The sequence below is a fragment of the Rhodococcus huquni genome (assembly GCF_055231055.1).
This window is the reverse complement of record NZ_JBUYWE010000018.1, coordinates 1-49,108: the sequence shown is the minus strand read 5'-3', so window position 1 is coordinate 49,108 and position 49,108 is coordinate 1. Positions and strand designations below refer to the sequence as shown.

General features: G+C 65.4%; 51 protein-coding genes. 19 read left to right on the top strand and 32 right to left on the bottom strand.

The window, feature by feature from the left end:
- Positions 1 to 174: 174 nt before the first annotated feature.
- On the bottom strand, positions 175 to 813 hold the full coding sequence (locus tag ACZI8R_RS20775; RefSeq protein ID WP_463381534.1) for a TetR/AcrR family transcriptional regulator: 639 nt from the start codon (positions 811 to 813) through the stop codon (positions 175 to 177).
- Between the two features lie 70 nt (positions 814 to 883).
- Between ACZI8R_RS20775 and ACZI8R_RS20770 the strand changes: the two genes are divergently transcribed.
- The 3 genes from ACZI8R_RS20770 to ACZI8R_RS20760 are packed head-to-tail and all read left to right on the top strand — an operon-like array spanning position 884 to position 4,266.
- Positions 884 to 2,476 (top strand): flavin-containing monooxygenase, encoded by a 1,593-nt coding sequence (locus ACZI8R_RS20770; RefSeq protein ID WP_463381533.1) that lies wholly within the window; start codon positions 884 to 886, stop codon positions 2,474 to 2,476.
- Positions 2,473 to 3,303: an SDR family NAD(P)-dependent oxidoreductase gene (locus ACZI8R_RS20765; protein ID WP_463381532.1), complete on the top strand. Its 831-nt coding sequence runs from the start codon at positions 2,473 to 2,475 to the stop codon at positions 3,301 to 3,303. Before ACZI8R_RS20770 ends, ACZI8R_RS20765 begins: the two co-directional genes overlap by 4 nt.
- 9 nt (positions 3,304 to 3,312) lie before the next feature.
- Positions 3,313 to 4,266: an alpha/beta hydrolase gene (locus ACZI8R_RS20760; protein ID WP_463381531.1), complete on the top strand. Its 954-nt coding sequence runs from the start codon at positions 3,313 to 3,315 to the stop codon at positions 4,264 to 4,266.
- Here the strand turns inward: ACZI8R_RS20760 and ACZI8R_RS20755 are convergent.
- The gene (locus tag ACZI8R_RS20755) at positions 4,225 to 5,139 is read right to left on the bottom strand and encodes a glycine betaine ABC transporter substrate-binding protein (protein WP_463381530.1); all 915 of its coding nucleotides are present in this window, start codon (positions 5,137 to 5,139) and stop codon (positions 4,225 to 4,227) included. The genes ACZI8R_RS20760 and ACZI8R_RS20755 overlap by 42 nt on opposite strands.
- A 164-nt stretch (positions 5,140 to 5,303) precedes the next feature.
- Between ACZI8R_RS20755 and ACZI8R_RS20750 the strand changes: the two genes are divergently transcribed.
- From ACZI8R_RS20750 to ACZI8R_RS20735, 4 genes are read left to right on the top strand one after another with little or no spacing between them, the layout of a single operon-like run.
- Entirely contained in the window at positions 5,304 to 6,239 is a 936-nt protein-coding gene (locus tag ACZI8R_RS20750) for an ABC transporter substrate-binding protein (RefSeq protein WP_463381529.1), read from the top strand.
- A 9-nt stretch (positions 6,240 to 6,248) separates the two neighbouring features.
- Positions 6,249 to 7,421 (top strand): ABC transporter ATP-binding protein, encoded by a 1,173-nt coding sequence (locus ACZI8R_RS20745; protein ID WP_463381528.1) that lies wholly within the window; start codon positions 6,249 to 6,251, stop codon positions 7,419 to 7,421.
- Between the two features lie 3 nt (positions 7,422 to 7,424).
- Complete coding sequence (locus tag ACZI8R_RS20740; protein WP_463381527.1) at positions 7,425 to 8,129, top strand: ABC transporter permease; 705 nt, start codon at positions 7,425 to 7,427, stop codon at positions 8,127 to 8,129.
- Entirely contained in the window at positions 8,126 to 8,860 is a 735-nt protein-coding gene (locus ACZI8R_RS20735) for an ABC transporter permease (protein ID WP_463381526.1), read from the top strand. Before ACZI8R_RS20740 ends, ACZI8R_RS20735 begins: the two co-directional genes overlap by 4 nt.
- Here the strand turns inward: ACZI8R_RS20735 and ACZI8R_RS20730 are convergent.
- From ACZI8R_RS20730 to ACZI8R_RS20715, 4 genes are all read right to left on the bottom strand, one after another.
- Positions 8,857 to 10,050 (bottom strand): NAD(P)-dependent malic enzyme, encoded by a 1,194-nt coding sequence (locus tag ACZI8R_RS20730; RefSeq protein WP_463381525.1) that lies wholly within the window; start codon positions 10,048 to 10,050, stop codon positions 8,857 to 8,859. The two genes, ACZI8R_RS20735 and ACZI8R_RS20730, sit on opposite strands and share 4 nt — an antisense overlap.
- Positions 10,051 to 10,428: 378 nt before the next feature.
- Positions 10,429 to 10,746 (bottom strand): hypothetical protein, encoded by a 318-nt coding sequence (locus ACZI8R_RS20725; RefSeq protein WP_463381524.1) that lies wholly within the window; start codon positions 10,744 to 10,746, stop codon positions 10,429 to 10,431.
- Between the two features lie 67 nt (positions 10,747 to 10,813).
- Positions 10,814 to 11,428, bottom strand: coding sequence for a MarC family protein (locus tag ACZI8R_RS20720; protein ID WP_463381523.1), 615 nt, complete (start codon positions 11,426 to 11,428; stop codon positions 10,814 to 10,816).
- Between the two features lie 10 nt (positions 11,429 to 11,438).
- A complete protein-coding gene (locus tag ACZI8R_RS20715; RefSeq protein WP_463381522.1) occupies positions 11,439 to 12,293 on the bottom strand; it encodes a PHP domain-containing protein in 855 nt (284 codons plus the stop codon).
- A gap of 103 nt (positions 12,294 to 12,396) precedes the next feature.
- Here ACZI8R_RS20715 and corA point away from each other — a divergent pair, with 103 nt between their 5' ends.
- Positions 12,397 to 13,458: a magnesium/cobalt transporter CorA gene (corA, locus tag ACZI8R_RS20710; RefSeq protein WP_463381521.1), complete on the top strand. Its 1,062-nt coding sequence runs from the start codon at positions 12,397 to 12,399 to the stop codon at positions 13,456 to 13,458.
- Positions 13,459 to 13,473: 15 nt separating this feature from the next.
- Here corA and ACZI8R_RS20705 read toward each other — a convergent pair whose 3' ends face one another.
- The 4 genes from ACZI8R_RS20705 to ACZI8R_RS20690 all read right to left on the bottom strand — a co-directional run bounded on the left by ACZI8R_RS20705 (position 13,474) and on the right by ACZI8R_RS20690 (position 16,752).
- Positions 13,474 to 14,061, bottom strand: a complete 588-nt coding sequence (locus ACZI8R_RS20705) for a suppressor of fused domain protein (RefSeq protein ID WP_463381520.1) — start codon at positions 14,059 to 14,061, stop codon at positions 13,474 to 13,476.
- 2 nt (positions 14,062 to 14,063) lie between these two features.
- A complete protein-coding gene (locus tag ACZI8R_RS20700; protein ID WP_463381538.1) occupies positions 14,064 to 15,173 on the bottom strand; it encodes a winged helix DNA-binding domain-containing protein in 1,110 nt (369 codons plus the stop codon).
- Between the two features lie 23 nt (positions 15,174 to 15,196).
- The gene (locus ACZI8R_RS20695; protein WP_463381519.1) at positions 15,197 to 15,691 is read right to left on the bottom strand and encodes a YflT domain-containing protein; all 495 of its coding nucleotides are present in this window, start codon (positions 15,689 to 15,691) and stop codon (positions 15,197 to 15,199) included.
- A gap of 104 nt (positions 15,692 to 15,795) precedes the next feature.
- Entirely contained in the window at positions 15,796 to 16,752 is a 957-nt protein-coding gene (locus ACZI8R_RS20690) for an HpcH/HpaI aldolase/citrate lyase family protein (protein ID WP_463381537.1), read from the bottom strand.
- Between the two features lie 110 nt (positions 16,753 to 16,862).
- On the opposite strand from ACZI8R_RS20690, the gene ACZI8R_RS20685 reads away from it, so the two are divergent.
- From ACZI8R_RS20685 to ACZI8R_RS20665, 5 genes are all read left to right on the top strand, one after another.
- Positions 16,863 to 18,134 (top strand): magnesium transporter MgtE N-terminal domain-containing protein, encoded by a 1,272-nt coding sequence (locus ACZI8R_RS20685; RefSeq protein WP_463381518.1) that lies wholly within the window; start codon positions 16,863 to 16,865, stop codon positions 18,132 to 18,134.
- Positions 18,131 to 18,628: a DUF1003 domain-containing protein gene (locus tag ACZI8R_RS20680; RefSeq protein WP_463381517.1), complete on the top strand. Its 498-nt coding sequence runs from the start codon at positions 18,131 to 18,133 to the stop codon at positions 18,626 to 18,628. The genes ACZI8R_RS20685 and ACZI8R_RS20680 overlap by 4 nt, the downstream gene beginning before the upstream one ends.
- Before the next feature lie 120 nt (positions 18,629 to 18,748).
- A complete protein-coding gene (locus tag ACZI8R_RS20675) occupies positions 18,749 to 19,912 on the top strand; it encodes a lytic transglycosylase domain-containing protein (RefSeq protein ID WP_463381516.1) in 1,164 nt (387 codons plus the stop codon).
- Between the two features lie 159 nt (positions 19,913 to 20,071).
- Complete coding sequence (locus ACZI8R_RS20670; protein WP_463381515.1) at positions 20,072 to 20,947, top strand: lytic murein transglycosylase; 876 nt, start codon at positions 20,072 to 20,074, stop codon at positions 20,945 to 20,947.
- 23 nt (positions 20,948 to 20,970) lie between these two features.
- Positions 20,971 to 22,107, top strand: a complete 1,137-nt coding sequence (locus ACZI8R_RS20665; protein ID WP_463381514.1) for an Mrp/NBP35 family ATP-binding protein — start codon at positions 20,971 to 20,973, stop codon at positions 22,105 to 22,107.
- Positions 22,108 to 22,186: 79 nt separating this feature from the next.
- On the opposite strand, the gene tatB is transcribed toward ACZI8R_RS20665, so the two are convergent.
- From tatB to sigE, 4 genes are all read right to left on the bottom strand, one after another.
- The gene (gene tatB / locus ACZI8R_RS20660; protein WP_463381513.1) at positions 22,187 to 22,612 is read right to left on the bottom strand and encodes a Sec-independent protein translocase protein TatB; all 426 of its coding nucleotides are present in this window, start codon (positions 22,610 to 22,612) and stop codon (positions 22,187 to 22,189) included.
- An 83-nt stretch (positions 22,613 to 22,695) separates the two neighbouring features.
- Complete coding sequence (locus tag ACZI8R_RS20655; protein WP_463381512.1) at positions 22,696 to 24,207, bottom strand: S1C family serine protease; 1,512 nt, start codon at positions 24,205 to 24,207, stop codon at positions 22,696 to 22,698.
- Positions 24,208 to 24,387: 180 nt separating this feature from the next.
- Positions 24,388 to 24,756 carry an RNA polymerase subunit sigma-70 gene (locus tag ACZI8R_RS20650; protein ID WP_463381511.1) on the bottom strand — a complete coding sequence of 123 codons (369 nt, stop codon included), beginning with the start codon at positions 24,754 to 24,756 and terminating at the stop codon, positions 24,388 to 24,390.
- 16 nt (positions 24,757 to 24,772) lie between these two features.
- The gene (gene sigE / locus ACZI8R_RS20645) at positions 24,773 to 25,459 is read right to left on the bottom strand and encodes an RNA polymerase sigma factor SigE (RefSeq protein WP_463381510.1); all 687 of its coding nucleotides are present in this window, start codon (positions 25,457 to 25,459) and stop codon (positions 24,773 to 24,775) included.
- A gap of 264 nt (positions 25,460 to 25,723) precedes the next feature.
- On the opposite strand from sigE, the gene ACZI8R_RS20640 reads away from it, so the two are divergent.
- Positions 25,724 to 26,362, top strand: coding sequence for an O-methyltransferase (locus ACZI8R_RS20640; RefSeq protein WP_463381509.1), 639 nt, complete (start codon positions 25,724 to 25,726; stop codon positions 26,360 to 26,362).
- On the opposite strand, the gene glgC is transcribed toward ACZI8R_RS20640, so the two are convergent.
- Positions 26,359 to 27,573, bottom strand: a complete 1,215-nt coding sequence (gene glgC, locus ACZI8R_RS20635; protein ID WP_463381508.1) for a glucose-1-phosphate adenylyltransferase — start codon at positions 27,571 to 27,573, stop codon at positions 26,359 to 26,361. The two genes, ACZI8R_RS20640 and glgC, sit on opposite strands and share 4 nt — an antisense overlap.
- A gap of 97 nt (positions 27,574 to 27,670) precedes the next feature.
- Between glgC and glgA the strand changes: the two genes are divergently transcribed.
- Positions 27,671 to 28,837 carry a glycogen synthase gene (gene glgA / locus ACZI8R_RS20630; RefSeq protein ID WP_463381507.1) on the top strand — a complete coding sequence of 389 codons (1,167 nt, stop codon included), beginning with the start codon at positions 27,671 to 27,673 and terminating at the stop codon, positions 28,835 to 28,837.
- 7 nt (positions 28,838 to 28,844) lie between these two features.
- Here the strand turns inward: glgA and ACZI8R_RS20625 are convergent, their stop codons facing one another.
- From ACZI8R_RS20625 to ACZI8R_RS20580, 10 genes are all read right to left on the bottom strand, one after another.
- Positions 28,845 to 29,690, bottom strand: coding sequence for a methyltransferase domain-containing protein (locus ACZI8R_RS20625; protein ID WP_463381506.1), 846 nt, complete (start codon positions 29,688 to 29,690; stop codon positions 28,845 to 28,847).
- A gap of 98 nt (positions 29,691 to 29,788) precedes the next feature.
- Entirely contained in the window at positions 29,789 to 29,956 is a 168-nt protein-coding gene (locus ACZI8R_RS20620; protein ID WP_003936084.1) for a DUF3117 domain-containing protein, read from the bottom strand.
- A 208-nt stretch (positions 29,957 to 30,164) separates the two neighbouring features.
- Positions 30,165 to 30,479 carry a DivIVA domain-containing protein gene (locus tag ACZI8R_RS20615; RefSeq protein WP_463381505.1) on the bottom strand — a complete coding sequence of 105 codons (315 nt, stop codon included), beginning with the start codon at positions 30,477 to 30,479 and terminating at the stop codon, positions 30,165 to 30,167.
- Between the two features lie 66 nt (positions 30,480 to 30,545).
- Positions 30,546 to 31,472: a glucosyl-3-phosphoglycerate synthase gene (locus ACZI8R_RS20610; protein ID WP_463381504.1), complete on the bottom strand. Its 927-nt coding sequence runs from the start codon at positions 31,470 to 31,472 to the stop codon at positions 30,546 to 30,548.
- The gene (gene folP, locus ACZI8R_RS20605) at positions 31,469 to 32,368 is read right to left on the bottom strand and encodes a dihydropteroate synthase (RefSeq protein ID WP_463381503.1); all 900 of its coding nucleotides are present in this window, start codon (positions 32,366 to 32,368) and stop codon (positions 31,469 to 31,471) included. The genes ACZI8R_RS20610 and folP overlap by 4 nt, the downstream gene beginning before the upstream one ends.
- Before the next feature lie 83 nt (positions 32,369 to 32,451).
- The gene (locus tag ACZI8R_RS20600; protein WP_463381502.1) at positions 32,452 to 34,224 is read right to left on the bottom strand and encodes a long-chain-acyl-CoA synthetase; all 1,773 of its coding nucleotides are present in this window, start codon (positions 34,222 to 34,224) and stop codon (positions 32,452 to 32,454) included.
- Between the two features lie 82 nt (positions 34,225 to 34,306).
- Positions 34,307 to 34,855, bottom strand: a complete 549-nt coding sequence (locus ACZI8R_RS20595) for a cytokinin riboside 5'-monophosphate phosphoribohydrolase (RefSeq protein WP_463381501.1) — start codon at positions 34,853 to 34,855, stop codon at positions 34,307 to 34,309.
- A complete protein-coding gene (locus tag ACZI8R_RS20590; RefSeq protein ID WP_463381500.1) occupies positions 34,849 to 35,658 on the bottom strand; it encodes an LOG family protein in 810 nt (269 codons plus the stop codon). The genes ACZI8R_RS20595 and ACZI8R_RS20590 overlap by 7 nt, the downstream gene beginning before the upstream one ends.
- Before the next feature lie 9 nt (positions 35,659 to 35,667).
- Complete coding sequence (dapE, locus tag ACZI8R_RS20585; RefSeq protein ID WP_463381499.1) at positions 35,668 to 36,738, bottom strand: succinyl-diaminopimelate desuccinylase; 1,071 nt, start codon at positions 36,736 to 36,738, stop codon at positions 35,668 to 35,670.
- Between the two features lie 32 nt (positions 36,739 to 36,770).
- Positions 36,771 to 37,727 carry an SMP-30/gluconolactonase/LRE family protein gene (locus ACZI8R_RS20580; RefSeq protein ID WP_463381498.1) on the bottom strand — a complete coding sequence of 319 codons (957 nt, stop codon included), beginning with the start codon at positions 37,725 to 37,727 and terminating at the stop codon, positions 36,771 to 36,773.
- A gap of 99 nt (positions 37,728 to 37,826) precedes the next feature.
- On the opposite strand from ACZI8R_RS20580, the gene dapD reads away from it, so the two are divergent.
- The 3 genes from dapD to ACZI8R_RS20565 all read left to right on the top strand — a co-directional run bounded on the left by dapD (position 37,827) and on the right by ACZI8R_RS20565 (position 41,189).
- Positions 37,827 to 38,780 (top strand): 2,3,4,5-tetrahydropyridine-2,6-dicarboxylate N-succinyltransferase, encoded by a 954-nt coding sequence (dapD, locus tag ACZI8R_RS20575; RefSeq protein WP_463381497.1) that lies wholly within the window; start codon positions 37,827 to 37,829, stop codon positions 38,778 to 38,780.
- Between the two features lie 87 nt (positions 38,781 to 38,867).
- Positions 38,868 to 40,187, top strand: a complete 1,320-nt coding sequence (locus tag ACZI8R_RS20570) for an amino acid permease (RefSeq protein WP_463381536.1) — start codon at positions 38,868 to 38,870, stop codon at positions 40,185 to 40,187.
- Positions 40,188 to 40,328: 141 nt separating this feature from the next.
- Positions 40,329 to 41,189: an acyl-ACP desaturase gene (locus ACZI8R_RS20565; RefSeq protein WP_463381496.1), complete on the top strand. Its 861-nt coding sequence runs from the start codon at positions 40,329 to 40,331 to the stop codon at positions 41,187 to 41,189.
- Between the two features lie 27 nt (positions 41,190 to 41,216).
- Here the strand turns inward: ACZI8R_RS20565 and ACZI8R_RS20560 are convergent, their stop codons facing one another.
- The 5 genes from ACZI8R_RS20560 to pruA all read right to left on the bottom strand — a co-directional run bounded on the left by ACZI8R_RS20560 (position 41,217) and on the right by pruA (position 47,706).
- On the bottom strand, positions 41,217 to 42,896 hold the full coding sequence (locus tag ACZI8R_RS20560) for a substrate-binding domain-containing protein (RefSeq protein WP_463381495.1): 1,680 nt from the start codon (positions 42,894 to 42,896) through the stop codon (positions 41,217 to 41,219).
- Between the two features lie 111 nt (positions 42,897 to 43,007).
- Complete coding sequence (locus ACZI8R_RS20555) at positions 43,008 to 44,408, bottom strand: acyl-CoA synthetase (protein ID WP_463381494.1); 1,401 nt, start codon at positions 44,406 to 44,408, stop codon at positions 43,008 to 43,010.
- A gap of 12 nt (positions 44,409 to 44,420) precedes the next feature.
- A complete protein-coding gene (locus ACZI8R_RS20550) occupies positions 44,421 to 45,083 on the bottom strand; it encodes a rhomboid family intramembrane serine protease (protein ID WP_463381493.1) in 663 nt (220 codons plus the stop codon).
- A gap of 35 nt (positions 45,084 to 45,118) precedes the next feature.
- On the bottom strand, positions 45,119 to 46,063 hold the full coding sequence (locus ACZI8R_RS20545; RefSeq protein WP_463381535.1) for a proline dehydrogenase family protein: 945 nt from the start codon (positions 46,061 to 46,063) through the stop codon (positions 45,119 to 45,121).
- 5 nt (positions 46,064 to 46,068) lie between these two features.
- On the bottom strand, positions 46,069 to 47,706 hold the full coding sequence (gene pruA / locus ACZI8R_RS20540; protein ID WP_463381492.1) for an L-glutamate gamma-semialdehyde dehydrogenase: 1,638 nt from the start codon (positions 47,704 to 47,706) through the stop codon (positions 46,069 to 46,071).
- 40 nt (positions 47,707 to 47,746) lie between these two features.
- Between pruA and ACZI8R_RS20535 the strand changes: the two genes are divergently transcribed.
- Positions 47,747 to 48,316: a hypothetical protein gene (locus ACZI8R_RS20535; RefSeq protein WP_463381491.1), complete on the top strand. Its 570-nt coding sequence runs from the start codon at positions 47,747 to 47,749 to the stop codon at positions 48,314 to 48,316.
- 15 nt (positions 48,317 to 48,331) lie between these two features.
- Here ACZI8R_RS20535 and ACZI8R_RS20530 read toward each other — a convergent pair whose 3' ends face one another.
- Together ACZI8R_RS20530 and ACZI8R_RS20525 are read right to left on the bottom strand one after the other, a co-directional pair.
- Positions 48,332 to 48,724: a PPOX class F420-dependent oxidoreductase gene (locus tag ACZI8R_RS20530; protein WP_463381490.1), complete on the bottom strand. Its 393-nt coding sequence runs from the start codon at positions 48,722 to 48,724 to the stop codon at positions 48,332 to 48,334.
- 106 nt (positions 48,725 to 48,830) lie between these two features.
- On the bottom strand, positions 48,831 to 49,108 hold a 278-nt coding region (locus tag ACZI8R_RS20525), incomplete at its 5' end, for an HNH endonuclease signature motif containing protein (RefSeq protein WP_463381489.1).

Sequence of the window (49,108 nt, the reverse complement as noted above, 5' to 3'; positions counted from 1 at the left end):
TCGCTCGAACACCTTCGCTTCGTCACCACCGAACTCAACGAACGCCCCAGGGCGGCGCTAGGCTACCGCCCACCAGTCGAAAAGTTCGCTGAGCTCATCGGTGCATCCACCACTTGAAACCGCCTGAGCTGAACCGGTGTGACATTGGTCGGGAAGGGGTGGGGTCGTTCGGGGTCAGGTGACGAGACCCAGCAAGTTCGACGCTTGCTCGGGCGAAGCTGCGAAAGCCAGCGCCGGGAGTGCTCGGACGTTCATCTCGATCAGTTCTTCACGCGATGTCACCGGGTCACGCAGCCAGGTGATCGTCGCTTCCTCCACGAAGGCGATCCAGCCGCGCACTGCCAGTTCCAGTTGCGGAGTGCGCTGCGCTCCGGTCGAGGGCAGGTAGAGCAGCGCACGATCCGCCATGACCGTTCGTGTTTCCTCGAATACCGCGCGCATGTCGGCGTCCCCGCTCGCGGTGCCGCGCAGCAGCGAGACATACGTGGAGCGATTTTCCGAGACGTAGTCGACGTACGAGGCGATGACGCCGCGCAGAACGTCGATGACCGAATCGGCTTCGCCGTCCTGGAGTTCACCGGGGGCGGTCTTCTCCAACATTTCGCGACTGTTCTCGCGAACGATCGCCACGTGAAACTCGTGCTTCGAGGCGAAGTAGTGGAACAGCAGCCCGCGAGAGACACCGGCCTGATCGGCGATGTCCTCGACCGAGATCTGCTCCAGCGGACGTTCTGCCAGCATCTTCACCCCGAGCGAGATCAACTGGGCCCGTCGCATTGCCGGGTCCAATCGGATGCGCTTCACTTCCTCCATACGTAATACTCTACTGAACGCCGGTCAATAAGCTATTGACTCGCCCTCAATAGAGGCCTACTCTAAGTTTATGAGTCTTCCAGTAACAGACACTTTCGCGTCCGGGCAGAACGGTGCCGCGAAAGACGGGGTCAGGTACATCGACACCCTGATCATCGGTAGTGGGTTCGCGGGCCTCGGCGCTGCCATCAAGCTGAGCCAGAAGGGGAAGAGCGACTTCCTCGTGCTCGAACGCGGCAAGGACGTCGGCGGAACCTGGCGAGACAACACCTACCCGGGAGCAGCCTGCGACGTCCCCTCGCACCTCTACTCGTATTCGTTCGCGCTCAATCCGGAGTGGACCCGCTCCTTCTCCACACAGCCGGAAATCCAGAAGTACATCCAGTCGGTCTCGAAGAAGTACGACGTGCTCGACAAGCACATCTTCGACTGCGAAGTGGAGAACGCACACTGGGACACCGCGAGTTCGCGGTGGCACGTGAAGACCTCGAAGGGCGAGTTCGTCGCCCGGATCGTGGTGACGGCCGTCGGCGCGCTGTGCGAGCCCTCCCTCCCGAACATCGAGGGTATCGAGGGCTTCCAGGGTGAAATCTTCCACTCGGCACGCTGGAACCACGACGCCGACCTCGCCGGTAAGCGGGTCGCCGTCATCGGTACCGGTGCATCGGCCATTCAGATCGTGCCGGCCATCGGCAAGAAGGTCGCCCACCTCGACGTGTATCAGCGCACCGCACCGTGGATCCTGCCCCGCGCCGATCGCGAGTACAGCAAGGCAGAGAGCCTGGCGTTCAAGTACATCCCCGGGTTCCAGCGTCTGTGCCGCGCCGGCATCTACTGGATGCGCGAGACTCAGGTGGTCGGGCTCGCAAAGGCTCCCATCTTCATGAAGCCGCTGCAGATCGCCGCCGAACGGCATCTCCGCCGCCAGATCAAGGACAAGGATCTGCGCAAGAAGGTGCACCCGAACTTCCAGATCGGCTGCAAGCGCATGCTGATCTCGAACAATTACTACCCGACCCTGGCTCAGGACAACGTCGACCTCGTCGATACCGGGATCGCCGAAGTCACCGCCGATTCCGTCGTCTCGAAGGACGGCACCGAGCGCAAGGTCGATGCCATCGTCGTCGCGACCGGCTTCCACGTCACCGACTCCCCCACCTACGAAGGCATCTTCGGCAAGGACGGACGTTCGCTGGCCGAGGTCTTCGATCACGGCGGACAGCAGGGGTACAAGGGCGCCGCAATCGCCAACTTCCCCAACATGTTCTTCCTGGTGGGACCCAACACCGGCCTCGGGCACACGTCCATGGTGTTCATGATCGAATCGCAGATCAATTACCTCGCTTCGGCGCTCGAGACGATCGACAAGCACGATCTCGGAACCGTCGAGGTGCGTGAGGATTTCCAGAAGGCCTACAACGTCGACCTTCAGGAGAAGCTGTCGCACAGCGTCTGGAGCAACGGCGGTTGCGCGAGCTGGTACATGGACAAGCACGGCAACAACACCACGCTGTGGCCCGGATTCACGTTCGATTTCCGCAGGCAGACCAAGCAATTCGACCTCGAGGCATACGACAGTGTCCCGACGAAGGACCTTTCGAATTCCACATCGGCGCCCGCCACGAGCGCTCCGAACAACAACGACAAGGTGAGTGCACAGTGAGTTCCTTCGCAGGCAAGGTAGTCGTCATCACGGGCGCAGGTTCGGGCATCGGGCGCGCGCTCGCTCTCGACCTCGCACAGAAGGGCGCAAAGCTCGCTCTCTCCGACATGGACAGCGTCGGACTCGCCGAGACCGTCCGTCAGGCCGAGGCGCTGGGCGCAGAGGTCAAGTCCGACCACCTCGACGTCACTCAGCGCGAAGCCGTCCTCGAGTACGCGGACGCTGTGGCCGCTCACTTCGGGAAGGTCAACCAGGTCTACAACAATGCCGGAATCGCCTATCACGGTGAGTTCCTGAAGTCCGAGTTCAAGGACATCGAACGGGTCATGGACGTCGACTTCTGGGGCGTCGTCAACGGCACCAAGGCGTTTCTTCCGCACCTCATCGCCTCGGGAGACGGTCACCTCGTGAACGTGTCGAGCTTGTTCGGACTGCTCTCCACACCGGGACAGAGTGCCTACAACTCCGCCAAGTTCGCGGTGCGCGGCTTCACCGAATCGCTGCGGCAGGAAATGCTCGTCGCGAAGCATCCGGTGAAGGTCACGTGCGTTCATCCCGGTGGTATCAAGACCGCGATTGCCCGCAATGCCACCGCCGGTCCCGGTGAGGATCTGGCCGTGTTCGCCAAGTTCTTCGACGAGAAGCTGGCCAGGACGACACCTGAGCAGGCAGCCAAGGTGATCGTCAACGGCGTCTCGAAGAGCAAGCCTCGCGTCCTGATCGGCGCGGATGCGAAGTTCCTCGACGCCTGGGTGCGATTGGTCGGCTCGAGCTACCAGCGCGTGGTCGCCACCGTGGCGGGACGCACCCTTCCCAAGTCCAAGTAGGTTCACGGTATGAGTTCATTTCAACTGCCCACGGCGGTCGCCGCCGCAGCACTGCGGCCGTTCTTCTGGGCGGCTTTCAACGTGCATCTGCCTGTCTCGGCTCAGCGCAGGCTTCTCGATCTGGGGGCGCCGATCCAGACGATGCCCCCAGGTTCGGTGGTGCGTAGAACCTCCCTTGCCGGCCGTCCGGCCGAGCGCGTCACCGTGGGCGCCACCGAACGCCGGACCGCCGTGCTCTATCTGCACGGCGGTGCGTACACCGTCGGCTCGATGGCCTCGCACCGGTCGCTCGCCGCTCACCTCTCGCGCGAGTCGGACAGCGCTGTCTATCTCGTCGACTACCGACTGGCACCGGAGAACCCGTTCCCGGCCGGACTCGACGACGCCGAGTCCGCTTATCTGGAACTGGTCACGGAGCACGGATTCACAGCCGACCAGGTAGCAATCGCAGGCGATTCGGCCGGCGGCGGGCTCGCCCTGGCCACAGCTCAGCGACTCGTCCACAAACACGGCGTGACGCCCGCTGCTCTCGGCCTCATCGCACCATGGGCGGACCCCACCGACCGAAGCTCCATGCGGGGCCGCGACCTGGTCATCAACACGGGGTGGGCGTACGACGCAGCCGACAAGTATCTCGGTGGCGGCGACCCGTCCGCGACGGGATATGCGCCGCTGCACGACGATCTGTCCGGCCTACCTCCGACGCTCATTCACATCGGAGTGCAGGAAGTCCTGCACCCACAGGCAATCGCCTTGCGCGACAAGCTGGAGCTGTCGGGTGTGGACGTCCGCGTCACCGAGTTCGCAAGACTCTGGCACGTTGCTCACGCGCAGGCCTCGATCGTTCGCGAGGCGAGGGACGCTGTTGCCGACCTCGGTCAGTTCCTCGGATCGCACGTATCCGGGTCGGACGTACGGGGGTCAGGAGTGAGCGTCGAGCCAGGCGCGCGCAACGCCCTCTGACTCGGCACCGCCTCGGACCTGGTCGACCATGTCGGCCAGGTCCGCGCTCGTCAATTCGCCTGCCACGACGTTCAGTGCCTTGATCTGCGGTTCCGCGAGCGTTCCGGACCGATGAACGGGAACCACGTTCTGGGCGCGGAACACCCCTTCGTCGTCACCCAGAGCCACGAGTTCACCGGCTCCGAGTTCTTCCGACAGGGTGGTGAGTCCGCCGACTGTGTCGGCATTTCCGCGTACGGCGTCGGCTACCTGCCGATCGTCGGCCGCGTCGACCACGCCCGCGAACGTGCACCCGGGGACGGACTTCAGAGTGTTGCCGTCCAGACCGGAGCGATCGAAGTCCGCGCCCACCACGAGCGTCGACACCTCGCAGCGCGATGCCAGATCGCCTGGGTCGTGAAGGTCACGAGCGGCGCTCTGGTCCACCACCAGAACCGAACGGTCCTCGGCACCCGCGAAATCCGACACCGAAAACCCTTGCGGCAAAGACGCACTCAAGTTGTCGAAGACGGCCGTCGGAGTGGTCGACGTCGCTGCGGGCTCGAAGTACGTCAGCAGCTCACCGGTGAAGTCGGGCACGATCGTCACGTCACCCGAATCGAGCGCGCTCAGGTAGTCCGCACGGTCACCGAGATCCGGCCGAACCGACACCGCCACACCGGTCGTCCGCAGGATGCCCGCATACAGTTCGGCCACCACCGCGCCCACGTCCGTGCTTCCGGCACCCACCACGACCGGCCCCGTTTGCGTCGAACCCGCCCCGCTCAGGGTGGAGTTGTCGACACTGCACCCTGCCGCGACGACGAGCGCGGCAGTCGCCACCACGGCCGCCCGAAGCGTGGAACCGGCTCGGGGTCCAGTAACGATCTTCACCGCGAACTTCCTCTCGGGTACGGCCACGCAGCGCCTCGCTCGCACCGAAATCACCATGCACACAAATCAGTGTTCTGTCGGTACCTATCGTTACACTGAGCCTCGGAAAGCGCAGCAACGGCTCCCCACGCTGCAACGGCCCCACCCGTCCCCAAGGATGCACAGTGCGCAAATCCGTCCTCACCGTCGCCCTCTCCGCCACCCTTGCGCTCACTGCGTGCGGCGGGGGTTCGGACCCGCTCGCCGCCGAGGGCGGTGGCTCCGGTGACGACCCGAATGCGATCGTCGTCGGTGGTTCGAATTTCCCGGAGTCCGAGACAGTGGCCAACATCTACGCCGAGGTGTTGCGTGCCAACGGGTTCGACGTGGACACCACTCTCGATATCGGTAGCCGCGAGGCGTACGTCCCGGCGTTGCGTGACGGTTCCATCGACGTGATTCCCGATTACACCGGCAACCTGCTGCAGTATCTCGACCCGAACACGACCGCCGTCACTGCCGCAGACGTCGATGCAGCTCTGCCGCCGGCGCTTGCCCCCGATCTCGAGATCGCGACCCCAGCACCCGCCGAGGACAAGGACGCGGTCGTCGTCACGGCCGAGACGGCACAGAAGTGGAACCTGAAGACCATCGCAGATCTCGCGGCGCACTCCGAAGAGGTGACGTTCGGCGCCCCCGCAGAGTTCCAGGAACGGCCCGTGGGTCTGCCTGGCCTTTCCGCGAAGTACGGCCTCGACATCTCTCCAGACCGTTTCGTGCCCATCGCGGACGGCGGTGGTCCTGCCACCGTCGACGCCCTCACCTCGGGCCAGATCACCGCAGCGAACATCTTCACCACCTCCCCGGCAATCGTCGAGGAGGGGCTCGTCGTCCTCGAGGACCCGGCGAACAATTTTCCAGCCCAGAACGTCGTTCCTGTCCTGCGCGCCGACAAGAATTCTCCCAAGCTGACCGAGGTACTCGACGCCGTATCGGCAAAGCTCACGACCGAAGAACTGACGGCTCTGAACGTGGAGGTGTCCGGCGACGCCAAGACCGAGCCGGACGAAGCCGCCCGAAACTGGGTCGAGGCACAGGGTCTCGGCGAGCCGATCGGCTGACGGCACTCCATGATCACCTTCACCGGAGTCACCAAGGAATTCCCGGACGGCACCACCGCCGTCGATCACCTCGACCTTCGCATCGAACCCGAGTCGTTCACGGTGTTCGTCGGACCTTCCGGGTGCGGTAAGACCACGTCGATGCGCATGATCAACCGCATGATCGCCCCCACCTCCGGCACGATCACGGTGGATGGGCAGAACATCGCGGACACCGATGCCGTTCGGCTCCGCCTCGGCATCGGCTACGTCATCCAGAGCGCGGGCCTGCTCCCCCATCGCACGGTTGTCGACAACGTCGCCACCGTTCCGGTGCTGCGCGGGCAGTCACGCCGTTCGGCACGCACTTCTGCTCTCGAGGTGCTCGAGCGAGTGGGTTTGGATCCTGCGCTCGCCGACCGCTATCCGGCACAACTTTCCGGCGGTCAGCAACAACGTGTGGGTGTGGCCCGCGCGCTGGCGGCCGATCCGCCGATCCTGCTGATGGACGAACCATTCAGTGCCGTCGACCCCGTCGTCCGCGAAGACCTGCAGGGTGAGATGCAGCGGTTACAGGCCGAACTCCACAAGACCATCGTCTTCGTCACCCACGACATCGACGAGGCAGTGAAGCTCGGCGACCGAGTGGCCGTCTTCGGTCCGGGCGGTCGACTGCAGCAATACGACGACCCCCGTACCGTCCTCGCCTCTCCGGCGAACGATTTCGTGTCGTCCTTCGTCGGACGCGACCGTGGCTATCGCGGATTGTCGTTCCGGTCAGCGAGCGCCGTCCCGCTTCACGACGTGACGACGGCTCGGCGAGAAGAGCTGACGGGTCTGCGCCTCGGCCCCGACGAATGGGTGATCGTCGTCGACGCGGACGGCGCGCCCCACGGCTGGATCGACGTCACCGGAGTGGAAGGGCTGCGCTCCGGTCGGCCCTTCTCCCAGTGCGTTGCCGCAGGAGGATCTCTGTTCAAGCCGGGTTCGGACCTGAGGCTCGCCCTCGATGCAGCCATCTCCTCGCCCTCGGGCGTGGGTGTTGCCGTGAACGACAAGGGCGCCGTCATCGGCGGGGTCCTGGCCTCGGAGGTCGTGGACAAGCTCGCCGAGCAGCGCCGCGAAGAAGACCGTGAGCGCAACCAGCAGTTCTTCACCGAATCCGATACGGAGTCTGCGACGACCTTCGATACGGAGTCGTGAGCCGTGCGCTGGCTCGTCGACAATTTCTCGGTCGTTCTAGACCTGACAAGGACACATCTCTATCTGGCGCTGGTTCCGCTCCTGATCGGTCTGATCATCGCGGTGCCGGTGGGCACGCTGGTCCGGCGGGTGCCGTGGCTACGCCGAATCACATTGCTGCTCGCCAGCATCGCCTTCACCATCCCGTCTCTCGCGCTGTTCGTGACAGTGCCCTCGGTATTCGGACTCCAGATTCTCGATCCGCTGAACGTCGTTATCGCTCTCACCGTCTACTCGGCGGCGCTGTTGATTCGTGCCGTGCCCGAGGCCCTGGATTCCGTTCCGGACGATGTGATCGATTCCGCCACAGCGATGGGCTTCACCTCGATCCGCCGCGCCTTGACCGTGGAACTGCCGCTTGCCATTCCAGTTCTCGCAGCCAACGTTCGAGTGGTGGCAGTCACCAACATCTCGCTGGTATCGGTCGGTTCGCTGATCGGAATCGGCGGACTGGGAACTCTGTTCACGAAGGGCTATCAACGGGACTACCCGGATCAGATCCTGGCCGGGATCATCGCCATCGTGGTGCTCGCGTTGGCATTCGACTTCTTGCTCTACCTGATCGCCCGGGCGGCGACGCCATGGACACGAGCCGACACCACCGCGCCGAGAGCCGGCACGCCCGCGGCGACACGGTCGACCACGAGCACACAGCGAGGTGACGCATGAACGTCTTCGGAGGTGCCTGGGACTTCATCACGGACCCCGCGCAGTGGGGCGGCGACACCGGTATCGGGGCTCGCATTCTCGAACACCTCTGGTACAGCGTGCTCGCCGTGGTGGCTGCTGCGATCATCGCTGTTCCACTCGGACTGCTGATCGGCCACCGCCGCCGCGGCGAAGTGGTTGTCGTCGGAATCGTCAACGCACTCCGTTCACTTCCGACCCTCGGCTTGCTGACCTTCCTCGTGCTGCTGATGGGACTCGGGCTCGTTCCCCCGATCATCGCCCTGGTGATACTCGGGATTCCGCCGATACTTGCCGGCGTGTACGCGGGGGTCGCGAATGTCGACCACGACGTGGTGGACGCCGCGCGTGCCATGGGGATGACGGAATCTCAGGTGCTGACGCGAGTGGAGATTCCCAACGCGCTTCCACTCGTACTCGGCGGCATACGAAACGCGACCCTGCAGGTGATCGCCACGGCGACCGTCGCCGCCTACGTCAACCTCGGGGGCCTCGGCCGGTACATCTTCGACGGTCTCGCACTGCGCACCTACGACCGCGTACTGGTGGGCGCAATACTCGTGGCGGCCGTTGCTCTCGTGGTGGACGGCCTACTGGCACTCGCGGTCTGGGCGTCGGCACCGGGTACCGGAAGACTGCGCCGCGCAGCAAAACACCCCGGTACGCAGCCGTGGGTGCGGGCTTCGTATCGGGGTGTTCCACGAACTCGCTAGTCAGTCACGCCTTCTGCTTTCGCAGCAGCCGCAACGGCCTCCGCCACAGCGGGAGCCACGCGAGGATCGAGAGGGCTGGGAACGATCTTGTCCGCAGCCACCTCGTCGCCGATCACCGAGAGGATTGCCTCGGCAGCGGCGAGCTTCATGCCTTCGGTGATACGACGGGCTCCGGCGTCGAGTGCGCCGCGGAACACGCCGGGGAAGGCGAGAACGTTGTTGATCTGGTTGGCGAAGTCGCTGCGCCCGGTAGCGACGATCGCGGCATGGCGCTGCGCCACCTCCGGGTGGATCTCCGGATCCGGGTTCGACAGCGCGAAGACGATAGCGTCGTCCGCCATCGTGGAGATGATCTCTTCGGGCACGGTCCCGGCGGACACACCGATGAACACGTCGGCCCCGTCCAGTGCTTCGACGATGCCACCCTCACGCCCGGCCGGATTGGTGCGCGCAGCCAGGTCGCACTTGACGTCGTTGAGTCCTTCGCGACCCGAGGACACGATGCCCTTCGAATCGAGGACGGTCACGTCGGAGATGCCCGCGGCCAGCAGGATGTTCGCGCACGCCACGCCGGCAGCACCCGCGCCCGAGATCACGACACGCAGCGACGTGATGTCGCGGCCCTGGACCTTGACCGCACCCTTGAGTGCAGCGAGCACCACGATGGCCGTGCCGTGCTGGTCGTCGTGCATGACGGGGCAGTCCAGCGCCTCGATGACGCGCTTCTCGATCTCGAAGCAACGCGGTGCCGAGATGTCCTCGAGGTTCACCGCACCGAAGCTCGGGCGCAGCCGAATCAAGGTCTCGACGATCTCGTCGGGGTCCTTGGTGTCGAGAACGAGGGGAATCGAGTTGAGGCCCGCGAAAGTCTTGAACAGGGCCGACTTGCCCTCCATGACAGGCAACGAGGCGCGGGGGCCGATGTCGCCGAGACCGAGAACGGCCGAACCGTCACTCACCACGACCACCAGGCGGTTGGTCCAGGTGTAACGGTCGGCAAGGGTCTCGTCGGCCGCGATCGCACGGCTGACCTGTGCGACGCCCGGGGTGTACGCGATCGACAGCGCACGCTGCGAATCGAGCGGCGCGGTGGTCTCGACCGACAACTTGCCGCCGGTGTGACCAGCGAAGATCTCGTCGTCGGTCAGATCGATTTTCTGGGGTGTGGTGGCTTCGGACACGAGGGACACAATGACACTCCTGCTAGGTCCCGACTCACTCGGGGCCGGGTTACTGAGAAGTAACCGAACTGATCGACGCTGACCAGACGGGTACCTCACGTACGTCTACTGAGAAGCTTCCGGTGCGCGCGGATCACGATCGCCGCAGTACATCTATCGAAGCGTGATGGCGCTGGGCCGTGTGAGCCCTGGCAGCTACTGCCATCGAACCCCCCGTCGAAGGGCGGTGGCGCCAACTTCGGAGTGAGTCAAGTGTGCCACTGTCACCGGTACACAATCAAATTGTGGGGTGGGCGAAATGTCTCACCCTTTTCGGCCTCTACCTGTGAGTATCCGGTTACCGTCCGGTAGCAAAACGCCGAGGGTGACGCTTTCGACACCGACCGGTCAGCCCCACCACTGCGTCCAGAAAATTCCGGCCGCAATCGCGAAGACCACGAATGCGCCGAACGCCGATGCGATCCCGGTTCGGCGGTCCGCCCACAACTGGGCGATCAGCACCACCACCGAGGCGACGATGTGCGACACGAGCGACGTACGTCCCGGCCCCGGAAATCCGTGGCCCTCACCGAGATATTCGGCAACCGCGACGACGACGGTGAGCACGATCAGACCGGCCGCGACCGAACCGCTCAGCCCGAGCAACCAGCGCATCGGCCGTGAATGCAGTGGGCGTCCTTCGTCCTCGTAGTCACGAAGCGTCATCGAGTCTCCTTCGTATCGCACGGGTCCAATACTGCCGCACCGATCGCTCGCAGTGAGTCGGGAGGGCTCAGCCGCCGGCCACGAACCCGCGTACCGACTCCGCGATCAGCTGCACAGCGATTGCCGCGAGAAGCAGGCCCGCGATCCGCGCGAGAAGCGAGATCCCGCCCTCCCCGAGCAGACGGATGAGCAGCGTCGAGAACCGGAGCACCACGTAGAGCACGAGGTGAATGCTCACGATCGCGAGAGCGATCGCCAGATAGGAAGCCCCGTGCCCGTCGGCCTGGGCCACGAACACGATGACCGCCGCGATCGCACCGGGTCCGGCCATCATGGGTGTGCCGAGCGGAACGAGCGCCACGTTGACGTCCTCGGCCGCCTTCGACTGGGCGTTCTCCCGGCCCGTGAGAAGCGAGAGCGCGATGAGCAGCAGAAGCAGCCCACCGGCGCCCTGCAGGGCGGGAATGCCGATGTGGAGGTAGTTCAGAATTGCCTGGCCGCCGATGGCGAATACGGTGATGACGGCCAACGACACTGCGGGCGCCTGCCACGCGGCCCGGTTTCGCGCTTCCTTGGGTTTGCGACCGACGAGGCTGAGAAAGACCGGAATGACGCCCGGCGGATCCATGATGACGAACAGTGTGATGAAGACCGTGAGGTAAAGGGTGGTGTCGAACATCAACGATGCTCACTCATCCGGTTATCACCTGTGCACCCGTCGCTTTCGCCATCAATTCTTCGTACTGGTCCGGCGCGGTGGTGTGGGCGCCGAGCGGAATCGACTTGTTGATTCCGTGGTAGTCCGAGGAGCCGGTCACCGGTAGCCCTAGCTCGTCGGCCAGCTTCCGCAGCACGGCGGCGTCTTCCGCATTGTGATCGGCATGGTCGACCTCGAGACCTCCGAGCCCCAGCGGGGCCAACTCGCGCACGTGATCGAGATCGAGCAGACGACCGCGGGTGCGCGCCCGGGCATGAGCTACCACCGCGACCCCGCCTGCTTCGGTCACCAGTCGCACCGCATCCTCGAGCGGCGTGTCCTTCTTGGGCACGTAGTACGGACTCCTCGTGGCAAGCGGCCCGCGAAACGCTTCGTCGACCGTGGCCACCACACCCGCGTCGATCAGTGCTCGGGCGAGGTGGGGACGGCCGAGCGAGGGCCCGGCCGCTGCGGCGAGAGCCTTCGCGTCGATCGGCAGACCGTCGGCAGCCATCCGCTCGGCCATCGCGTGAATGCGATCCTCACGCTCGCCGCGCAGGCGTCGGCGCTCCTGCGCGAAACCCGAGTGTTCGGGATCGAAGAGATACGCAAGGAGATGCACAGGTACGGGCCGCCCGTCCTCGCCCCTTCCCTCGCAGGACATCTCCATACCTCGAACCAGACTCAGACCTTCGGGTAGCGCCTGCGCCGCCGATTCCCAACCCGCCGTGGTGTCGTGATCGGTGATGGCCACGACGTCGAGGCCCGACTGTTTCGCCGCCGCCACCAGCTCCTGTGGCGAATCCGTGCCGTCGGACACGGACGAATGAGTGTGAAGGTCTATGCGCACGGCACAAGTGTGTCAGGTGAGGGCTCGAAGATCGGGAACTCACGTAGCATTCGGTTGCAGTGTCGAAGGATCGGCGATTGCCGGAGAAGGGAGCCGTGTCAGCATGCCTTCGCTCCCCATGCGTAACGCTCCGAAAGCTCCCCGGCCGAAAGTCCCCATCCCCGCCGCACGAGCCATCGTCGATTGCGCGGTGTATGTCGACGGCCGCCGCCTGCCCGGAAAGTACACACACGAGGCTGCGCTGGCGGAGGTCCGTGAACGCGGTGAAGGATTCGTGTGGCTGGGTCTCCTCGCACCGGACGAGGGCCAGATGACGAGAGTGGCCGACACGTACGGATTGCACGAGCTGATGGTGGAAGACGCTGTCCATGCCCACCAACGCCCCAAACTCGAACGCTACGACGAGGTCGTCTTCCTGGTTCTGCGCACGGTCAGCTACGTCCCGCACGACTCGGTGGTGACGGCGAACGAGATCGTGGAAACCGGCGAGATCATGGTTCTGGCGGGCGAGGATTTCGTGGTCACGGTCCGCCATGGCGACCACACCGGCCTCGCCGCCGTCCGGACCGATCTCGAAGACAATCCCGAACGCCTCGCACTCGGGCCGATGTCGGTGCTGCACGCCATCGCCGACCACGTCGTCGATTCCTACCTCGACGTCACGCAGTCGATCGAAGCAGATGTCGACAGCATGGAAGAGGCCGTGTTCAGCCCCCGAAATACGGTGGAGATCGAGAAGATCTATCTCCTGAAACGAGAGGTCGTCGAACTCCGTAAGTCGGTGATTCCGTTGGCGAACCCGCTTCTCCGACTCACCCGCAGTCCGGGCAATCCCATCCCGAAAGAGGTCCGGCGATACTTCCGTGACGTCCAGGATCACCACACCATCGTGGCGGAACGAATCGCCGAGTTCGACGAAGTACTCAGCTCACTCGTCGATGCCGCACTCGCGAAGGTGGCGGTGCAGCAGAACACCGACATGCGAAAGATCTCCGCTTGGGTCGCGATAGCCGCCGTGCCGACGATGGTGGCAGGCATCTACGGGATGAACTTCGATCACATGCCCGAATTGCATTGGGAATACAGTTATTACGTGGTCATCGGACTCATCGCTCTCGTGATCGTCGGACTCTTCATGACGTTCCGCCGCAACAACTGGTTGTAGATCTTCCGCCCGGAATCAGAGCGATGCTGCCGCGCGAGCGGGATCACGCACGTCGATGCCGGCTTCTTTCCATGCCTCACGCAGGGCCTCGGCACCGCGCAGCCGCACCCAGGCGGCCTCGGTGCCGGTCAGCGGAACCACGGACAGGAACTTCACTGGGTCTGCGGGTTCCGGCACCTCGAGGTCGGGGATTTCGCTCTCACCGAGGAGCACCGCCGTGAACGGCACTCCCTTCCACAGCGGCTCACCGAGGTCGATCAGAGCGTCGGGCACCAACACGATTCCCTCGACCGAAGGCGAAGCCGCGAGCACTGCCAGAGTTCGCGCGATTCCCGACGCCACCCCGGCTCCGCCGTGCAACGTGAGGACCAGCTCGGCGCGTGGGCCCCTCGTGGGGTCGGCCACCAACTCACCGGGGTCGCCCATCGGATGCCGCGAGCAGCCCAACGATGCGTAGTTCACGAACCCCTCGTCGTCCGGCGGGAACCGCAACACGTCCAGAGACTCGACACCCAGAAATGTCACCGAGGCCGACGCCGGTTCCACCCCGCCGAACCGAGCGATCAGGTGGGCACGGACTGCGTTCACAACACTTTCGGACACGCTCACATCAAACCACCGCGCCCGTCCACGAAACGAACATCCCTCGTCTCGGCGTCGGGGTGTGCGAACTTCAACAGCCGTCGACCTTCGGCTTCGACCGCACTGCGATTCCTCACAGAGATCTTCGTCAACGGCTCCACCTGCAGAACTGCCACCCCACCCTGCCTCGTCGTCGACGTGAGGGCGACCACCCGGCCGTTCACGAGAACCGCAGGCTTCACGATGCCGTTCTGCGTGATGATCTGTCGCCTCGCCTCGTCGTCCACGATTCGGGTGCGATCGGCGTGCGAGAGCAACACGTTGTCGAACGGTGCGAGAATCCGCACCGGAGCAGCGACACCCGCATCCGGTCGCGGCGCGTCGGGCAGATCGAACAATTCGGCGCCGGACTCGGCCGTGAACACGCGCAGGCGCGAACGCAGACGATCGAAGACCTCGCCCAGTCCGGTGAGACCCGACCACGCCTGAGCGTCCTTCGCACTGGCCGGCCCGAACGCTGCCAGGTAACGCAACATCACGGATTCGATGTCCGGGGCGGGGTCCAGCGGTCGGCCCACCCACTCCTCGAGCGCAGTCAATGCCGGCGCGCCCGACCTACCCCACACACCCCTCGGGGGAACCTGAACCAACGGCACCAACCCTCGGACGCCGTGGGCCAGGGAAGCACCGTCCCTGCCGGGAAATCGCGCCTCGAGCAGCGGTCGCATCTGAACCCCCGTGAGTGGGCCGTCGGCGACCACCGCACGCCCCGCGGCCGCGAGTTCTCCAGCGTCGATACCGCGCAGGTTGTCACGATGCGCGGTATTGGTATGCAGGTCGTGGTCGAGAATTCGCTGACTGAGCGGACGTAGCGTCAGCGCATCCTGCGCCGACAGTGCGAATACCGTTCCTCGCATCGCAACGATCCGCACCACTTCGCGGTTCTCGATGAGAGCTGCCAGAGCGCCGGGCCGGAACCCGTGCAGACGCGACCACAACGCGAAATAGGGCGGATCGGGAGCCTGAGCTTGGAGCCCGCAAAGATGCTCGATCATCTCGAGCGCCGACACCCGCGATCTATCCAACAGCGACTGTCGCGCCAGCGTCGCTCGGCCGAGTTCCCGGTCGGTCAACCGATCGGCCGACACAGCGCCGGTCAGATCGCCAGACGGGCAAGCATGTCGCGTGCCTTCTCTGCGGTCTTCGGCTGACACAGCACGTCGTACCGGCCGGCGACCAACTGCATGGTCGATGCGAAGTCGCGGGTTCCGCGGGTGGCTGCATACGGAATGGTCGTCGAGATCAGCCCGAATATGACGCCGCCCACGATGCCGACGAGAAGCGGCGCGAGAAACCCACCCGTCACGATCCCGAGCAACAACCCGAAGAACACACCGAGCCACGCACCCGAAACTATGCCCCCACCAATCACTTTCGCCCAACTGAGGCGCCCGAGCACCCTCTCGACCTGCATCAGATTGACGCCGACGATAGTGACGTCTTCCACCGAGAACTCTTGGTCGGACAGATAGTCGACTGCGCGCTGAGCCTCCGCATACGTCGGGTAGGACCCGATCGGCCAGCCGGTGGGCGGAGTCGGCAGTTCCCCACGCCGCGTTCCGGCAGCTCGCGGGGCGAGTGGATTCGTCATCGGTACCGGTTCTCCTCGGAGGGTTTCGGACATTCCAACCACCATTGTGCCTGTTACCGACCTGCTGTGCTGGTTTCCCACCGGCAGCGCGCCGACCGAGGACGTCAGTCGGGCGGCGTGAAACTGCTCGTACGAGCCATGCCCGCAGCACGTCCCTTGGCCGAGATCACCAGAGCCATCTTGCGACTCGCTTCGTCGATCATCTCGTCGCCGAGCATCACCGCACCGCGAGCGCCGCCCGCTGCCGAGGTGTGGAACTCGTAGGCATCGAGAATCAATTCGGCACGGTCGTAATCGTCCTGACGCGGACTGAACACCTCGTTGGCCGCCTCGATCTGCGACGGATGCAGAACCCACTTGCCGTCGAAGCCCAGTGCCGCCGTGCGGTGCGCCGACCGACGAAAGGCCTCGACGTCTCGGATCTGCAGATACGGGCCGTCGATTGCCTGCAGCCCATGTGCCCGTGCCGCAATGAGAATCGTCATCAGTATGTGGTGGTAGGCGTCGCCGCGGTCGTATCCCTCCGGCTGCTCCCCCACCACGAGGGTGCGCATGTTGATGCCGGCCATGAAGTCGGCGGGCCCGAACACGAGGGTCTCGACGCGCGGACTTGCCGTGGCGATCGCATCGATGTTGGTGAGCCCGACCGCATCCTCGATCTGGGGTTCGATTCCGATCCGCCCGACCTCGAGTCCGTTCGCCTTCTCGAGCTGGGTGAGCAGCAGATCGAGGGCCTGGACGTGGCTCGCATTCGGGACCTTCGGCAACAGGATCGCGTCGAGGTGCGCTCCGGCCCGGTCCACGACTTCCGTCACGTCGCGGTACGTCCATTCCGTGGTCCAGTCGTTCACCCGCACGACCTTGATCTGATCACCCCAGCCGTCCTCGGCCAGCGCCTCCGACACGCGAATCCGCGCCTCCTGCTTTGCAAGCGGGGCCGTCGCATCCTCGAGATCGAGGAAGATCTCGTCCGCAGGCAGGCTTTTCGCCTTGTCGATCATCTTCCGGCTACTTCCCGGCACTGCCAGAACCGATCGCCGTGGAGTGCTCCGTGACACCATTTCCGTGCCGTCCTCTCCGGCCGGAAACGGCCGCTCTTCGTCCGATGCCGCCACGTCGACACGGCAATTCGATTCCACAGTTGACGATGCAAGGATCTAGCCTTGCAGTCATGGCAGCTGCAAGCAAAGTCTTTGCGGCCAGGCTTGCCGGCCTGGTGGTACTGGGACCGGACGGCGAATCGATCGGACGTGTCCGCGACGTCGTGATCACGGTCCGAATCGGACGCCAGCAACCTCGCGTACTCGGTCTCGTGATCGAAATGTTCAGCCGCAAGCGGATCTTCGTTCCGATGCTCAGGGTCACCGCCATCGAACCTGCGTCGGTGACCCTGACAACCGGAAACGTCAGTCTCCGCCGCTTCGATCAACGGCCCGGTGAAGTGCTGGCGCTCGCACAGGTCCTCGATTCCAGGGTGCGAGTCGACGACCCGGAACTCGAGGATCTTCGCGGAGTGGAGTGCCTCGTGGTCGACCTCGGGATCGAGGTGACCCGGACGCGTGACTGGGTGGTGTCGCGGGTCGCGGTACGCGGCCACCGCGGGCGTCTGGGCCGCCGCGCCGCCATCCACGTAGTCGAATGGCACCACGTTCAGGGATTGACGCACAGCGATCTCTCACTGCCCGGCCAGGGCGTTTCTGCCCTTCTCATGCAGTACGAGGGGATGCGCGCGGCCGACGTGGCCAACGCGATGCGCGAGCTTCCCGACAAACGCAGACACGAACTGGCCGACGCACTCGACGACGAGCGCCTGGCCGACGTCGTCCAGGAACTGCCCGCGGACGATCAGACCGACGTCCTCATGCACCTCGAGGTGGAGCGCGCCGCCGACGTTCTCGAGGCGATGGACCCCGACGACGCGGCCGACCTGCTCGGTGAGCTACCCGAGACCGAGGCGGAGTCACTGCTCCAACTGATGGATCCGCAGGATTCCGAGCCGGTGCGACGCCTGCTCGAACACTCCCCGGACACCGCGGGTGGTCTGATGACGCCGTCACCAGTGGTGGTCACCGCCTCGACGACGGTCGCCGAGGCACTGGCTCGCGCCCGCGTCTCCGATGTGACTCCGGCCCTGGCGAGCATGGTCTTCGTCGTGCGGCCGCCTACCGCCACACCCACCGGCCGCTACCTCGGTTGCGTTCACCTGCAGAAACTCTTGCGCGAGCCACCGGCAAGCCTCCTCGGTGGGATGCTCGACGTCGACATGCCCCGATTGGCTCCGGACGACTCGTTGACCACGGTGACGCGCTACTTCGCCACCTACAACCTGGTGTGCGGACCTGTCGTGGACGACGAGAACCACCTGATGGGCGCCGTCACCGTCGACGACGTCCTCGATCATCTCCTCCCCGAGGACTGGCGCGAAGAGGAGAACGACGAATGAGCGACTCGAATTCCCGCCAACGACTCGACACGCCCCGCGAAGGGCGACGCTTCCGCTTCCTGACCTACGACGTCGAGGCGGTCGGTGCGGCGAGCGAGAACTTCGCCCGTTTCCTCGGAACCGGCCGTTACCTGATGATCCAGACCGTCATCGTGATCGTGTGGGTCGCACTCAACATCTTCGCCGTCCGGCTGCAATGGGACCCGTACCCCTTCATCCTGCTCAACCTCGCCTTCTCGACCCAGGCCGCGTACGCCGCACCGTTGATCCTGCTCGCACAGAATCGGCAGGAGAACCGCGACCGCGTATCCCTCGAGGAAGACCGGTCGCGGGCGGAACAGACCAAGGCGGACACCGAATTCCTGGCGCGTGAACTCGCTGCCCTGCGCATCGCGATCGGCGAGGTCGCCACCCGCGACTACCTGCGCCGCGAGTTGGACGAGATCAGAACGATGCTCGCAGACCACGAAGACGTTCAGACGCGCCGCAAATAGCCCTGCTCGACCGTTTCCCGGGCATTAACTGACAGGCCGATCACGCCTATGTAACGTGTGTCACACAGTCCGGGATACATGCGGTGTGGGTTACCGAGAGACACCGCAGGGGGTGATCGAGTGCGAGTGCGTGGCCTGGTGACCACGGCGGCTCTCATCGTCGGCGGTATCGCCACGGTGGGATCGTCGACAGTCGCCGCAACGGCAGACGGGTCTTCCACCGTCATACCTCCCTCCGTGGTGAACGTCGCCGGTGAAGCCGCGCCTCAGTTCGGACATCTCCCGCCTGCCGGGTTCGTGAACTCGGAACCCCGGACGGCACGCTCACAGCGCGCCGCTCCCGCAGCTCCTGGCCCACTTCCCCGCGCAGGGGCGCCCCTCGCCCCGGCCGGGTCGATGGCACCGGCCGACATCTCGGGCCTCATCGCCGCACCGGTGATTCTCAGCTCGCTCGGCATTCCCGAGATCGTCCTCAACGCCTACCGCGGCGCCGAACTCCAGATGATGATCGAGCAGCCGAAGTGCGGGCTGCCGTGGCACCTTCTCGCAGGTATCGGTCGCATCGAATCCGGGCATGCGGGTGGCGGCAAGACGGATTCGCTCGGAACCACGGTGACCCCCATCCGCGGCCCCGTCCTCGACGGCTCACTCTCCGGTAACGAAGTCATAACGGACACCGACCGCGGAGTCACGGACGGCGACCCGAAGCACGACCGCGCCATGGGCCCGATGCAGTTCATTCCGTCGACATGGGCGAACTACGCGTCGGACGGAAACGCCGACGGAATCGCCGATCCCAACAACGTGTTCGATGCAGCACTCGCCTCCGCCAGATACCTGTGTGCCGGCGATCTCGATCTCCGGGAGCCGGCACAGGAGATGCGCGCGGTATTGCGCTACAACAATTCGGGCAAGTACGCGGCGGATGTCATCACCTGGTCGAACGCATACAAGAACGGCGGCATGCCGACGCCGGATCAGACACCGGGCGACACGCCGACACCACAGCTCGTCGACTCCGTGACCGGCGAAAACACCCCGCCGGCAAGCCCGAACGCACCGGTACCGGCACCCCCGAACGCACCGATTCCGGGCCTGCCGATACCCAGCCCGCCGCCCCCCGGGTCGCCCCCTCCCGCGACACCCGACTCGCCCACCCCCGCGGTTCCCGGCCTGCCACATCTCCCGCCTCTGCCATGTGTGCTGTTCTGCACTCCGCCGCCGGTCAACGAGACCGCCGAAACACCTCGACACGAAGGGACTCCGCCGGCACCTGTAGCCTGAATCGAGTGCCTCGGCAGGCGCAGTCGCCGCCCTGGATGCACTCACTCCCCACGACACGGTCCGATCACGGTTGAATAACAGAACAGCATCGGATCGTGTAGCCTCGGTCACGTCAACGAACGGGACCACCCCCTTGCACGGGGCGCAGGAGGCAATCGAGTGGGTCGGCACAACAAGAAGGCGGAGTCGCATGTGCGCCGCAATTCGGTACTCGCACTGAGCGGACTCGTCCCGATCGGACTCATCACCGCAGCGAACACCGCCGGCGCAGCCCCCAAGGTGCCATTCCTCGTAGCCAGCGCGCACGACGCCACCGCGACAGGTGGAGCAGATCGTGAACCGGAGATCCGCGAGGCAGTCGACCGCGTGGCCGAAGAACCGGCACTGGCGCTCGCCGACATCGCGCCCCCACCGCCGCCGCCGGCTCCTGAACCCGCTCCGGTTCAGTCGACACCACTGCTGCCCACGAGCATCGCTGCCGGCGTCCTCGGCATCCCGGAGATCAACCTCGCCGCCTACCAGAACGCGGAGCGAATCCTCGCGACCGAACAGCCTGGTTGTGGCATGTACTGGACTCTGATCGCCGGCATCGGGCGCGTCGAATCCACCCACGCGAACGACGGCAAGACCGACGCCGTCGGGAACATGATCGAACCGGTCCTCGGCCCGGTGCTGGACGGCTCGCTCGGCGGAAACGCCGTCATCATGGACACCGATGGCGGCGCGCTCGACGGTGACGCCACGTTCGATCGTGCAGTAGGCCCAACGCAGTTCCTGCCCGAGACCTGGAACATGTACGCGGGTGACGGCAACGGCGACGGAGTCTCCGACCCCCAGAACCTTTTCGACTCCGCCCTGACCACCGGCAAGTACCTCTGCGACGGCGGCCTCGACGTGCGCGACCCGATTCAGGCAGCAAAGGCCGTTCACCGCTACAACAATTCGGCGGCCTACGTAGCCAACGTTCTTGCCTGGTCCGCGGGCTACTCGAGTGGAATCGCGCCGGCGTCGGCGGACCTGCCGAAGATCCACTGAACGTCCATCCCTACGATTGAGTCATGGCCGTTCTGACCGAGTCCGATGTTCGCAGTGCCCTGGCGCGCGTACAGGACCCCGAGATCCGCAAACCCATCACCGATCTGGGGATGGTCAAGAGCGTCGACATCGCGGACGACAACAGCGTCGACATCGGCATCTATCTGACGACCGCCGGTTGCCCGATGAAGACCGAGATCAGTGATCGGGTCACGAAGGCTGTCGCCGACGTCGCCGGAGTAGGCGCGATCCGCGTCGAACTCGACGTGATGAGCGACGAACAGCGCACCGAACTTCGTAAGTCGCTGCGCGGCGACTCCGCCGAACCGGTCATCCCGTTCGCACAGCCGGGATCGCTGACTCGCGTGTACGCCGTCGCCTCGGGCAAGGGCGGCGTCGGAAAGTCCAGCGTCACCGTGAACCTCGCTGCCGCTCTTGCGGCACGCGGACTCTCCGTCGGAGTCCTCGACGCCGACATCTACGGCCACTCGGTTCCGCGCATGCTCGGCACCGACGCGAAGCCCACTCAGGTCGAGCGCATGATCATGCCGCCGGTCGCCCACGACGTGAAGATGATCTCGATCGCACAGTTCACACAGGGAAACACCCCCGTCGTGTGGCGTGGACCGATGCTCCACCGGGCGCTGCAGCAGTTCCTCGCGGATGTGTTCTGGGGCGATCTGGACGTACTGCTCCTCGACCTGCCGCCGGGCACCGGCGATGTCGCGATCTCGGTCGCGCAGTTGATCCCCGGCGCCGAGATCCTCGTCGTCACCACACCTCAGCAGGCGGCCGCCGAGGTAGCAGAGCGCGCCGGCGCCATCGCTCTCCAGACCCGTCAGCGCATCGTCGGCGTCGTCGAGAACATGTCCTGGATGGACCTTCCGGACGGCACTCGCATGGACGTCTTCGGGTCGGGCGGCGGCCAGGAGGTCTCGGATCGACTCACCAAGGCGGTGGGTGCGAAGGTTCCTCTGCTCGGCCAGATTCCACTGGAACAGGCGGTCCGTGAGGGCGGCGACTCAGGTATGCCGATCGTCCTCTCGACTCCGGATTCACCCGCTGCCACTGCGCTGCTCGACGTCGCAGACAAGCTCGCAGTTCGTAAGCGCGGCCTGGCCGGTATGTCACTCGGGATCGACACCACTCGGCACCTCTGATCCCACCTTCACAGGGTTCGGATCGGGCTGAGCGGTTCGGATCGGGCTGAGCGGTTCGGATCGGGCTCTGCGATTCGGGTCAGGTCGCGTCGACGTCGATCGGCGGCCGCTCACCCGAGTTCAGTGGCTTGCTGCCCGTCGAACCGCTCTGCGCCGCAGCATCGGACGCCGCGGAAACCGTTCCGGGTTTTCCCGGGGCGGACGGCTTCGTATCGAAGTTTCCGGTGAAGATCGAATCGTCACCTTCGAGTAGATGCTTGGTGATGACGGCCCGCGGAGTCATTCCCCGCAATTGGTTCAAGTCCGACAGCGGCTTACGCAGATCGTCGAACTCTGGACCCAGTTCGTCCTTGAGTTGCTGACTCGCGCCGGTCGCGTACTCGCGAACCTGACGGAGCGACTTGGTCACCCAACTGATGGCCCCAGGAAGCCGCTCGGGTCCAAGAATGACCAGAGCTGCGACGAGGAGGACCATTAACTCGCCCCAACCGATGTTGCCGAACACGTGGTCAGCCTACTGGGTGTGCATCGAAGGTGCCCACCGCAAGGGCAGGTTCACAGCAAAGTCCCAGAGATCGCGTGCGGTGGTCAGTCCGAGACCGGGGTGACGGTGACATCGACGACGCGGCCCTCGCGAACCAGCTGAACATCGACGGGCTGGTCGATCTTCTGCGCGTTGACGGCAACCACCAACTCGTCGGCGCCCGTGACTTCACGATCCCCCACCTTCACGATGACGTCACGTTCGACGATGCCGGCCTGCGCCGCAGGCCCGCCCTCTGTCAGGTTGGCGACCTCGGCCCCGCTGGTGACGTCGTTGACGACCGTGCGGGCGTTCACGCCGATGTCCGGGTGGTGCATCTCGCCGTCCCGGATGAGGGTCTGAGCGACCGTCGTGACGGCGTCGATGGGAATCGCGAACCCGAGACCGACCGAGCCGCCCGACTCACTGAGCATCGCAGTGTTGATTCCGATGACCCGGCCCTCGCCGTCGACCAGCGCGCCGCCGGAGTTGCCGTGATTGATCGCAGCGTCCGTCTGGACGGCGTCGATGACCGCGTTGGTGTCGCTGCCCTCGCCGGACAGGCGCATCGGCCGATGCAAGGCACTCACGATTCCGCGGGTGACGGTCTTGCTCAGACCGAGTGGCGAACCGACCGCGACGACGTCCTGGCCCACCTGTACGTCCCCGGACTTGCCGAGTTCGGCGACAGTCAGATTGTCGACGGACACCTTCAGCACCGCGAGGTCCATCTTGATGTCCCGACCGACGATCTGTGCCTCGGCCTTCGTGCCGTCGGAGAACAGGACCTGAATCTTTCCACCGTCGGGCGCCGTGGCGGCGGCGGAGATCACGTGATTGTTGGTGACGATGTAGCCGGCGCCGTCGATGACGACTCCGGATCCGGTGCTGCCCTGATCGCCCACGGCGACCTGAATCGACACCACTGCGGGCAGGACCGAGTCGGCAACCTTCGCGACCTGCGACTCCGCCATCTCGTCGTCGCCGCCGCCCTGTGCGAGAGTCACACTCTGACTGGTGAGTGAGCTGCGGTCGGCCGTCACGAACACAGCGAGCAATCCACCTACCAGACCGATCGCGAGAGCCACGCCGGCGAGCCCGAGCAGAGCTTTCGGCGCGACCCTGTCCCCGAACAGCACCTCGCGGGCGCTCAGTTTGGGCGCAGACGAACGTGCGGGGGCCGAACCGTGCACACCGGGACGTCCGAGCACGACGCCGGCTTCAGGATCGCGCCACGGGTCGGCTGGAGTGTCGTCGTCCGACTCGGGGGGCTCCGGAGGTTCGGGATTGCGCTCGATGGTCTCGACCGCCCCGGGCGGCCGACCGAAGGCCTCTGCCAACACCGGATCGGGAGCGCCGACCTTCACCCGCGGATCGTCCTTCTTGGACTTCCCGGCCTGTGAAAACGAGCCTTCGACGCCGCCCGGACGCCCGAACGCACTCTGTGACGCCGAGTCGATCTCCGGGCGATACACCGGCCGCGGATCGAGACGAGGCGCGTCCGGAGGTCGCAGGGATCCGTCGCCGTTCCCGTTCTTGCCGTTCACAGGGTCGCCGCTCTTCGAATCGCCCGTCACTGTCGCGCGTCCCCCTCGTGCGCGCCGATGACGCGTCCAGTCGTTCTGTGTGAGTCGGTCACTCGTTCCGGCGGTGCCACGAATTCCAGTCTCGTCACGGTTGCCACGCGCCCAGTATCACTGATCGACGAGTGGCGCGCGCCACCGCCATCCGCCATCTCGCCGGGGGTCGGGCGCGGGTCACCGACGCCAACGGCGAGACCAGCGGCGACCGGTGACGTCGAGCTGGCCGGACACGGCAGGATCCATCCGAGCGCCCCGCACGGAATGCGAGGAGCCATCGAGCGAATCCGCGGGCGGGCAGGTCGGTATGCGGCTCAGAACACCGAGCAGCGACAGCGGCATGGTCACCTCGCCGCTACCACGCAGGGCCCGACGCGCCTGCTGCTGCGATTCCACTTCGTGGGCGCATTCCAGGCACATCGAAAGATGATGGGCGGCCCTCAGGTAGGCGGACATTCGCAATTCGCCATCGACGTATGCGGCTATCGCCTCGCTCGCCAGATGCTCCGTCGAGCCGAACTGGCGATGCCCCGGCACCTGCGACATTCGTCCCTCCTGATAACTACCCGACACCGATCTGATCGGACTCGACCTTCCCGTTCACAGCAAGATGCTCGCGCAGTGCTTGCCGTCCGCGGTGGATTCGGCTGCGTACCGTCCCGAGCTTCACACCCAGTGTGGCACCGATTTCCTCGTATGACAGACCTTCGATGTCACAGAGCACCACCGCGGCGCGAAATTCCGGTGCGAGTGAATCGAGTGCGGCCTGCAGATCCGCATCGAGGCGGGCATCGTGGTAGATCTCTTCCGGGTTGGGGCCCGCAGCCGGAACTCGGTCGTAGTCGTCCGGCAACGCTTCCATACGGATGCGGTTGCGGCGGCGCACCATGTCGAGGAACAGGTTCGTGGTGATGCGGTGCAGCCACCCCTCGAACGTGCCGGGCTGGTAGTCGGACAGCGAACGGAACACCCGCATGAAGGTGTCCTGGGTGAGGTCCTCGGCATCCTGGGCGTCGCCCGAAAGCCGGTAGGCCAATCGATAGACGCGGTCGCCGTGCTCGCGCACCAGCTCGTCCCAGGACGGCATCGCAGATTTTTCGCCTGTGGCATCGAACACAGCCGTCCCTGTCAGCTCTGCGTCGAGTTCCGAGGCGACGACGTCGGAGATCACCGCGTCGGCCGGTTCCGCCGCATTTGCCGCCCTGTCGTTGCGGCGTACTGCTCGGGTACTGCGTTCGTTGTCGGTCATGTGGATGGGTGGATCCTCCTGTTCAGGACCGCAGATCACGGATTACGTGGTAGCTGGGACAACTTCCCGCTACACCGATTTGTTCCCGGGTCTCGAAAACTGCTCGGTCACGATGTGATCTCCCCGCCTTTGCGGCCTCGGATCTGGCGATGTGCCCTACTCTCGCGTACCGCCGTGTGTAGGGGGTGTGAGCAACCTGAGGTCTTGCTGAGAATTTCGCGCGAGCGCGCCTTGCAGCGGCGATGCCGAGACGCAGATAGCCTCATGGGCGTGCAGACTAACGCCGAACGGATACTCGCCCATACCGAAGGGGCCGTCCGCGAAGACGAGACGCTCGAGGCGGCAAGAGAAAAAGCCGAAGACCTCGGCGCCACACCCGTGTCACCGGCCGTCGGCGGCGCGCTGGCCATGTTCGCCCGCATGCTCGACGCGAAGACCGTTGTGGAGGTCGGCACCGGCGCCGGTGTCAGCAGCCTCTGGCTGCTGCGCGGTATGCGTGACGACGGTGTTCTCACCACCATCGATTACGAGCCCGAGCACCAGCGGGCCGCGAAGCAGTCGTTTCGAGCAAGTCAGATCGCACCCGCCCGAACCCGGCTGATCAACGGCAGCGCACTCGATGTTCTGCCCCGACTCGCCGACGAGGCGTACGACCTGGTGTTCGTGGACAGCGGACCGGCCGACCACCCGCATTTCGTGCGGGAAGGTGTGCGATTGCTGCGACCCGGCGGAACCATCGTGCTGCACAACGCACTGGCACACGGTCGCGTCGTGGACGTGGCACAACGAGATCCCGAAACGACTGCCGTCCGCGAGGCGGCGAAGGCGCTCGCCGAGAACGAACAGCTGATCAGAGTACTGTTCCCGCTCGGCGACGGACTTCTCTGTGCCTCGAAGCTCTAGATCCACACGCCTTTGCCGATGGCAACGACGCCACCGGTACTGATCGCGAATCGTTCCCGGTCGCGCTCGAGATCGACCCCGATGATCTCGCCCTCCCCCACGACGACGTTCTTGTCGAGGATCGCGCGCCGCACCACTGCGCCCTTCCCGATCCGCACACCGGGCATCAGCACACTGCCCTCGACGGTCGCGCCGTCGTCGATCATCACGTTGGAACTCAGGACCGAGTTGCGCACCGTGGCCGCGGACAGAATGCTGCCCGCTCCCACGACCGATTCCTGGGCGAGCCCGCCCTTGACGAACTTGGCCGGGGCCAGATTCTCGGCGGCCCCGCGAATCGGCCATCTCCGGTTGTAGAGGTTGAATATCGGGTGCACGGACACGAGGTCCATGTGCGCGTCGTAGAAGGCATCCAGCGTTCCGACGTCGCGCCAGTAGCCACGATCCCGGTCCGTGGCCCCGGGAACGACGTTGTCGTTGAAGTCGTACACGGACGCCACGCCCGCGTTGACCAGGGCCGGAATGATGTCACCCCCCATGTCGTGATCGGAATCGGAATTCTCCGAGTCCGCACGAAGGGCATCGACCAGCACTTTGGTCGTGAAGACGTAGTTGCCCATCGACGCGAACGTCATGTTCGGGTCGTCCGGAGTGCCGGGCGGGTGCGCCGGCTTCTCGAGGAACTGGGTGATCCGGCCGGACTCGTCGCTGTCGATGCATCCGAATGCGAACGCCTCGCTGCGCGGCACCCGGATGCCCGCCACGGTGACCCCCGCGCCGGACTCGATGTGGTGACGCACCATCTGCTCGGGGTCCATCCGGTAGACGTGATCGGCGCCGAACACGACGATGTACTCGGGATCCTCGTCGTACACGAGATTGAGAGACTGCAGGATCGCGTCTGCACTGCCGGTGTACCAACGAGGACCGAGACGTTGCTGGGCAGGCACAGGGGTGATGTATTCCCCGGTGAAGCCGGACAGTCGCCACGTCTGCGAGATGTGCCGATCGAGCGAGTGCGACTTGTACTGCGTGAGCACGCACAGCCGGAGATACCCGGCGTTGACCAGGTTGCTCAACACGAAGTCGATAAGTCGGTATGCACCCCCGAAGGGAACGGCCGGCTTCGCTCTGTCCGCGGTCAGCGGATAGAGACGTTTGCCCTCGCCCCCGGCGAGCACGATCCCAAGCACGTGCGGCTGGCTCCTCACACCTGTCAACCTATCCGCCGCCCCCTCCCCTCGCCAGCCGTGGCGCGCCGGACGACTTCTGGTGGCCGCCCCCACCTCGGAGAGTTACCTTTAGCGCGTGCGTGTGGCGATGATGACCAAGGAGTACCCACCGGAGATCTACGGTGGCGCGGGAGTTCATGTCACCGAACTGGTCGCGAAGCTCAGGGACCTCTGCGATGTCGACGTGCACTGCATGGGAACCCCTCGTCCGGGGGCGCACGTCCACCAGCCCGATCCCGCACTGGCAGATGCCAATGCGGTGTTCGCGACGCTGTCCGCCGAACTTCGGATGGCGAATGCGGCGAGCGCGGCCGACGTCGTTCACACCCATACGTGGTACACCGGCCTCGCAGGCCACCTGGCAGCCGCGATGTACGACGTGCCGCACGTTCTCACAGCGCACTCGCTGGAACCGCGTAGGCCGTGGAAGGCAGAGCAACTCGGTGGCGGCTATCGCATCTCGTCGTGGTCCGAACGCAACGCCGTCGAACACGCCGACGCCGTCATCGCGGTCAGTGCGGGCATGCGCTCGGACGTTCTCGAGACCTACCCGAGCATCGACCCCGCCCGTGTACACGTGGTGCGCAACGGCATCGACACCGAGGTCTGGCACCCCGGACCTGCTGGAGCTGGGTCCGCGCTGTCGGCGATCGGGGTCGACACCTCGAAGCCGATCGTGTCGTTCGTCGGTCGCATCACCAGACAGAAGGGGCTGTCCCATCTGATCTCGGCCGCACACCATTTCGCTCCGGAGATCCAGTTGGTGTTGTGCGCGGGAGCACCGGACACCCCAGAACTCGCGGCGGAGACAGAACGCGCGGTGGCGGGTCTCTCGGCTGCCAGAGGCAACGTGTTCTGGATTCGCGAGATGCTCCCGACCGAACGGGTGCGCGAGATTCTGTCGGCGTCGACCGTGTTCGTCTGTCCGTCTGTCTACGAACCGCTCGGAATCGTGAATCTCGAAGCCATGGCTTGCGAAACCGCGGTCGTCGCCTCCGACGTCGGCGGAATCCCCGAAGTTGTCCACGACGGGGTCACCGGACGTCTGGTCCACTACAACTCGTACGAGCCGGAAGCATTCGAGCGAGGTCTCGCCGAAGCAATCGATGCAGTGGCCTCCGATGTCGGGATCGCCGACGCCATGGGTCGTGCCGGCCGCGAACGAGCGGTAGCGGAATTCTCCTGGGCACAGGTCGCGGGGCAGACCGCGGCGGTGTACGCGGACGTGCTGGCGCGGCGTTGAGAATCACTCACCGACGGTCGTAGGTCGAGACCGTCACCGACGCGGTGACGGTCGAGCGCGGCGGCAGCTCCGCGACTTTCTCCGACAGCGCCTCGGGTCCGAGATGGCGCGCCGTGGGGCCCATTCCGACGAGTCGCAGGATGTCCTCGTGGCGCAGTTCCATCGTGAACTCGACGTTCGAACGCTGCGGGCGGGCGAAGAATTGGGACGTGGCGGCATCGAGCCGCTCCACCTTGCTGTCGTCGACGTGCACCATCCCGAGGGCGTCGATCAACTCGGTGAGATGACGGTCCGTCGGGGTCAGGACGGTGAGACGCCCACCCGGCGCCAGCACTCGGTGCGACTCTGCCGCGTTGCGCGGGGCGAACACGCAGAGAACGTCGGTCACGGCACCGTCTCCGACCGGCAGCCGGGCCCACGCGTCCGCGACGACGGCACCGACTCGTGGATGAGATTTCGCGATCCGCCTGGCCGCGTACTTCGACACGTCGAGGCCCACCCCTCGCGAGTCGACGCACCGATCGAGCACACCTGCCAGATAGTGGCCGGTGCCTGCGCCCACCTCGAGCACCCGCGCCCCGGAATCCGTTCGTTCGACCACCTCGGACACCGCGTCGACCAGCGGTACGTAATGGCCGCCGTCCAGAAACAGCGCACGCGCGTCGAGCATGGTGGGACTGTCACCGTCGAACTTCGACGCCGCACCCGTCGCGAGGCTCACGTAGCCCTGGCGCGCCACATCGAATCGGTGGCCGAGCGTGCACACGACGACGTCGGATCCACCGTCCGACTCCATATCGACCGCCGACGTACATTGCGGACACGCCAAGAGGTCGGTCACATCGGACAGCATTCGCCGCACCTCCCGTCCACGTTCACCGAGACATGTGGCAGGCCCCGCGTCGACGTGTGCGAGCGGGGCCTGTCATATGAGGTTGTATATCCCACCGACTAGCTGGTGACGCCCTTGAGCTCCTCGCCCAATGCGGCAGCTTCCTCCGGGGTCAGTTCGACGACCAAACGGCCACCGCCCTCCAAGGGAACCCGCATGACGATTCCTCGTCCCTCTTTGGTTGCTTCGAGGGGACCGTCTCCGGTCCGGGGCTTCATGGCCGCCATCCTCTGCTCCCTCCAGATCTGCGCTGCCTGCGTGCGCCTCGACTGACAATTCTCCCCGACCGAAACCGAGGCTTGTGCGCTCCATTCTTCCCTATCGACGTGCGGACCGGGAACCTGAGTCGGAATAAAGTTGAACATTTGACTTACAGGCACCCTGTGTGAGCCCTTTTCGAGCCATGGCCTGCAACGATGCGGGCGCGAGACACCGTCAGTCGGCGCTCCGAGAGTCTCGAGTAGCGGCCCCCTCCAGATACGCGACTTTCTCACGGAGAGAATCGATCTCACCCCCGAGACGATCGAGCGCCCAATCCACCTCGCTCGCCTTGTAACCGCGCAGCGTCTGTTGGAACCGCAACTCCCGCACGTCGTTCCCGGTCACCCCGGTGACGGGAAGAGCCGTGAAAGTGGTGCCGGGCGGGATCGGCGCGAGCTCCTCGGACCGACCGAACACGGCGCTGGCCACGAAGAACAGCACCGCACCGACGAAGACCATGACGAGGAGATACAACAGAGCCGTCAACATCACTCGATCCTGTCACGCCGACTCCACGGACCGCGCTCACAGGGCGGCCTTGCTACCGAACAGCCGCTATCGAACAATCGTGTTCATCGGCGGCCGGTCCGTCAGATCCACAGCTGTCGTGGACGGCACGAACGAATCACCGTCGACGAGAAACTGAGTGAGTCCCGCGCCCGAATCCTCCACGCCACAGCGCCGCATCATCGTTCCGATGATCTGCCTGCTCATCACGCCGAGCTCGGACAACGGCCGATTCCGGTGCTTGCGCACGCCCAGATTGACCTGAGCGATCGCGCCGAGCCCCAGCCGGTCGTAGGTGTCGAGCAGCAGCCCGATCTCGACCCCGTACCCGGGAGCGAACGGCACCGCGGACAGCAGCTCACGAGTGCCGGCGTACTCGCCACCCAACGGCTGCAGAATTCGCGCCAGTTCGGGCCGTAGCGACGCCAACATCGGCCGCGCGACGAGTTCGGTCACGCGGCCTCCCCCATTGGCATCCTCCGTGCCGCTCACTCGCAGTGGTCTGCGGTAGTACCCCTTCACTAGATGAACGCCGTCACCGGTGAGCAATGGCCCCAGAAGCTTCGGCACGAACGCAGGATCTGGGTTCACGAGGTCGGAGTCCACGAAGGCGATGAGATCGCCCGTACTCGCGGCGATCGAACGCCAGAGCACCTCACCTTTGCCCGAGACCGGCGCGACACTCGGCACGGCCTCTTCCCTGCTGACCACCGTGGCACCCGCAGCCCGCGCACGCTCCGCGGTGAGGTCCTGCGAACCCGAGTCGAGCACGATCAGTTCGTCGACGAGGCCACCCAACAGCGGGTGAATGGTGTCCACCACCGCACCGACCGTCTGCTCCTCGTCGAGTGCCGGGAGAACCACCGACACCGTTCGGCCGGCCTTCGCCCGCTCGAGCTCGGCGATGCTCCACGACGGCTGATCCCAGGTATTGGCGTCCTCCCACAACTCGGACGCCACCTGCGGGGCACTCACGTCAGCCCCCGCACGGTACGAGCCGGAGCACGAAGACCTTGAATTGCCGCCACCATCTCGACCACACGCCTGGTCGACGCCACCTCGTGAACACGGAACATCCGGGCGCCTTCTGCTGCGGCCATCGCTGTCGCTGCCAATGTTCCCTCCAACCGCTCGTCGAGTCCTACACCAAGAGTCTCCCCTATGAAATCCTTGTTGCTCAGCGCCATCAGCACTGGCCATCCGGTATTTACAAGATCGTCCACTCGACGCAACAACTCGAGCCCGTGGAAGGTGTTCTTGCCGAAATCGTGGGTCGGATCGATCAGAATCGAGTCCTTCGGCACTCCTGTTCGCGCCGCATTCTCCGCCGCGGCCACCACGTCACGACGCACGTCCTCGACGACATCGGTGTAGCGCACCCGAAACGGGCGGGTGCGCGGAACCGCGCCGCCCGTATGCGAACAGACGATGCCCGCACCCACTTCCGCGGCAACCTCGACGAGACTGGGGTCCGCGCCCGCCCACGTGTCGTTCACGAGATCGGCGCCCTCGGCGCACGCGAGACGGGCAACCTCACCGCGCCAGGTGTCGATACTGATCAGCAGGTCCGGAAATCGCCCCCGGATCGCAGCGACGAACGGCACGACCCGTCGAATCTCCTCGTTCGCGTCCACGAGCTCGCCCGGCCCGGCCTTCACTCCCCCGATGTCGACGACATCGGCGCCCTCCCCCACGGCCCGCTCCACCGCTGCCATCGCCGCGTCGTCGGAGAACGTCGCGCCGCGGTCGTAGAAAGAGTCGGGGGTGCGGTTGACGATGGCCATGACCAGCGCCCGGTCCACTGCGACCGGGCGCCCGCACAGCGTCGGCGACGGAGAAGCCGGTGACGGAGAATCAGGGGGCACGCGCATGGTCCCAATATTGGCACGCCCCGCCCGAACGCCCGTCGGCCCCGAGGGGGCAGCACCCATCGGCCGCGAGGAAGTACAGTCCGCTAGCCGCGAGGCAGGGCCCCCGCTGCGACCTCCTCGACGTACCCGTCGTACGACTCACGGAAGCCGGATTCGCGCCCGGCAAGCACGTGCAGCCGGCTCGAATCCTCGACGCCGTAGCCCTCCTTGCGGAGTTCGACCTTGCGACTCTTGAACGTGGACGTCTGCTCCAAGGAATCCACGACCCGCACGAAGAGCGGCACGGCGTAGACCGGAAGCCTCGAGTACAGGAACTCGGCGACGTCCTTTCCGTCGAAGGACTGGCCCTCGTGCAGGGTGATCGCGGCCATGCCGGCGCGACCGTCGGTGCCCGGAATCTCCACTCCGTAGACCACTGCCTGCTCCACCGCGGGGTGGGCGCCGAGCGCACCTTCCACCTCGGTGGTCGCCACGTTCTCACCCTTCCAGCGGAACGTGTCGCCGAGGCGGTCCACGAACGCGACGTGGCCGAGGCCCTGTCGACGGACGAGGTCGCCCGTGTCGAACCAGCAGTCACCTTCGTCGAAGCCGTCGCGGATGAGCTTCTTGTTCGTGGCGGACTCGTCGGTGTAGCCGTCGAACGGGGCGCGGTCGGTGACCTTGGACAGCAGTAGTCCGACCTCGCCGGTGCCCACCTTCCGCAGACGGCCGTCGGAGGCAGGCTTGGCCTGACCCGTGTCCTCGTCGAACTCGACGACCGCGTGCGGAAGTGGGCAGATGCCCGCGGTCTTGTCGAAGTTCAATGCGTTGATGAACGCGATGTTGCACTCGCTGGCGCCGTAGAACTCCGCGACCCGGTCGATGCCGAAACGCTCCTTGAACTCGGTCCAGATCTCCGGTCGCAGGCCGTTTCCGACCATCAATCGCACCGAGTTGTTCGAATCCGACGCCTTCTCCGGTTGATTGATCAGGTACCGGCACAGCTCACCGATGTAGGTGAACGCCGTCGCGTCGTTGCGTTCGACGTCCGACCAGAACTTGGACGCCGAGAACTGCCGTCCGACGGCGAGAGTCGCGCCCGAGGAAAGGACCGAAGACAGCGACACCGTCAGTGCGTTGTTGTGATAGAGCGGCAGGCAGCAGTACAGGGTGTCGTCGGGGCGCAGGCGCACGCCGAGACTCCCCAGTCCGGACATGCTCTTGAGCCACCGGAAATGGCTCATCAGGCTCGCCTTGGGCATACCCGTCGTACCCGAGGTGAAGATGTAGAACGCCTTCTCCTTGGCCTGGATCTGCGCGCACACCGCCGGGTCCGAAGAATCCGACTTCTCGGCCGAACGCTCGAGATCGGCGAGGGGTACCACCGCGGTCGCGGGCTTCTCGTCGAGCGAATCGAGCGCCTCGCTGCACGCCTCGGTCACGACGAGCGCCTTGCCCTCGAGGAGCGAGATGCTGTGCGCGAGCACCTCACCGCGCTGGTTGTAGTTGAGCATGCCCGCGGTGGCGCCCAACTTCACCGTGGCAAGCGCCACCAGGAGTGTTTCAGGGGTGTTCTTGCCCAGGATTCCGACGACGTCGCCGCGAACCACACCGAGGTCCTCGAGCGCGTGCGCGTAACGGTTGACTCGCTCGTTCGCCTCTTCGTAGGTGATCGAGTCACCCTCGAAGCGAATGAAGGGCCGCTTCGGGTTCGCCTTGGCAGCCTTCTGGAAGACCAACCCGATCGACTCGCGAGCATCCGGCTTCCGGATCAGACCTTTGACTCCACGAGCCATGATCGGCAGATCCGGAATCACGGCCGGAATCTGGCGAACGAAATCCAGAATCCCGATCGTCGACGGTGCTTCAGAGCGCATAGTTTCCCCTAGAAACGCGAGTATGAGTCACGTCACCTTACTGCAAAGTAACATTGCGCGTCATCACGGTCGGCCGCGTGACTCAGCGCACACATGCGTCCAGCGCAGTGGTGACATCTTCCGTGGAGACGAGCCTTTCGAGTGCTGTACGGCCCACGAAGCCGCCGTCCTCGAGTCCGGTCAGCCACGTCATCAGGCCGTCGTAGTGCCCGAACGGATCGAGCAGAACCACCGGCTTGTCGTGCATTCCCAAGTATCCGGCGGTCCACGTCTCGAACAGTTCCTCGAGAGTGCCGATGCCGCCGGGCAGCGTGATGAAGGCATCCGCTCGGTCCTCCATGATCTGCTTGCGCTGGCGCATGGTGTCGGTGACGACGAGTTCGTCCGCATCGACATCGGCAACCTCCCGATGCACCAGGGCCTTCGGTATGACTCCCACGGTGTTTCCGCCCGCGTCACGTGCGGACTCGGCCACCGCGCCCATCATCGAGACGTTGCCGCCGCCGGACACCAATTGCCATCCGCGCTTGCCGATCTCGGTACCCAGTGCACGAGCCAGTTCCAGGTATTGCTCGGCGACGGGCCCCGATGCGCAGTACACGCACACCGAGAACTTCGCAGGCGTCACCACAGGTCTTCGGTTCCGGTGAGCGCGGCCTCGTCGATACCGGTCTGAGAATCCACGACGATTCCGACGGCCTCCTCGACACTGTCCGTGACGTACAGCAGGTCGAGGTCACCTTCGGAGATCTTTCCGCTGCGCTCGAGCGAACTCCTGAGCCAGTCGACGAGACCCGACCAGTACTCGGTCCCCAGAAGCACGATCGGAAAACGAGTCACCTTCTTGGTCTGCACCAAGGTCAGCGCCTCGAACAGCTCGTCGAGCGTCCCGTAGCCGCCGGGCAGGCAGACGAACGCCTGGGAGTACTTCACGAACATCGTCTTGCGAGCGAAGAAATACCGGAAGTTGATACCGAGGTCGACCCAGTCGTTGAGCCCCTGTTCGAACGGCAACTCGATACCGAGCCCGATCGAGAATCCGCCGGCCTCGCACGCGCCACGATTTGCCGCTTCCATGACGCCCGGACCGCCGCCGGTGATCACGGCGAATCCGGCCTCGGCGAGCCCCGCACCGAGCGCACGGCCCGCCTCGTATTCCGGATGGTCGACCGGAGTGCGAGCCGATCCGAATACCGTGACCGCCCGCGGCACCTCGGCGAGCGCCCCGAAGCCCTCGACGAACTCGCTCTGAATGCGCAGCACACGCCACGGGTCGGTATGCACCCAGTCGGTCGGCCCACGCTCGTCGAGGAGGCGTTCGTCCGTGGTCGTTCCGTCGTCCACCCGATCGCGCCGGAGCTGAATCGGGCCGCGGAACTTCACCGACGAGGATTGACGACCCTGCGGTCCGCCGCTGTTCTTCTGTGGTGCCATGCGGTCAGGCTAGCGAGTCAGGTAGCGGCGGAGCACGGCAGACACGTCGGTGATCTGCTGAACGGGTACGTGCTCGTCACGCTTGTGTGCGAGGTTCGGGTCGCCCGGACCGTAGTTGACGGCGGGGATACCCAGCGCGGAGAAGCGGGAGACGTCCGTCCAGCCGTACTTCGCGCGGACTTCTCCGCCGGCCGCCTCGATAAGCGCGGCGGCAGAGGGGTCCGACAGTCCGGGCAGCGCCCCGGGCGACGAGTCGGTGATCTCGAACCCGAGATCGATGCCGTCGAACACCTCACGGACGTGCGCGATGGCCTCGTCCACACTGCGATCCGGCGCGAATCGGAAGTTCACGTCCATCACCGCTTCGTCCGGAACGACATTTCCGGCCACGCCGCCCTCGATCCGCACCGCGGAGAGGCCCTCGCGGTATTCGCATCCGTCGATGTCGACCTTCCGCGCACGATATGCGGCAAGCCGTTCGAGAACTGGAGCGAAACGATGGATCGCGTTGTCGCCGAGCCACGAACGCGCCGAGTGCGCACGGGTGCCCGCCGTGGTCAGGCGCGCCCGCAACGTGCCCTGGCAGCCCGCTTCGATCAGTGCCCCCGTCGGCTCCCCCAGGATCGCGACGTCGGCCTGCAACCAATCCGGGATTTCGCGCTCGATCCTGCCCAGCCCGTTGTGGACGGCGGCGATCTCCTCGCAGTCGTAGAACACCAGAGTCAGATCGTGAGCAGGGTCGGCGATGGTCGCAGCCAGGTGCAGGAACACCGCGTCGCCCGACTTCATGTCGACCGTTCCGCACCCGTGCAGAATGTCCCCTTCGCGCCGCGAGGGCACGTTGTCGGCGATCGGAACGGTGTCGAGATGCCCCGCCAGCATGACCCGGCTCGGCAGACCCCGATCGGTGCGAGCCAGCACCGCATTGCCGTTACGGATCACCTCGAATCCCGAGGTCTGCTCGCGCAGGGCGGCCTCCACCGCTGCTGCGATGGCGGATTCGTCGTGCGACACACTCGGAATGTCCACCAGCGCGGCGGTCAGGTCTATCGGGTCGGCACGAAGATCGAGGCTGCTCACGCTGACCACACTAGTGGGACGCGCCGAAGCGTTCAGCTGTCGAACCCACCGGGGATCTCGTAGACGGCACCGTCGAATCCCGCGCGGAACAGGCGGCCGTGCGAGAACCCCGAATCACCCTTTCCGTAGGCGAGGACGCTCGACAGCGGCAACCCCGACGCCAGGGTGCAATGCTGTCCAGGACCGTCCACGCGCCAGATCTCGCCGAGTGCGTTGGCCGGAACGACCGGCCGGTCCTGCGAGTCGAGAACCAGGCCGTCCGGTGCGGCGACCAGGTCCGCCCCACCGAGTCCCAACCACTTCTCGGGCGCCGCGGGATTTGCGATCGGGATACGGGTGACACCCGGGTCCGCGAAGGTCTGAGCGACGAACAGGTACTTGCCGTCCGAAGTGACAGCAGCACCGTTGGCGCTGGGCACCGACGCCCAATCGGACTGCACCGAGCCGTCCGGCGAGATACGGCCGATGTTCGACGCGAAGTCGTTGGTCGCATACGTGACACCGTCCGGTCCGACATCCAGACCGTTCGCCGCGCTGAGCCCGGATGCGAACGGCGTGACCGCGCCGGTCGCCACGTTCACCTTCGCCACCGAACCCGGCCGTGCAGTGTCTCCGACGACGACGCTCGGACTCCCCGATCCGTACCCGACCAACAGACTTCCGTCGGACGCCCAGGCGAGCCCACCCGCGCCCGCGCCGCCCGGCGCCGTGGCCATCGGGACCGCAGGCGCCCCGGGTGCGTCGAAGCGGAAGATCCGGCCGCTGATCGCGTCGGTCGTGTAGAGCCGACCGTCCCCGTCCACGATGGCCCCCTCCAACGCGGCGCCCGGCACCGAACCCACCAGCACCGGGGGTTGCCCTGCGCCGGGACACACCGGAGCCGCAGCCGCCGTCGGCGCACCGGCCACACTCACCACGGCGCCGGCCAGAAGAGTCGAGGCCAACACGAATGCTCGGACAGATTTGCCGCAGGTCCGGTTCGAAGTCATCGGACCATCCTGCCTCTGCGCACCAGCGCACGGACGGTTTCCACTGATTCACCGACCGGTCCGGTCTGGTGGAGCAACGAGCAAGTAATCTCTATACCCGTGAGCACACAGGGAGCATCAGCAGTAGGCATCGCCAACGTGACCGCGGACGGGACCGTTCTCGACACCTGGTTCCCCGAGCCGGCGCTCGGCACCTTCGACAAAGCGGGCACCGTGAACCTCGAGGGCGCGGACATCCCCTCGGAACTTGCGTTGCTCGCGGGCAACGACGAGGCGCGTGAGGTCTCGCAGGTCGTCGTGCGGACCACAATCGCGGATCTGTCGAAGGCGCCTGTAGACACCTATGACGCCTACCTCCGCCTCCACCTTCTCTCCCACCGTCTCGTGGCACCGCACGGATTGAGCCTCGACGGGCTCTTCGGCGTGCTCAGCAACGTCGTGTGGACCAACTTCGGCCCGTGCGCCGTCGACGGCTTCGAGAAGGTCCGTTCACGCCTGCGCATCCGCGGCCCCGTCACCGTGTTCGGCATCGACAAGTTCCCCCGCATGGTCGACTACGTCGTGCCGTCGGGTGTCCGTGTTGCGGACGCCGACCGAGTTCGCCTCGGCGCCCACCTGGCCAGCGGCACCACCGTGATGCACGAGGGCTTCGTCAACTTCAATGCGGGCACGCTCGGAAACTCCATGGTCGAAGGACGCATCTCGGCCGGGGTCGTCGTCGACGACGGCTCCGATGTCGGCGGCGGCGCCTCGATCATGGGAACGCTCTCCGGCGGCGGCAAGGAGACCATCGAGGTCGGCAAGCGCTGCCTGCTCGGCGCCAACGCCGGCGTGGGCATCTCGCTCGGCGACGACTGCGTTGTCGAGGCGGGGCTCTACGTCACCGCCGGCACCAAGGTCACCGGCCCCGACGGAACCGTCGTCAAGGCCAAGGACCTCAGTGGTCGATCCAACCTGCTGCTGCGCCGCAACTCGGTGTCCGGTGCCGTCGAGGTCGTGCCGACCAAGGGCACCGGCGTCGAACTCAACGCCGCTCTCCACGCGAACGACTGACCGGTGAGCGAGGTTCGGCAGGACACCACTGCAACTCCGGGTGATCGCGAAACCCTCGGGCACGGGCTCAAGGTCCGCCACCTGACGATGATGGGCCTCGGCTCCGCGATCGGAGCCGGACTGTTCCTCGGAACCGGTGTGGGCATCGCGAAAGCCGGTCCTGCCGTCCTCGTTTCCTACGTGATCGCCGGCGCCATCGTCGTGTGCGTCATGCGCATGCTCGGCGAGATGGGCGCCGCGATTCCGGCCAGCGGTTCGTTCTCCCACTACGCACGAATCGGCATCGGCGAATGGGCCGGCTTCGTCATGGGCTGGCTTTACTGGTTCATGTTGATCATGGTGCTCGGCGCCGAGATCACCGGCGCCTCCCGCATCGTGAGCGGCTGGGTTCCGTCGATTCCACAGTGGGTCGTGGCTCTCGCGTTCGTCGTGTTCTTCGCGGTGATCAACCTTGCCAAGGTCAGCAACTTCGGCGAGTTCGAATTCTGGTTCGCCGCCGTCAAGGTCACTGTGATCGTCGCGTTCCTGGTGATCGGCGTGCTTCTCGTATTCGGATTGCTGCCCGACACCGACCCGGTGGGAACGGCCAACCTCTTCGGCCACGGCGGCTTCCTGCCGCAGGGCTTCGCCGGCGTGGCCGCCGGTCTGCTGGTAGTGGCATTCGCCTTCGGCGGCATCGAGATCGTCACCATCGCCGCGGCGGAGTCGGAAGACCCCGAGCACTCCATCGCCACCGCCGTACGCAGCGTGGTGTGGCGCATCAGCCTTTTCTACATCGGCGCCATTGCAGTCATGGTTCTCGTCGTTCCCTGGGATTCGCCGGCCCTGACCGGCCCCGAGGGCCCGTTCGTGGCGGTCCTCGATCAGGCGAACATCCCCTACGTATCCGGCTTCATGCAGCTGGTGGTCGTCGTAGCGCTGCTGTCCGCATTCAATGCCAACATCTACGGCACCTCGCGCATGGCCTTCTCCTTGGCCCGACGCGGGGACGGGCCGGCGCTCATGTCACGGCTCTCCGGTTCCGGAGTTCCGGTCAACGCCGTCCTGCTCTCGGTGTTCTTCGGGTTCGTGAGTGTGCTCCTGAACTGGTGGCTTCCCGACGACCTTCTCGGCATCCTTCTCAACGCGGTGGGTGCCGCCCTTCTCGTCATCTGGATCTTCATCGTCGTCGCTCATCTGCGTCTGCGTCCAAGACTCGAACGCGAAGGTCGCCTTTCCGTCCGGATGTGGCTGTTCCCCTACCTCAGCTACGCCACGCTCGCGATGCTCGGCGGATTCGTCGTGCTGATGTTGTTCGACGCCGACGCTCGGACACAGTTGATCTCGACCGCCGTTCTCTTTGCGATCATCACGGCCCTGGCGGTCGTGAACTCGCGACTTCGCTCGCGGCGGAAGACCAACGCCTGAGACCGACGACTTGTGAGTCCGACCAATCGTTCGGACGACAACTCTGCGAGCTCACCCAACAAACTGCGTCTGGCCTGTTTCGGTGCGGGTCGTGAACTTACTGTCGAGTAGGTTCATGTTCCCCACATCGATCGGAGTGCCGTGCCGAGACCTCTCAGTCAGGTGCAGATCCTGCGCGCCCTCCAGCCCAGGATCCAGCAGAATCTCGCTTGTCACCTGTCGGCAACGACCGAGTGGCATCCCCGAGACCACAGGCCCGCCGCGGCAAGCACACCACTGCCCACGGCCGCTCGATCGGCCATGATCGTCTCGCTGCTGACGACCCCGACTCCGCCTGCCTATCACGCCAGGGTCGGGAACGGCCTCGCGAAAGACCCGTGGACCACCTGGCTCGACCGCTGGGCCGAAGAGAAGAATCGGCACACAGCCTTCCTGCACGAACAACTCGTGGCGTTCGGTGGGGTCGATCCGGCAGCGCTCGAACGCGTGCGCGCCAGCACCACTCCGGTAGGTATCGACTCCTCGCTCGAAGGCGCCAATCTTCTGCACTGGGCCGCGCACGTGACGCTCCAGGAAGCGGCCGCCGCGCTCTCGCACCGCAACACAGCCGCGATGTGCGGGCGCACACCGGTACAGCAGGGTCTCACTCGAATCGCAGCAGACGACGATCTACACATGCGCTTCTACCTCGACCTGTGCGCCGGCGCCTTCGATCTCGCGCCCGATCAGACCATCAAAGCCGTCGCCGACGTCGTCATGAACTTTCAGATGCCGGGATCGACGACCTCGAGCATCCGGCACCACACGGCACTCGTCCGTGCGCACCGCATCTACGACCGCCGACGCCACGTCGAGGAGGTCATCCGTCCGGTGTTGCGACACTGGAACATATTCGAACGCAACGACTTCACTGCCATCGGCGAACGAGTACGCGACCGCATCCTCGCCTTCGTCGACACTCTGGACACTTATCGGACCACCGGCCCGGTCCTGGTCGGCTGAGCCTGTCTCAGGTCGGCTCGGCCGACGTCACCTCGCGCGATCCGCAAGAGCGTTGACGAACACATTCGCGATGTCTGCCGGATTCTTCGCGATATAGCTCGACCCACCTGTGGCAAGCGAAATCTCGGCCAGTGTCTGCGAATCGGCGTCGTCGGTGATTCCGATGGTGACGATGATGACCGGTCGAGCCGGATCCTGCTCTTCGACGAGAGTATCTATCAGTTGTTCTTTGCCGATCGAATCCGGATCCTCGTTCGAGCCGTCGGTGAGGACGATGACGCTGTTCACTGCGCGTGGATCGTAGGTCGCTTGAACGTTGCGGAAGGCGGCCAGCGTGGTGTCGTAAAGGCCGGTACCCCCGCCGACGAGCTTGTCGACCTCATTGGCCTGGTCGGCCATCACCTGACGCTGAGTGCGCCCGTCCACATCCGTGTCGTATCGACGAACAGGCACCATCTCCACGTAGTCCCGCCCCTCCCCGCCGAGTCCCTGGGAGAAGGCCCACAGCCCCGCGGACACACTGTCCGGGAACATCGCGTTACCAGCCAAGGCAGCCTGCACCGTCAACTGCATACGCGTCTCGGCTCCTGCCGGCACCGCCATCGAACCCGACACGTCGATGGCGACGAGCGTTCTGATGGGCTGTGCCATCAGCGCCCAGGCCCCCAGCGCCTCGTCGCCGATCGACTCGTCTTGCAGTTCCAGCTCGGTCACGTCGCCGACACCCGTGTCCAGCGGCCTTCCCCGGGCGTCACGGAACCCGTTGTCCGCGAAGGACGTGCGCGCGTCGTCACCGGCCAGCACGGCCGAGAGCTCGCGGGCCACGGACGTTGCCGTGTAGTGCCGTTTCGGCGCCGAAGCGGTGACGACCAGAGGAAAGTCCATGAAGGCGGTACCGGTCGCCGGAACCACGGCCTCGATTTCGCCCGGCACATCCGTATCGGTGGCAGTCGTGTCCAACCCCACGGTCTTCATTCCACTGTCTTCACGAGAGAACTCGAGCATCTCCTGCTCGGTCGCCACCGCGACACCGCCCTCGGCCGCCACACCTCGCAGCATGTCGATGCCCACCGGCTCGTCCTCGAGACGTTCGCTCTCCTCCTGCGCCAACGGCACCAGCGCGTTGCGGACCGTCCCTGCCACCACCGGGTCGGACTGCCCCTCGGCGAGCGCCGCGAAGACAGGTCCGCCCGCAGTGCCAGTAGTCAACGGGTTTCCGAGCTGAACATGCTCCATTCGCAATACGTCGAGCCAACTCGCAGGAGCGGGCAATTCGCCCGCACGGGATGCCAACACGATCGGAGTGGTCGCCACCGACCCGTCGACCACCTCGACTGGACCGGCAGCAGTGAGCCCCGCCTTCCGCACCCACGACCCCGAATCGGGAATCCACAGGTCCGGCGCGTCATCCGCCTTGCCGAGACTGCGCGAGACCTCCCCCTCGCTGACAGCACTGACAGCAAAGGTCGCGCAGCCCGTGCCGTCGGGGTCGGCGCCGTCGAGGATCTCCCGCAGCGCAGGGGCGATGGACGGCGAGGCAGCGAGGGTGTATTCCTCGGTGCCATCGCACTTTCGAGTCCACGATCGAACTGCCTCGACGACCACTGCGGTGGACACGACGAGGCCCACGACCACCACGGCGCACAGCGCGTAGAAACCCCAGGGGCGTCTGGAATCTTCGATACTCGAATGACGGCCACCGGCCACTGGGTCCCCCTAGATGTCAGGGCACATCATATCGAGGCGCCGCTCGGCGACACAGTCTCCGAACGTTGTGACTAACACCAGAATTGGCCGGTCAACCGAGCTACCGCTCGGTCACATAAGGTTCTTCTTCTGAACCTTTCCCATCGCATTGCGCGGCAACGACTCGACCACCCGAATCTCCCTCGGTCGCTTGTGGACCGACAGTTCGGCCGCCACGTGGTCGGCCAACACCTGTTCGGAAACGTCGTCCCCCACGACGAATGCCACAACTCGCTGTCCCAGGTCGGCATCCGGTAGGCCGACCACCGCTGCCTCGCGCACACTCGGATGCACCAGTAGTGCGTCCTCGACTTCGCCGGCGCCGATGCGGAAGCCGCCGGACTTGATCAGGTCGGTCGACGCCCGGCCGACGATCCGGTGAAATCCATCGGAGTCGACGACCGCGACGTCACCCGTCACGAACCACCCGTCGTCGGTCCACGACTGCGCGGTGGCCTCCGGCCGGTTCAGGTACCCGTCGAACAGGGTCGCCCCTCGAACCTGAAGATTGCCGATGCTCTCGCCGTCGTGTGGCACGTCCGCACCGGCGTCGTCACGCAGGCGGGTTTCGACACCGCGAACCGGCAACCCCACCCACCCTGGCCTGCGTTCACCGTCGAACCTGGTGCTGAGGGTGAGCATCGTTTCGCTCATTCCATAACGCTCGATCGGCTCGTGGCCGGTCAGTTCACGAAGTCGCTCGAACACCGAGACGGGCAACGGCGCACTCCCCGACACCAACAGACGTGCTCCGGACAGCGCCCGGGCCGACTCCTCGTCCTGTGCTACTCGTGACCAGACGGTGGGGACGCCGAAGTACAGCGATCCACGCGCTTCTGCGTACGCTGCCGGGCTGGGCTTTCCGGTATGAATCAGGCGGCTCCCGGTCCGGAGTGGACCGAGCACACCGAGGATCAGACCGTGCACGTGGAACAGCGGCAACCCGTGCACGACCGTGTCTCGGAACGTCCAGTTCCACGCCTCGGCGAGGCCGTCGATACCCGCAGCGATGGCACCCCGGCTGAGCAGAACTCCCTTCGGCGGCCCCGTCGTGCCCGACGTGTACAGAACGAACGCCGTGGCAGATGCGGGCGGCTCCGGATAGCTGTGCCAGGACCGCGCGTGCAACCGGACCGGCACCACCTGGAGTCCGGCTGTGTCGTCGTCGGTCTCGCCCAGCCATGCCTGGGCTCCCGAGTCTCGGAGGATGTGTTCGCGTTCGGCGCGGCCCGAGTCCGGCGGAACCGGAACCACCGCCACTCCCGCGATGAGGCAGCCGACGACGGCAAGAACCGTTTTCGCGGTCGGCGTTGCGAGAACTGCTACCCGGTCTGCCCGCGCGACCCGCTCCGCCACCGAGGTGGCAGCGCCGAGAATATCGCTGCGGGACAACGTGGTGCCCCCGATTCGGATGGCTTCGGAATCGTCGTCACCACGCGCGACGGCAAGAGGATTCAGTGAGGTCAGCAGCACTCGGACAGCTTCTCACAGCCCCGTTCTCACGCGTTCGGGAAAGGCACTCCGATCGAGGGGCGGCGACACCGTGGCCAGAGCAGCGCCGAGCATCGTGCCGGTCAGGACCGCCAGACCGTGGGCATCATCCAGGGCGACGAGACCGACACCGGACAGGACGACACCCGCCGCGAGCCACACTTCCCGTCGACTCGTGTGCGCAGCGACCACCATCCCGACCATCGACGCCGCGAGCCCCACCGTCGCAGCCGAGTTGCCCGCGCCTGTCGAGGGGAATACGAAGGCTGTGAACAGATCGAAGATCGCCTGCCCCAGGACGAAGAGCAATACCGCCCGCCACGCACCCCAGAAACGCACCGCCACCGGGGCCACGATGGCGAGGACGAACAGGTTCACTGCTGATCCGACGAGTCCCCCGTCCTGCACGGCCACCGAGGTGAGGATGCGCCACCACTGACCGTCCCGAATCAGCGCGGGATCACGCTCGAAGGCATCGAGCAACACCGGCAGCACGATCTGCAGCAAGGACGGCACCGCCACGATCGCCCAGATCCACACGGCTGCCCGCGGAATGTGCCCGTCCGCGGTCACGCGGGCGCGGCCCGCGGCCAACGCGAGCACCAGAACGACGACGAGCAGAGCCCATTCCGCCGGTCCAGCACCCGAAGTAACCACGGGGCAACTCTACCGCCGGACCGAAATGCGGCATTTCAGTCGTCCGTCACCACCGCGCGGAGAAAGAACCGCAGGTTCGACGGCCTTTCCGCCAGCCGTCGCATGAAGTAGCCGTACCACTTCTCGCCGTACGGCACGTAGACACGAACACTGCGACCCGCGCCCGCCAAGCGACGCTGCTCACCGTCGCGAATTCCGAACAGCATCTGATGCTCGTACTCGTCGCCGGTACGGTCGGCGCGCAGCGTGTCCACGGCCGCGATCATCGCCGGATCGTGGGACGCGACCATCGGATAGCCCTCCCCTTCGAACAGGATCTCGAGGCACCGCCGATACGACGCGTCCACGTCGTGCTTGTCTCGGAACGCCACCGACCCCGGTTCGTTGTACGCGCCCTTGCACAGGCGCACACGCGACCCACGTTCGCGGAGTTCGAGGCAATCCTGCTCGGTACGCCGCAGGTAGGCCTGCAACACCACCCCGAGCCACGGGAATTCGAGCCGCAGCGCCCGCGCGATCGCCAAGGTCGAATCCGTGGTCGTGTGGTCCTCCGCGTCCAACGTCACCCAGATGCCGGCTGCCTCCGCGGCAGCACAGAGAAGCCGGGCGTTCTCCGCAGCGACCACCTCGCCACCGGGACCGAGTCCGCGCCCCAGCGCCGACAGCTTCACCGAGACCTCCACGTCGTGCGTGCCGTGCGGCAGTTCATCGATCAGCTCGAGATATTCCTGCACGGTGGCCCGCGCCGTGGCGAGATCCGTGGTGTCCTCACCCAGAAAGTCGATCGACACCGCACGCCCCGATTCGAGCAGGCCCCCTGCAGCTGCGATGGCATCCGCCCTCTTCTCCCCCGACACGAATCTGTCGACGATCCGCCGAGTGATCGGAGCCTTCGTGATGGCGCGCTCGATACCCGGCGAACCCGCGGCCGCGAGGATTGCCGGCCGCAGCGGATTCGCGAACGTCGCGGGCACCCTCACCGCACTCACTCGCCCATGTGGGGGTAACGATGGTCGGTCGCCGGGACGAACGTCTCCTTGATCGTGCGGGCCGACACCCACCGCATCAGATTGAGGATCGAGCCGGCCTTGTCGTTGGTGCCCGACGCGCGGGCGCCGCCGAACGGCTGCTGGCCGACCACCGCACCGGTCGGCTTGTCGTTGACGTAGAAGTTGCCGGCGGTGTACCGAAGGGCACTGGTTGCCTGCGCCACCGCCCGACGGTCGTTCGCCACCACCGCACCGGTCAACGCATAGGGGGCGGCCGTGTCCACTGCCGTCAGGACCTCCTCGAATGCAGACGGGCCCGAATCGTCGTAGACGTGCACGGTGAGGATCGGGCCGAAATACTCCGTGGTCATCGACTCGTCCCGTGCGTCTTCCGAAAGCAGCACAGTGGGGCGCACGAAATACCCCACGCTGTCGTCGTACTTCCCACCCACCGCGATGTCGAGATCGGCCTTGCCACGAGCCCGCTCGATCGCGGCGACGCTCTTGTCGAATGCGCGTCGGTCGATGAGGGCGCCACCGAAATTGTCGAGATCGGTGATGTCTCCGTACGAGATGGCATCCACCTCGGCCAGAAACTCGTCGCGCATCCGGCGCCACAACGAGCGCGGCACGTACGCACGTGACGCCGCGGAACACTTCTGGCCCTGGTACTCGTATGCGCCACGGATCAACGCGGTCCGCAGGACCGTCTCGTCCGCAGAAACGTGAGCGACCACGAAGTCCTTCCCGCCGGTCTCCCCGACCAGTCGGGGGTAGCCGCGATACCCGCCGATGTTCGCGCCGACCTGCTGCCACAGATGCTGAAACGTCTTCGTGGAACCCGTGAAATGAATCCCGGCCAACCTGGGATCGGCAAGCGCCACGTCCGAGACCGGCTCGCCGTTGCCGGTCACCAGGTTGATCACCCCCGGCGGCAGCCCGGCCGCCTCGAGCAGCTTCATCGTCCAGTACGCCGCCACCGTCTGCGTGGGCGACGGCTTCCACACCACGGTGTTTCCCATCAACGCGGGCGCCGTCGGCAAGTTACCCGCGATGGCGCTGAAGTTGAACGGAGTAACCGCGTAGACGAAACCCTCCAACGGCCGATACTCGAGTCGGTTCCACACCCCGGGAGACGAAATCGGCTGGCTTGCCAGAATCTGACGAGCAAAATGAACATTGAATCGCCAGAAGTCGACCAGTTCGCACGGAGCGTCGATCTCGGCCTGCTGCACCGATTTGGACTGGCCCAACATCGTTGCGGCGGCAACGGTCTCGCGCCACGGCCTGGCCAACAGATCAGCTGCCCGCAGGATCACCGCAGCGCGGTCGTCGAACGACAGATCACGCCACGCCGGCGCCGCCGCGACCGCGGCCTCGACGGCAGCCGACGCATCGTCGTGAGTCGCATTGCGGAGGGTGCCGAGGACCGCAGAATGTCGGTGCGGCTGAACGACGTCCACCCTCTCGCCCTCGCCGGAACGGTGAACCCCGCCGATGACGTGCGGAATGTCCACCGAACCTGCGGCGATATCGGCGAGGGCCGATCGGAGTCTTGCCCGTTCGGGACTGTTCGGCGCATACGTGTGCACCGGCTCGTTGGTGGGCATCGGAACCTGAGTGATCGCGTCCATGGCGCCTACCTCCTGCTCCCAGGTTAGCTACGCTCGGCACATGTCGGCACGAAACCGAGTCACCCCTTTCTCGGACATCGTCGCCACCCCTCTACGTGGGTCGTTCATGGGAAATCGCGGGTGCCTGCACCGAGACCGTGAGGTCGTCCGACATCACTCCGGTAAGCGCTGGATCACCTGCGAAACGGACTTCCGAGATCGACGCGTGGAACAGTGGGCAGAGGGCCGCTACACGGTGCTGTTCTTCCACGACGAGGCGGTGGCCTTCGCCGCCGGACATCGGCCCTGCGCGGAATGCCGACGCCCGCGGTACAACGCGTACCGAGCTGCATGGGGCGGCGCTCCGCCCGCGGACGAAATGGATGCGCAACTGCACCGTGAACGACTCGGCGAGAGGCAGCGCGCCGACTGGGCTGCGTTGCCCTTCGGGACGTTCGTGTGTGTCGACGACGTGCCGATGCTGACGACCGACGAGAGCATCGTGCCGTGGTCGACGAACGGGTACGGCACTCCCCTGCCCCGACCTCGCACCGGGCAGGTGACATTACTGACACCGGCGTCCACCGTCGCAGTGCTGGCAGCGGGGTACGAACCGATCGTGGCTATCTGATCCGCTGTCTTGGAGTCAGCTGCTCACGTCTCGCGCGTCGACCTTCATCGAGTGGACGTCGAGATCGGTGCCCTCGAGACCGAAAGTGATCACGCGCTCCGGATGGACACGAATGGTGGCGGTGGCGTCGATCGCTTCTGCCCGGCCACGAATCTCGACGCACCGGACGCGCCACGGATCGGTCGAGGGCAGGTCGTCCACGACGAACGCCACTCTGCCGTTGTCGGCGACATTCTTGAACTTTCGACTCGCAGTCATGCTGTAGCCCTGGATGTCGATAGTGCCACTGTCGCTGTCCACGCTGAATCCGACTGGACTGACTTGCAGGGTTCCGTTCGGCTGAACAGTCGCGAGACGGCCGAGGTGCTGCGAGGACAGATAGTCGAGTTCTTGCTTCGAAAAGATCATGTCGCCAACGTAGAACCCGAATCGCACTCGAGGTCAAGAAGACATGACATGCCGATTGGCGCCGTCCGTGGTGCATGTGGGCGGCGCTGCTCGGTACTCGGGTGTGTCAGGCGGCGTCGGGTCCGGCCCGGCCTGCATGTGCCGACTCTGTGTGACGGGCGGGGCGGCGGTTCGACGGCAAGACCGGCCGACTGCCCGGCAGTCGCGGCGGCAGGAACCACGGATACCGATCAGCACCCATCACCACCTCCCATCCCGAGTGGTGAATCAGTCGGTGATGAAACCCGCACAACAACACCAAATTGTTCATATCCGTCCGGCCGTGATCGGCCCAATGCACGATGTGATGCCCTTCGCACCACGACGGTGGTGCCCCGCAATTCG

Bases quoted from the DNA above. Each gene is read 5' to 3' on its own strand.
- ACZI8R_RS20775 (WP_463381534.1), bottom strand. From the start codon at position 813: ATGGAGGAAGTGAAGCGCATCCGATTGGACCCGGCAATGCGACGGGCC.
- ACZI8R_RS20770 (WP_463381533.1), top strand. From the start codon at position 884: ATGAGTCTTCCAGTAACAGACACTTTCGCGTCCGGGCAGAACGGTGCC.
- ACZI8R_RS20760 (WP_463381531.1), top strand. From the start codon at position 3,313: ATGAGTTCATTTCAACTGCCCACGGCGGTCGCCGCCGCAGCACTGCGG.
- ACZI8R_RS20745 (WP_463381528.1), top strand. From the start codon at position 6,249: ATGATCACCTTCACCGGAGTCACCAAGGAATTCCCGGACGGCACCACC.
- ACZI8R_RS20735 (WP_463381526.1), top strand. From the start codon at position 8,126: ATGAACGTCTTCGGAGGTGCCTGGGACTTCATCACGGACCCCGCGCAG.
- ACZI8R_RS20725 (WP_463381524.1), bottom strand. From the start codon at position 10,746: ATGACGCTTCGTGACTACGAGGACGAAGGACGCCCACTGCATTCACGG.
- corA (WP_463381521.1), top strand. From the start codon at position 12,397: ATGCCTTCGCTCCCCATGCGTAACGCTCCGAAAGCTCCCCGGCCGAAA.
- ACZI8R_RS20695 (WP_463381519.1), bottom strand. From the start codon at position 15,691: ATGACGAATCCACTCGCCCCGCGAGCTGCCGGAACGCGGCGTGGGGAA.
- ACZI8R_RS20690 (WP_463381537.1), bottom strand. From the start codon at position 16,752: ATGGTGTCACGGAGCACTCCACGGCGATCGGTTCTGGCAGTGCCGGGA.
- ACZI8R_RS20685 (WP_463381518.1), top strand. From the start codon at position 16,863: ATGGCAGCTGCAAGCAAAGTCTTTGCGGCCAGGCTTGCCGGCCTGGTG.
- ACZI8R_RS20680 (WP_463381517.1), top strand. From the start codon at position 18,131: ATGAGCGACTCGAATTCCCGCCAACGACTCGACACGCCCCGCGAAGGG.
- ACZI8R_RS20665 (WP_463381514.1), top strand. From the start codon at position 20,971: ATGGCCGTTCTGACCGAGTCCGATGTTCGCAGTGCCCTGGCGCGCGTA.
- ACZI8R_RS20650 (WP_463381511.1), bottom strand. From the start codon at position 24,756: ATGTCGCAGGTGCCGGGGCATCGCCAGTTCGGCTCGACGGAGCATCTG.
- sigE (WP_463381510.1), bottom strand. From the start codon at position 25,459: ATGACCGACAACGAACGCAGTACCCGAGCAGTACGCCGCAACGACAGG.
- ACZI8R_RS20640 (WP_463381509.1), top strand. From the start codon at position 25,724: ATGGGCGTGCAGACTAACGCCGAACGGATACTCGCCCATACCGAAGGG.
- ACZI8R_RS20625 (WP_463381506.1), bottom strand. From the start codon at position 29,690: ATGCTGTCCGATGTGACCGACCTCTTGGCGTGTCCGCAATGTACGTCG.
- ACZI8R_RS20620 (WP_003936084.1), bottom strand. From the start codon at position 29,956: ATGGCGGCCATGAAGCCCCGGACCGGAGACGGTCCCCTCGAAGCAACC.
- ACZI8R_RS20615 (WP_463381505.1), bottom strand. From the start codon at position 30,479: ATGTTGACGGCTCTGTTGTATCTCCTCGTCATGGTCTTCGTCGGTGCG.
- folP (WP_463381503.1), bottom strand. From the start codon at position 32,368: ATGCGCGTGCCCCCTGATTCTCCGTCACCGGCTTCTCCGTCGCCGACG.
- ACZI8R_RS20600 (WP_463381502.1), bottom strand. From the start codon at position 34,224: ATGCGCTCTGAAGCACCGTCGACGATCGGGATTCTGGATTTCGTTCGC.
- ACZI8R_RS20590 (WP_463381500.1), bottom strand. From the start codon at position 35,658: ATGGCACCACAGAAGAACAGCGGCGGACCGCAGGGTCGTCAATCCTCG.
- ACZI8R_RS20580 (WP_463381498.1), bottom strand. From the start codon at position 37,727: ATGACTTCGAACCGGACCTGCGGCAAATCTGTCCGAGCATTCGTGTTG.
- ACZI8R_RS20570 (WP_463381536.1), top strand. From the start codon at position 38,868: ATGATGGGCCTCGGCTCCGCGATCGGAGCCGGACTGTTCCTCGGAACC.
- pruA (WP_463381492.1), bottom strand. From the start codon at position 47,706: ATGGACGCGATCACTCAGGTTCCGATGCCCACCAACGAGCCGGTGCAC.
- ACZI8R_RS20535 (WP_463381491.1), top strand. From the start codon at position 47,747: ATGTCGGCACGAAACCGAGTCACCCCTTTCTCGGACATCGTCGCCACC.
- ACZI8R_RS20530 (WP_463381490.1), bottom strand. From the start codon at position 48,724: ATGATCTTTTCGAAGCAAGAACTCGACTATCTGTCCTCGCAGCACCTC.